This is a genomic window from Lactobacillus sp. B4007 (genome assembly GCF_026535895.1).
Lineage (GTDB): Bacteria > Bacillota > Bacilli > Lactobacillales > Lactobacillaceae > Lactobacillus > Lactobacillus panisapium.
In genome coordinates this window covers 230686-288012 of record NZ_JAFNPA010000003.1, presented here as the reverse complement: position 1 = coordinate 288012, position 57327 = coordinate 230686, and the positions used below count along the sequence as shown (strand labels likewise).

Below are 57327 nucleotides of genomic sequence, written 5' to 3'. Positions count from 1 at the left end.
CAGAAAAGCCGTTCCATATAAAGGACCAGATGCGCCACCAACTGTTGAGATTAAGGTCATTGCAATCTCCTTTAGAGCATCTGACTCTGAAGCTGGAGGAGTAGTAGAAAGTTTTTTAACTACTGCTTGCATACCCCGATCCATATTAAAGCCGTGGTCACTATCTCCGATTGGAGTATCAAGATCACTTAAAAGTTGCTTATTTGCAGCTATTTTGGTAGCAAACTTTGTCATCCACTCAATTGTTTGATTGACAGTTAATTCCATTTAATTATTCTCCTTAATTTACCAAGCAATAGTTTCAACCGGAGTATTTAAATACTCGAGCCATTTGTCATCCTGAATTTCTAGCATAGTAAGTGAAATCCCAGCCATGTCCAAAGAGGTCATATAATTACCAACCTTGGTAAACACAGGCTTAAGGCCTCTCTCATTCAGCTGGTTGAATAAGTCATTAGTAAAAATGTATTGCTCCATCAACGGAGTTGCCCCCATGCCATTCACCAGCACAGCATACTTTTTAGCAGAATCTAATTTTAGTTCGTTATCAAGTTTGGCTAGCAATTCTTTCACTAATTCATTAGCAGGTTTAATCTTTTCAACCCGATAGCCTGGTTCCGAATGAATTCCAACCCCATACTCAATTTCATCATCTTTTAACGTAAAACCTGGTTTACCCGTTTCTGGATTGGTAGCAGCCGAAAGAGCCACAGCAATTGTTTTAATATTTGGCAAAACTTGCTTGGCCAGTTCTTCAATTTCTGCTAGACTAGCCCCATTTTGAGCAGCTGCACCTAAAATTTTGTGCATCAAAATTGTTCCCGCAACACCGCGGCGACCCTGCGTATAGGTGCTATTTTCAACCGCAATATCGTCATCGACAACAATAGATTTAACTTTGATATCTTCCATCTCCGCCATATCCATTGCCATTTCAAAGTTCATAACATCGCCCGAATAATTTTTGATGATTAGAAAAACACCGTTTCCATGGTCAGCCGCTTTAATTGCGGCGTAAATCTGATCTGGTGTAGGCGATGTAAAAACTTGTCCGCATACAGCTGCACTTAGCATTCCTTTTCCAATAAAGCCTGCATGGGTCGGTTCATGACCTGATCCACCTCCACTAACTAAGCCTACTTTGCCAGTCATTGATTCTTCATTCGCACGCACCAATGCATCAGTTTGCGGTATTCGCCGAATATATTGCGGATATGCCTTGCTCATCCCGCTAACCATTTCGTCAACGACATCGTTAGGATTATCAATAATCTTTTTCATTACCAAAAGCCTCCTTTTTAGTTAAATCAGTTATAGATCAATTATAGCAATAAGCGCTTTCATCAACTATTGCTGAAAACAAAAAAACGAAGATTGCTCTTCGTTTTCGCTTTATTTAATTAATACTTGGTATCGTTTAGATCGATCATCATCCGGATGTTCAGCTGCATGACCACATGCGACAATCACACTTGCCTCGTAAGCATCAGAAATACCTATGTCTGCTAGCAATTTGTCATCAGTATTGAGAATTCTTGCCGCATTCATTAAATAAACTGAACCTAAATTTAAATCTGCCGCTTCAACCATAATGTTTTCAGCCGCTACGGAAGCATCACGTTGACCAAACATACTATCTTTCTTTACGTTAATAACAAAAAGAAGTGGTGCCTCATAACAAGCATTCTTGGTTAAAGTTTCAATTCGCTCAAGAAGAGAAGTATCTTTCACGACAGTCATCCGCATGTCTTTTGCTTGATGCATTCCACACGGAGCCGCCTGAAAAGCTGCAATCAACTTAGTAATATCTTCTTGATCAACTTTTTCATCAGTGTATTTCCTAATTGCTACTCTTTTAAAAACAGAATCAGACATTAGCTGCATCTCCTTTTTAAAATGATGATCTAAATTGATTTAATTATTGAGCTATAATTTTACTACTTTTATGATTCAAATTTTCCCATCTGATATAATATTTATCAGTAATTTGAACATACTTTTTACCGTGAATCTTCTTGGCACTAATGACCATTACGGTCTTACCTTTTTTAACATAAACGTTAGCCTTGCGAACGCCTTTACTATTATAAACGTAAGACTTCTTCTTTACCTTATATTGGACTGCCTTAAACAACTTAACGTTTCTTACGCTAATATATTGATTCTTCTTATTGTTAAAACCAATTAAAGACTTGTCATTCGGACTTGCAAGACCGGAAACAAGAATTATAGTGCCCTTCTTTAACTTGGATTTTTTCACACGTTTACCATCTTTATCATAAACATATGAATTTCTCGTTAATTTAGCATACTTACCCATTAATGATAATGCTTTAGAAGAATCTGCCGTATTTTTACTTGGCTTCTTAGAAGTATCATTGCCGGCTGCTGGCTTAGTTTGATCACCGGTTGTTGGTGTCTTAGCAGTATCTTGACCAGTTGTAGGCTTAGTTTGATCACCACTTGTTGGCGTTGTCGGGGTTGTCGTAGACGTACCCTTAGAAGAATCGCTGTTAGTGGTTGGCACAGGTTGATTAGTTTCTGCTGCCAATACTGGAGCTGCTGCACTTAAACTAAGTGATAACGAAGCAGCACCAACTAAACCTAAAATTGTTTTTTTGTTCATATTTACACCTCATTAAAATATCTATTTGTTTCTATTTTACTACTTTATGCCAAATTTTTCCTGTTAAAACTTAAATGGATTATTCACGTGAATATTAATAAGAAATTTTTAGTTTAAACTTATCTTGCAATATCTTATAAGGAATTAAAAACGGTTTTGCTTTATACTATTTAGGGGAACAATATTTTTTAATTAAGGAAGGCTGACATGAAGCAGAAAAAAAGCGACACAATTGAAATTTTAGTTACAATTGACCAAAACTACATTAAGCCACTTGAAGTAATGATGTATTCAATGAAACTTAATAATATGGAGCAAAATTTTTGCATTTGGTTAATTCATGATAATATTGCGGATTCTGCTCTTCGTAACCTAACGAAATACGGTGAACAAATTGGCATGCAGGTCAAGACCGTGGCAATGAATAGTAATATTATTTTTCCTGACTCACTGTTAAATTTACATGATTACCCAAAAGAAATGTATTTTAGGTTATTATCTGGTCAAGTTTTACCAGCTAGTTTGCATCGGGTACTCTACCTTGATCCTGATATTCTGGTAATCAACTCACTGAGAAAGCTGTGGGAATTGGATTTGGCTGGCAACATGTTCGCTGCTGCTGTTCATGAGGGCTTAACCGATATTATGAGTTCTATCAACAATATTCGGTTAGGCACGACCACCGGCTACTTTAATTCAGGCATCATGTTAATGGATCTTGATGAAATGCGTAAAAAAGTCAAAATCGAAGACATCACGGCAGCAATTGAGAAAAATCATGATACGCTTATTCTGCCGGATCAAGATATTCTCAACTACCTTTATGGTGAAGATATTTTAAAAATACCTGAAACGCTTTGGAACTATGATGCTCGCGCATACTCAGTTTATTTAGCTAGAAGTACTGGCGATTGTAATATCGAGTGGGTTATGGAAAATACTTCAATCTTACACTTTTGTGGCAAGCCTAAACCTTGGCAAAAAGAGAAACACTCGAGATTTAAAGCTCTCTATCTCAACTATCAGCAAATGACAAACCGCATCTTAATGCAGCAAAAATAAATACGATATTTAGCCTTTTTCTATTGATGGAGCCAAGAACTGTGCTAAAATATAAAAAGTTGCCGAATATCAAGCGACACAAAGCATTACGTAATTTGTGTATAGTTAATCGCAAATAAGTCCTGCTTAAAAAAATTTATAGAAAAGAGAAGAAAATATGGCTTCAATTAATAAATCTGAACTAACCAAAGAAGTTGCAGCAAAAACTGGTCTTAAGCAAAAAGACGCAGAAAAAGTTATTGATTCTTTAATCGAATCAATCAAGGACAACTTGGCTAAAGGTGAAAAGGTTCAAATTATCGGCTTTGGTTCATTCGAAGTTCGTGACCGTGCTGAAAGAAAAGGTAGAAACCCACAAACTGGTAAGACCTTAACCATTCCTGCAACCAAAGTGCCAGCTTTCAAACCAGGCAAGGCTTTAAAAGACGCTGTTAAATAATTTAATTACAAGCGAAAAAAAAACAACAAGCAAAATTTGCTTGTTGTTTTTTTGTTGTCCTATTCTACTTATTTTGGTGGTTCAATTTTTTAGCTAAAAAGTCACCGGTAATTTGCACAATAAAGATTAAGATAATAACTAGAACTGTGGCTACAAAAGTCACATCGTTATCGAAACGCTGGTAGCCATAAGAAATGGCCGTATTACCTAAGCCACCGGACCCAATAGCACCAGCCATCGCGGTTAAGCCGATTAAACTAATAATTGTTACTGTCGATACTCGAGCCAATTCTGAACGAGCTTCGTTTAAGTAGACATTAAAAATGATATCCCAGGTTGTTGCCCCCAAGCTTTGCGCTGCTTCAATTTTTCCGTGATCAACACTTTCTAAAGCCACCTGAACTTGACGAGCATAGAAGGGAAAAACTCCAAGTGATAACGGAACCAGCGCAGCATTCATACCGATCTGCGTTCCGACTATTAATTGGGTAAACGGAGCAATGAAGGCTAACAAAATGATAAACGGAATTGCCCGAAAAATTGAAACAATTTTATCACAAATATTAAACCAAAACTTATTTTGTCTGATTCCACCCTCTTTGGTTAAAACTAGAATTACCCCGAAGAGGATACCTAAAATGCCACCAAAGATTGCCGACCAAAAAGTCATAAATAAAGTTTGAAAAATACTAGTTCCCCAGCCAGTATCGCCGCCCCAGCCTAAGTTCACGACATTTGGAAAAATTTTACTAAACCAACTAATCATACAAATTCCCCTTTTCATTCAACCTAGTTACTGCTACTCCTTCTTCGGTTAAAAAGGCAACAGTCTGCTTCTGCTTATCGCTATCACCCTTGACCAAAACTAAAAGCGTACCGATTGGTTCATCGTCTAGTAACTCAACATTCCCGTATAGCATACTAGTTTCAACACCAATCTGGCGGTAAAGGTCAATAATAATTGATTTGGTTACGTTAGCTAAACTATAAATAAGTTGGTAAATTGCTTCATGATCATTTAGCTTAGTTAAATTTAGCGACTCTAATGTGTTAATTACTTCTAGTGAGCCGCCTACAAAGCTCTTTGTTAAGCTGTTTTTCGGATGCAAGACTACATCACGCAGCGTACCGTTTTCAATGATTTTTCCTTGCTGCATTAAAGCAACTTTGTCACAAATCTTTTTAACTGCGCTCATCTCATGTGTAATCAAGACAATTGTAAGGTTGAGATCTTCTTTTAATTTTTTTAGGAGAGTTAAAATCTGTTGGGTATTTTGCGGGTCAAGCGCACTAGTAGCTTCATCCGAAATGAGAATATCTGGTTCATTGGCTAAAGCACGTGCAATTGCAACCCTTTGCTGCTGCCCACCGGATAATTGAACCGGGTAAAAATCTGCCTTTTCCTTTAAATCAACTAATTCTAACAGTTTTAGGGACTTTTCCTCTATTTCCTTATCTTTTAAGCCAGAATGCTTTAAAGCAAAAGCAACATTTTCAACTACAGTTATTTCGTTAAGCAAGTTAAAGCTTTGAAAAATCATTCCGATTTTTCTACGCTCCAATTGCAGATTCTTGTTAGAAATAACCTGCTTACCGTCTTTGACAAAATCTGTGCCATTAACTTTAATGTTCCCAGCCGTTGGTTTTTGTAATAAATTAATTGTTCTAACTAAGGTTGACTTACCTGCCCCAGAAAAGCCAACAATACCGTAAATATCACCTTTTTCAACGGTTAGGCTGACATCATGGACTGCATGCACTATTTTTCTTTTTTTATCAGCGAAATCAACGTTGACATGTTGCAACTCAATAATACCCATTAAATTTTCTCCATTCACTTAAAAACTAACTAAAACTTGATGTCCCAAGCAGTTTTTTGCATGTCACCGTAATATTTCTTGTCTAAGCGCTTAGTTTCTTCCGTCTGGTAGGCCTTCACAACGGCGAGGTAATCTTTATTCTTCTCCTCACCCTTACGAGCACAAATGATGTTAACCCATTTTAATGAATCCTTGTTAACCGGCTCAACAAAGATTGTCTGTTTCTTACCTAAACCAGCGGGACGAGCAAAGTCATTATTAACAACTGCGGCATCAACTGAGTCAATTACCCGACCACATTGATCAGCATTTATTTCTTTAATTTTTAGGTTTTTAGGATTTTTCACAACGTCAGCAACAGTAGCTAATTCCTTGCCTTTACGCAGTTCGATTAAACCGGCATTTTTTAAAACAAAAAGTGCACGGGATTCGTTGCTGGCATCATTTGGAACTGCAATTGTAGCACCTTTTGGTAAGTCGCTCAGTTTGTGATATTTCTTGGAATATAATCTGATCGGATTAATTTCTGTGCGGCCAATTGCCTCTACGCCACCCTTATTCGCTTTATTCCACGCTTTCAAAAAGGCATAGTGCTGAAAGGCATTTAAGTCAATATCACCATTTTTAACGGCTTTGTTTGGCTGGTTGTAATCGGTAAAGTTCTTCACTTTAACCGTTACACCATATTTCTTTTTTGCAGTAGCCGCAACATGATTCCAAATATCTTCCTTTGGCTTAGTTTCACTAACTATTCCCACAGTAACCACATGGTTGCCACCTTTTTGACTATTATTAGGTTTGGGGCCAAAGCTAAACCACCCAATCACAATCACAACTAAAGCGACGATTACGCCGATAACAATATTTCTTGTCTTCTTCTTCGACATTACAGAACCTCCAAAGTTCAACAAAAAAGCACTCATCCCTAAAAATAAGGACGAGTGCTTCGCGATACCACCTTTAATTTGTTTATTACTCACGTAATAAACCTCAATAGCTATCTATCAATAGCTTGCACAAATAACGGATGCAACTCCGCCGAAAGCTAAATATCACTAACGGTCATCATTTCAAGCCCATGTTCATCATCCCTTGTCTGCTAACTCTCACCAAAATGTTAGCTCTCTTTATCAACTTGGCAAATAACTACTCTGCTTTTCAAGATGTATTAATTATTTAATTGTTTATTAATTTAGCACCTAGTTTTAGTTCTGTCAACCACGTTTAAAATTATTTTTGCTGATGCTTGTGAAAATTCTGATATTGATCCCAATTATCACGCGCGACCACAAAGGTAATGATTGCCATGCCAATTACTTGCCACCATAAGTTAGGATTGATCATTTCAGCTTGAATAATACTATTAACAAGAATCAGGATACTGATCACTAAAACGATTACGCTTATGATCATCTTCTTCATTTCGTTTCTCCTTTCTAGCATAAGTTAAAAATTCATATGAATATTTATTTTGATCATCAGGTAAATGAGTCTCTTTTTTTATTAACTCAAATTGCGAATAGTCAATGGTCGGCATAATCGTGTCACCAGCAAAAACAGCTTTTATTTCCGTCTTTTCTAAATAATCTACTTGCTTTTTCAATGCCTGGAAAACCGATGTACCCCCGATAACAAAAATCTTTTCATCTTGATGTGACTTAAGCCAATGCTTTAATTTATTTAACGAAGATAATATGACAACTTGGTTATTGTGATCAAATTTGTGTGCCACTTCGCAACTACTTGATAAAACAATATGTTGTCTATTAGGTAGCAGTCTAGGTAAGCTAGCAAAAGTTTTACGGCCCATAACGATTGGGTGACCAACTGTTAACTTTTTAAAATGTTCCAAATCCTTAGGTAAATACCAAGGTAAATGCCCATCTAGACCAATTTGATGTTTCTCATCCTCAGCCCACACAAAAATAATCATTAATGCACCTCTAGTTTTATTATACAGCTTTATTCTCGTTATTTATATCTTTTACCTTTAACTCGACCAATTAACGTAAAACAGCAAAAAATTAGCTAGGCAGCTGCTTGTCAAAACCCTAAATTTATTTTTCCTGATTTAGCAGTATGCTATAGTAAAATAGTAAAAAGTATACAAGCATGAGGAGAAATGAAATGACTAAAAGTGCTGCAGATTTTTCAGATGAAAATTTTAACCGAATGAAAACAATTGAAGCGGATTTAGTCCGCAATTTACAAGAAGTTGTTAAAGATCCTAGTACAGAAAGTAAATTGAGTGATGTCATTTTCACAGATCATCAAAATTGGCTGAAAGTCATTATGCCAAACTATTCAACTGAAATTCATTTAGGAATTGTTAACGGCTATGAAAGTGATGAACGCTACCAATCATATTACGACGACAAGGCTGGTAAAGGTGCTACTAAGATACTAATCAAAATTGTCAAAGATCATTTGCAAAAATAAAAGGTGAAATCTTCTAATTAGAGGATCTCACCTTTTATTTTTTTAATGGAACCAACTAGTGTGCTTGTCAGTAAAAGCTAGCAGGTCATTACTTAAATATAGAATATACGTGAAAAATAACGTTAAATTTGCGTCACCCTGAAAAGCAGTAACACCCCACAGAATGATCGCAAAGATTCCTTGAATTGACCAAAAGTAGTACTGTTCCCGAAAACGAAACGTGCAAAGGACTGAGCCAGTGATGCCAATTGCACCGGCGATTGCATCAATCCATGGCCTTGGACTAATAAAGATTTTTGTGTCCATTAAGTAAAGCAGGCCCGTTACCACGATAAAAAAGCAAATTGTATAAACCCACTTGGATAAATTGAGCCCCCTAATATGTTTTTCTGCATCTTTTGTCCAAGCTGGTAAAAATAGCACGGGCAAGTCTAATAGAAAAATATAGGCTGCCTGCAAAACAACATTGGCATAATTTTTAGCATATATCGAAACAATAATGTAAATAATTGATGACAATAAGCCTAATACACCGTTAATTGGTCTTGCATTAGTAATAGCCAACGTACACGTAAAGCCCATGATAGCTGCAATCATCGTCACAAACGCAATTAAATCAATTGGTGAAGAAATTGTCGTACCGATAATGACGCCGATCCCTAGCATCAATAGCATATAAGTTTTAAAGCTCCAACCACGCATTTGACTTACATACCATTTACTACTAAATAAATTATTATTAGGTTGAAATTTCATTAATACCGCCCTATCTATCTCTTTATTTGTGCGCAAACACGAATTCTATCATAGCATTTAATTCGTAAATCCAAAATTATTCTGACTTGAACAACTTATTGCTTATTTGTAAAAGCTAGCTTTAATAAAAATGGGGCAATCAAAGTTGTTAAGATAATGACTCCCACAACTAATGAATAAGTAGTAGAAGTTAAAAAGTGCTTTTGCCTGCTAATCTGGGCAACAATCAAGGCCATTTCACCACGCGAAACCATTCCTGCCCCAATTTGAATTGAACTCAAAAAGGAAAAACCAGATAGTTTAGCACCAATACCAGCACCACCCCATTTAGATAAAATTGCACCAATTAAAAGTAGTACAAATAACCCAATATTTTGCCAGATTCCAGTTAACGTCATCTCAAGTCCAATACTGATGAAAAAAAGCGGAATAAAAAAGCCATAACCAATGGTCGTAAAATTTTCTTGCAGTTTCGCTTTTTCATTTAACTGGCTAAAAGCAAGTCCGACAAAAAAGGCACCAATCACATCGCTTAAGCCAACAAATTCCGCACCAAAAGATGCTACTAAAATCATAACTAATAGTAAAAGGACGTTAGCTGCCGGCACAGTATTCTTAGTCCACAATTTAACCAACCTTGGTGCTAGCCAAAAACTACCAATGATTAGTACTATTAAATAGCCTATCTGACAAAATATGTGCCATGCTAATTCATATTTTGCTGTAGTTACTGGCCTTTGCGTGTTAAACAAACTGCTTGCGATGCTTAACAAGAAGATTGATAGTATGTCATCAACTACAGCCGCGCCGAGAATGGTCATCCCTTCCTTATTTCTAAGACAACCTAATTCCTGTAAAACCGCCACAGAAATTGAGACTGATGTCGCCGCAAAAATTAATCCCAAATAAAGACAATCAATTGGCGCAAAAGCAAACAATAATCCTGTTAAATAAGCAACAATTATTGGTACAATCATTCCCAGCAGTGCCACGAGCAAACTGGGATACCAAAGCTTTTTTAAAATAGTCAAATCACTTTCAAGGCCAGCTAAAAACATCAGCAAGATAACGCCAATTTCCGCTAAATTTTTAATTAGTGAAGTTGGTCTGACCCAATTTAAAAATGCCGGACCAAGGATGACACCTGCAATTAATTGACCAATCACAGCAGGCAGCTTACTCCTTACGCTAATTTGCCCACCGATTAGGGCGAATAATAAGATTAAAATTACTAGTTTTATTTGTTCCATTTTTCCTTCAACTTTCACACAAAAAAAGACTTCCAAGAAGTTACCTAGGCAACCCAAACCTAGGAACAATTCTTGAAAGTCTTGAACTCCAACCGAAATTTTTTTAATTATTATAACGAAAGAAACTTAATTTTGTAAATCCTTTTTTGCTTTTCCTTCATAAGCCAATTTTTCATTTTCATAAGTAAGCAGCTGATCATCAAAATGTGTGACTTTAAAATCAAGGTAATCAATCGCTTTTTGTAAGTTCATTGCTTGCTTTTTTAGTTCTTTCAGCTGAGACACAAGTAGTTTTTTACGCTCTTTAGGTGGCTGCTTTTGCTGATATTTAGCCACAAATTCTTGCAGTCTTTTAACCGAAACACCAGCTTGACGTAAAGCTTTAATGTAAAAAATCCAATTTTGATCATATTCGCTATATTCACGATAGCCGTTAGTGTCCCGCCTAACTGGTGGTATTAAACCGCATTTCTCCCAATAGCGTAATGTATCCTTTGATAAATTAAACTGAGAACTAACTTCATTAATGTTCAAAAAATCTCCTCACATCAGCGAATCATATTATAAATACGTTCAACCGCAGACGGATCGCGATGATCAAAAAATTGGCTTTGTCGTTTATCTAATCTGTTGATTTTGACCATTTCTTGGTCAGTTAAAGTAAAATCAAAAATATTACTATTTTCCACAATTCGCTCACGATGAACAGATTTTGGAATAACAACTTTTTTTCTCTGAATTAGCCATCTTAAAATCACCTGTCCTACCGATTTATGGTGACTCAATCCAATTTCTTGTAGAAGTGGGTTACTAAAAATCTGGTTTTTCCCTTCAGCAAATGGTGCCCAGGCTTCTGGCTGAATTGCTTTGTCTTGCAAGAATTTAACAGCATCTTGTTGCATCCAAAGATTAATCTCAATTTGATTAACGGCTGGTCGTACGCGATTATACAAAGCCAAATCCCAAATTCGGTCAGGTTCAAAATTCGATACACCAATTGCGCGAATCATCCCAGATTCATATGCTTCTTCCATTGCACGCCAAGAGCTGTAAACATCACCATAAGGTTGATGAATTAAGCATAAATCAAGATAATCTAACTGCAACTTTTTTAATGATTCATTGATTGCTCTTTTAGTGGCTTCATATCCTGTGTCCTGGACCCATAATTTAGTAGTTACAAAAATATCTGATCTTGTTATTCCGCTCTTCTTAATTGCTCGTCCTACTGCTTCTTCGTTTCCATATGAGCTAGCTGTGTCAATTAGCCTGTAACCTGCATCCAATGCTGTCAAGACAGCCTTTTCTGCTTCCTTAATGTCAATAATTTGGAAAACACCAAAGCCTAAAAGCGGCATTTCAATTCCATTGTTTAATTTAACTGTTTCAATGCGTATTCCTCAATCAACTAAGTTTAATAATTTTGCAGTTATTATAAACCTTGGAGTGCAGACCAATGCAAGAGGAGTAAAAAGTATTCCTAATGTAGCTCAGATTAAACGTAATAAGGCCAACGAAATTACGCCCACCAAAACGATTAACAGTAACGATTTACTAATTAAGGCAACAATAAAGGTGGGTAGTGATGCCAAAACATAATCCACATTAACTTTGGGAAGATGTCCTAGACTTGGCGTAAATAAACTACTAAACCAAAGAGATGCCATAATTACAATTGGTACGAATGATAGAAATTCAACTATTATTTTAGGTAAAGTAAATTTCTTTAATAAAACAAATGGCAAAATTCGCGATAGCCAAGTGGCAATTCCACAGCCAATAATTGTTAACATTGTGTAGTTAGAAAAAGACATGTTTCACTACCATCCCCAATATGCACCCTAAAATTGTCACCACAAGAATAACTAACTGTTCAGGTAAAATAATCATGCATAAGTAAGTTAAAGCCATTGTTATCAAGACTACTGTCACCTGTAAAGCCTGTTTCATTTTTTTATCACTAATTATCTGTAGGTACAATAAACCAATAAACATTGCTACAATGGCAAAATCTAAGCCCAATCTTTGCGGATTGGTAATTAAGCCCCCGAGAAATGCACCTAAAGCAGTTGCAATTACCCAAGTCAAATACGAAATAGTATTAGTCGTATTCTGCCAGGTAAAAGTCAGCCGATTGCCTGTATAGTTTAATTTACTCACCCCAAGTGCAAAACTTTCATCAGTCAGCAAGGTGCCAATGGCTATTCCCTTACCTACACTATCTTTTTTAAAATATGGTGCCAATGTAGTGCTCATTAAAATCATTCTGGAATTAATCAGAAAGGTCGCTAGGATGATTGACAAAATCGGGCTCCCTGCCGCAAGCATACTTACTGTAGTAAACTGGGCGGATCCGGCATAAATAATAATTGACATTAAGCAAACTGTTAAGATTGAAAATCCACTCGCGCGGCCAATAATGCCAAAAGCAGCAGCAATTCCTAAATAGCCAAATACTGTTGGGATTGTTTCAACAAATGCGGCATGTCTTGATAAAGAGTTATTCATCTACTCATCTACCTTTCCCTTTTTCTTAAAAACTATTTGCATAAAATAGTGTAAACTAGGTTTAACTAGCAAAAATTATTTGAACCTAAGCAAAAGCAAGTTTAATTTGCTACAATGCTCTTTCGTTCGATATATAATAAATACGTTCAATATATTAGATTTAACAAAGTTTACGACGAACTTTAGATAAAGTCAATTACTTTTTAAGGAGAAACTAATTGGAAATTAATCAGATTATTGCCCACAATGTTAAGTTTTACCGGCTTAAAGCCGGACTAAATATTAGTCAGCTAGCGGAAACTGCGGGTATTAGTAAAAGTATGCTCTCACAAATAGAAGGTGGAACAACTAATCCGACAATCAACACAATCTGGAAGATTTGTGCTGGACTTAATATTCCCTATACCCTTCTTTTAGAAGATTCTGACCTTAATAAACCAACAATTATTCAAAAAAATAAAATTCTGCAGCAACATTCCGCCGATGGTCATTACCGGATTTTTAATTATTTTCCCCAATCAATTCATCGCCGCTTTGAGCTTTTTCAAATGGAGCTAGATCCACACTCACAATATAAATCTGTTGGGCATTCGTCAAATTCCGAGGAATATGTAATGGTAATAGCCGGAACATTATGGATTACGGTCAATAATCAGAAAAATCTGTTGAAAAAAGATGACACCATCTTCTTTAATCCAACCAATCCCCATACCTACTCCAATGAAACCAATGTAATCGCAAAGGCCGTTATTATTAATAATTATTACTAATGTATTTACAAATCTTGTTTTAAGAACTATCTAAAAGAAAAATCACTTCTAATAATGAAGTGATTTTTTTACTTGTATATTTTTTGGTTCTAGTTTTAGTTGATAATTAAAATTTTACTTTCCTTGTTCGTCACGGTCTTTAAATACTTGTTTAGCTACATTAACTGCATTTAAAACTTTAGGAAAGCCAACATAAGGTATGGCTTGGATGAAAGTCTCAATCACTTCTTCTCTAGTTAATCCAACATTTAAAGCACCATTGATGTGAACGTTTAATTGTGGTGCAGTATCGCCTTGTGAAAGCAAACTAGTAATAGTAATCATTTCTCTTTGCTTTAAGTCTAAAACATCACGATTATAAATATCGCCAAATGCGAATTCAATAATGTATTTACCAACATCTTCTGGTAAACCTGCTAATGAATCGATAACTGCTTGACCAGCTTCTTGATCAACTTTAGCTAAATTCTTTAAACCAGTTTCGTAACGATTATTTTCTGCCATGTTATTCTCCTTTTCGCTAATTCAAATTACTGCTATAGAATAAATGCTGGAGTATACTCCACGTCAACCACTTTTTTAAGTTGACACAAAAAAGTTGAATGTAATTATTATCTTAAAAAACAGATGAGAAGAGATAAATATTATGCAATATTCTATTGGTCAATTTTCTAAATTATGTGGTCTGTCGATTGATACACTGCGATATTACGAAAAGCAAGGATTAATATTTTCAAGCCGCGACAGAAACAACCGTCGTGTATATACAGATAAAGATATCAATTGGGTCAAGTTTATTCTTAGACTGAAGAAAACCGGCATGAGTATTAAAAAAATGCAGGAATACGCCAAATTGCGTTACCAGGGTGACGAAACAATTCCCCAAAGGTTGGTCCTTCTTTTTGAACAATTGGATTTATTGCATCAAGAACAGGATCAACTCAATGAAGATATTAAATTTATTGAACATAAAATCAAAATTTATCTTGGACTAGCTAAATGATAAAAGAGTAATAAATCTGCTCTTGTGTAAATTCGATAATAGTGCAAATATATCAATATAGCTTTAGTTTGACTGCAACTAAGATTAAATATCGGCAAACTATTGTTTATAACAAGATAATATTAGTAATTAAATTAGGGGGTCTATATGAAACGGAAATCTTTACTAATGTCATTTTTAGTCATTTTTGGCGTTTTGTTATCCTTGAATGTTTTTGGGCGAAACGTTCAGGCAAAATATTGGAAAGAATATTACTTTAAGCCGCGCGAGGTCAAAGTAATTAAGCCAGTCAAAATTTATAAAATGAAAATTGCTTATCCATTATATAAGACCCATGCGGTTGCTTCCAAAACACTGCGAAAAGGTCAAAAAGTTCATATTCGTGATGTTGCTAGTTACGAATGGCTGGTAACTCATAAGGGTTGGGCTAACGGCTATTTTAAAGCTCATGGTAAATATTTCTGGCAATGTCCGAAAGCTAAGGGCTGGTATAAATTAGTCAGATAGATTACTACTGAAAAATAAAGAGCGTTTGCAGACACTCTTTATTTTTATAGCTAGGTCTTTTAAGAAAAGTGAATGTAATTACTTTAAAAGCACATTCTTTGGACGGCTAGTCCGATTTAGGTATATGTTCCATGTCTTGGGAAAAGTAGTTTTTACAAACAAGAACTAGAAAATATTTGACCTATTTCAAGTGAGTATTCATTGTGGCTATAAGTTTAGTCGAAATATTAGCAATATTTAAAAATCTTTTCGAAGATTTAATCGAGTTGTCTGAACTTTTAGGCATCTTTAAATATAAGTAAGGAACATCTGGCATTATGAAACAACTAGGAAAAATAACCTTATCTTTATTAAAAGCCATTGGTTTCTTAATCTGGTTTCTGTTCTCCTTTATTTTTATGGAGTCTCCGACACTTGCATATATCATCTATGACAATGAAACAAGGAACAATGTCAATATTTGGCACCATGTATTGGTTCTGATAATTGGGTGTCTAGTTGGTTTTGTATCTGTTTATCCGCTTTATAAAAAAGTTAACGGCACGCCGATCTGGTCAATTAAACTAAGCATAAAAAAATCTACTGATTTCTTTCGGTTTTGCAATATTGTCACTTTTTATCCAAGTGTTAATTGGAAATATTGTTAATGTAGGCAATACAGACGATGACTTAATTAGATTACTTCACACTCAACTAGGCGCGATTGTTTTTTTCACCTTGGTTATATCGGGTCCTATATTTGAATCAATGCTATTTCAAGGTAGCTTACAAGGCGGGATTTTTAAAAAGCTTAATCTTTGGCTAGCAATTCTTCTCACTAGTCTGCTTTTTGCTTTTGCCCATGGAAACATGCTTTCATGGGCAACTTTGCAAATATTTTTTACTGTGTTAAGTTACTCACTAGTATATTTAATAACTAAAGACATTAAAATGGCTATTTTTTGTCATGGCTTACTGAATTTAATTATTTGGATATTCAGATTTTTTTGATGTAAAAGCTAAAGAAAAAAATATTTATAAGCAAAAGGGCTGAACCAACTGGTTCACCCTTTTTTGCTTTCCCAATAAAATATTTTCATTCAATAAAAGCAAGTGCTTGCTTGCATTAAAAAATTAAAGATGCTATTCTACACCAAACACAAAATAAAAAGTGAGGTTAAAAATATGAATTTCAAAAAATTTATCAGCAGTCGCGGAACTGTAATTGCACTGTTGATTACCGTTATTTTTGGTGGACTAGTATTCTGGATATATGATTCAGGGTATAAGAATATGCCAAGCAAGATTAAAGAATTGCCCATCGAAATTATTAATCAAGACCCAGACAGCAAGGACCTGGCTGAAAATATTAAAGCTAAAGCTCCGTTCAAACATGTAAAAATTAGTTCTGATCTCAAAAAAGGAAAACAGAATCTAGATCAGCGAAAGAGTTACCTGCTGATAGCAATTCCAGCACACTTCAAGCACAACCTTTCACATGGCAAAAACGCTAAAGTGAAATTTTATCTTAATGATTCAAACCAAATGTCGGTAAGTAGTTCTTTGAATGCGATAGCCAATAAAATGGGCCAAGCAATTGACAAGGAAATACAAGTTCAAAGTCAGACAATTAAAATAGCAAAACCACAGCTAGCTAAAATGCAATTAGAGCTAAATAAGCAAAGGGCAAACGCAGAAATTGAAATAAATACTGCTCGACGCTCTATTGCTCAAGCACCCAAACAAATGCAGCCAGCTTTAATTAAAAAGCTAAAAACGCAAACCGCTTTAAGACAAAAACAAGTAGTAAAGAAGGCTTTGAAGCAAAAGCAGCAAATTATTTCTCAAAGCAGGCAAAAGGCATTAGCACAACAGAGTAAAACTTCTTCTTTTACTATTCAGCACCGTAATTCTGTTCCGAAGGGTTTAAACAATGCCCTAGCCCCTTTCTTTATCAACATCACACTTAATTTAGGAACGCTCATGGGAGCACTACTTCTTTATGGTGTATATGCTAAATTTGCGTCTAAAATCGGCCGGTGGAAGTCATTTGCATATTTAGAATGTACTTATTTACTGATAGCATTTTTAGCGAGCCTAATTGTGAGTGCGATTGATCTTAAAATTTTACCAGGATCCATGGCAAATTATTCGAACATCATGTTTGGCCATATATTGGCAATTTTCCTTTATTACAATTTCAACACAATAGCACTTCTATTATTAGGACAAATCGGAACTCCGATTAATATTATTTTGACAATGATCCAAGTAGTTTCAGGAGCCGGAATTATTCCACTGATTGGAATGAATTCTTTCTTTAATCTTGTTCATTACATATCCCCGGTATACTACGGTATTCTGTCTGACTTTAATTTCCTCTATGGAGGGACATTTTCTTCGGAGCAACAAATCGGCTTTTGGCTACTCCTAGTGGGAATCTTGTTAGTTAATATGATAATTGTTACAATAAGACACAAGCAACCAACGTTAAAATTTGATGAATTAAGTTAAGGCAGGTGATCAACATGGCTGGTGATGTTGAACAAAGGATTTTGGCAGCTTTTTCACATTTATTAATTCAAAATGGATATCAAGGAACAACTACCAAAAAAATTGCTCAAGCCGCACAAGTTAATGAAAGTACCTTATTTAGACACTTTAAAGATAAGTATAGTATTTTGCAGCAACTTGTAGCCGAATATCGTCAAGATATTCAAACAGTCGGGGATAATTACCAGCTTGTTGGTGACATTGAAAAAGATATCATGAATTTTTCTGTAATCTACCAAGGTTTTATTGAACAGCACTTAGCATTATTTTTAACCGGTATACGTGAATCACAGAAATTACCTGAACTAAAAAAAGTAATTAAAAGCTTACTTGATTTAATCAGAAATATTCTAGAAGAAAAATTTGCGCAAATGCAAAATAATGGCGAAATTGCCCAGGACATTGACTTGAAAGTGGAAATTGATAATTTAATTCTTCTTAACTTGGGTCAAGCCATTATGCAACATTCCTTTCCAGATTCGCTTTTTCAAATTCAACCACAGGAATTTGTACAAAACAACATTCGGACTTACGCAGAACATTTAAAACCAAAGAATTGAAGTCGTCATTAAACATATATTTTAAAAATTACACCAAAGAACTTTAAAAAAGTGGTACGACCCCCAAAATTAGGACAATTTTGGAGGTCGTTTTCCATGGCAAAATTATTTAAGTAAGTTTAAGCAAAAGCTTCAACTTGAAACAAAATTATAGGGCTGGCCCTGAAGAAAGTTATTGGCTAGCCAGAAACTTTAAAGAGTGGTCATTCAAGTTAATATTACTTAAATATGAACTTAAAGCCGATGTTTAAGAGCATGTTCGCAAAAAACATATGACAAAGTAGTCCAGCAGGCCAACAATTACAAGTCAAATTAAAATACACGACTTCAAATGACTATCGAAATCGTGTATCAAGATTTGCTTATTATAAAATGTCGAACTGTTTGGTTGCACTTCATATTCAATAAAATATTCCTAATGTGTATTCATTAGGGCCTGCTTCAATAAGGGCTAACCATTTTGGCGTACCCCATTAATATTTAGAATTTTCGCTCAACTTTTAATAGTGTGCGATAATCTACCCTTTCAACTTTTACTTCACTTTATAATTACAGGTTACTAGCTCCATAATTTATCGATATTCTTCACTTCCTCCATTCTACGTAAATAATTTCATCATTAAATCGCGTAATAAGATTGACTTATATTAGCGCAAACGCTAATATGAAGGCATAGTAAATAAATGCTATTGAACAGTATCCCCATACAATTGCAGTGGTCATTTATTTACTTAAAACCGTAAGTGATTTAATTGACAAATATATTATTACTCGTTTTCGCTAAATAGTCAACATAATAATAGTGAATTCGCTAATATTTTTGTCAGGGATAGGGAGATCCTTGATATGTGCACATTTGAAAGAATAAAGAAATTAGCCAAAAAGCATCATTTAACTCTAGCAAAAGTAAATGATTTAGCTGGTATAGGAACTAATTCAATTTATCGCTGGAAAAAGCAAACCCCAACAAGTAATAACTTGCAAAAGGTTGCTAATGTTTTACATACTTCAACCGATTATCTACTTGGTAATACAGATGATCCCTCCCCTATCAATACCAAGAATCGCCATGCAATTGATATTGAAAATGATGAAATATTATCCTATCGTGGCAGACCCATTCCTGATGATTATCTTAATATTATTAAAAATCTTATGGATTCAGATATTGAAAGAGGTAAACGACGTGAGTAATTTGATTGCCTGGCTATATAGTTATGCTTTTAAACACAAAATTGGTGTTTTACAAATATTTACCAAACCAGAATACAGTTCTTTGTCTGACAAAAGCAAACGCTTGATTATTATCAATATTAATTGGAAAAATAAAAAAGAATTACCCTTCATAATTGGTCACGAAATTGGTCATATTTTAGCTGGAGAATCAGGTTTATCCAATTATTGTGGTACACCTTTAACGCCAAATGAACGGCGTGCAGATCTTTTCTCACTAAGTTTGATTTTTGAATATGCTTCAAACCAATATGACAGTTTTGATGAGCCAATTCAGTTTATTGAGCAATATGGCATCCCAGATAGAATGCTAGCTGATACAGTTAATTTATATAAAAGAAATAGTCAACTAGTTTTTTAGTTAGGTGTTTATCTTGACGGCAGACATAAATCAAAAATGTGTGGAAATTAAATAGTGGAAAACAAATAGATGAAGTTAACCACTAGAATTGGATGTTAACATCATTTTATATTCGCTCAGGCCGTATTCCGATATTCAATCGGGGTACGGCCTTTTAGCGTATGCCTGATTCTAGTATTCGATCCACTTTTCCATCATCTTTTGCAACGCCTTCTTGGTAGGATAGGTATAGGTGAGTAGTCTAGCTCAACCTTCATGATGTGAAAGAGACTCTCGCAGGTTGCTCGTCACGACATGCTTTGAAAAACACGGTATTGCTTTATGGTTTGGCAATATGCTTTGGACTGGTATTGGATGCCCCGGTCGCTGTGAATCATCATTAGGTAAGGTAGGTTAGGCGGGCGGCCAAAACCTGCTTGAGTCCGTCCAGAACATACTTGGTCTGCGGCCGCTGAATAATGGTGTAGCTGATGATTTCACCACTGTAAAGATCTTTAAAGGGTGATAAATATATCCGTTCGCTCTTGCTTTTATTGCCATAGCGAAACTCGCTGATATCAGTGACAACCTTTTGATAGGGCCGATTCGTCTTAAACTTTTGGCGGAGCGATTCTTGACCTAATACTCTTGGATGAATCATACTTGCCTGCACGCAAATTGTATTTGTGAGCCAGCGGGTTGTGCACCTTCATCAGTCTATAAATTCGCTTATGGCTCACCTTGAGGCAATACTTGATTTTTTGCATATTGATCATCGGCAGATAGTTAAAGCTGGGATTATGCCTTTTAACCACTTTAATTAACGACAGTAAAGCCAGATTGCTGTATCTTTTCCCCTGCTGCGCGGGTGATGCTAATAGGCGCTCTTGGCTAAAAAACTATAGTGCAATAATTCTTGCAGCTGTTAGTTATGCTCATGCCTTAGCTCTTGGATGATGTCCGTTCTTCCTGCCTTGAGCTTCTTTGCACCGAGCCAAGGCTTCGACTTTTTTAGTAGTAGTTTTCAATGTGGAGCTGTCGGTTTTCTAAACGCAGACGCTCTAATTCGGATAACTCGCTGTTGTTATACTTAACTGGTTTTTTAGGTAATTTGTTCATCGATGGTTGGCCTTGTTTGGTAAAGAGCGCATCAAGTCCGCCCTTGAAGTGAATAGTGGTATTTTAATAGGTCTGGTTATGTTCTTTTCTCCAGTTTAAGACTTGGAACTTGTAATATTTGTTCAACGGTAAATTTAACATAGTAAAACCCTCTAGTTTTTGTTAAATCTAGAGGGTTAACTTCATTGTGAGAGCATTTTTATTTAACTTTATTTATGTTTCTTAAAATAAGGAATTTCAATTTTCTTATTTAATAATCTTTCTATAATCTTGTTGTCTAGCAATGCTGCAAAAGTTGGTATCGAATCTTTGGTAACTTCTAATTCATTATTAACTTCATTTATTTCAGGTATATTCTCCAAAACAAAACCCGCATCAGCATTTTTATCAACATATTCTTTTAATGATTTTATAACATCTTTTAATTCTTCTAAATCAATTTTTTTAATGATTCTCCTTTGACTATCATGAAAGTTAACAAATGTTTTTGTTAAACCTTCACTTTTATAGATAACTTTTTCAATCTCATCATAATCTTTATTTATAAAATTAACAGATATATTTTCTTTTGTTAACTTGATTGAATCATTTTTCTTATTAAACTTTTTTAGAATTCTATCTACATATTCATGTTGTGTTTCTGTTACGTTAAAAGCTTCATCAAAATTATAAGCTTGATATATTTTTATTTTATATTGATTACCTTCACTAGTGTTTTTTCTATTATAAAAACTAGCTATACAACTATTGGTTGGTAAACTAAAGCCATTCTCTACTTGCTCTATATATGCCCCATTATTTTTTGTAGAACCAACCTTTTGCCCAATCGCTTTTTGCCTACCTTTTTTAAAATTAAATAACCAAAAGCCAATATCTTTTATCAGATTATTTTTACCGATATTATATAAAAATAATTCTTCATCTCCATTTTCTTTTTTTGAAATATAAGCTACCATATTACAAAGCAGTTCTCCATCGTCATTAAAAATATTTTTAATGCTCTTTAACTCAGAAGCATCATTAAGATTGGACATTATTTTTTTAAAAATATCTAATTGATAGCACTGTGTTTTATTATTTCCATTAATATAATATTTTTTTGGTGTGGAAAATTCTTCCATACATTCTTCGCCAAAATAATCAATCATCGATCTTTCTGATGGATCTTCAACTGTACTTGAAAAATCTTTTAATTCTTCATCACTAAGACCAAGTTTTAAAGTCGTTGATTTTTTTCCTGCTTTATAATTCATAACAAAAATACTAGTTATTTCCTTATTTTTCATCAGATTTACTCTCCTCAAATTTCACCAGTACCCCAATATTATCAGGAAAGTTACTTTCTCCCATTTTTACTACTTCAATTTTTCTTTTTCCACTTATTAATTTATCTATATCACTTGTTTTCCCTAAAACATATTGTAAATTACTTTTCCCATAATTGTCACTTACATAAAAAAAAGAATACTTTAATAGTACCAACGAAATATTTGGAAAAAGATCAGATGAATTTTCAAAGAAAACATATATGATAAATTGAAAAACAATCACCATTACCAAAGTGGCGACAGGGAAATCATTAATAGAAAACGTTGACATTAAAGGTAATATAACACTAAAAATAAATTCTCTGAAACCGGAATTAAATTTATTAGATATACTTACCTTTTTAGTACCTAAGGTCTTTTTATAAGCTAAAGTACTTTTTATAGCTCTCTTAACGAGCAGCAAGCAAATTAATGATAATATAAAAAAAGCAATAAACGTGCAAAAAACAAAATTATAGTGAGAATGATTATCAATAATGTCAAAAACATATAAAATATTGTCATTGCGTTCAATATTTATAGTAAACATAAAAATAATTAGTAAGAAGTAGACCGGAAGTAAAGATGAAATATAGTAACTTAATCGAAAACCTTTTCTAGATGATCTAAGCATTTTATATCTCCTTTGAGAAATAATTATAAACCAAAAAAATTAACTAGCAATGCTTTTACTTTGAATATAAGAATCTGTCAGGAATTGCACCTGATAGCAAGCTCATGATTATGTTCTGCAATTATTATTCTTTCTTGATCAATCCTATCATTCCAACATATACTGATTTTGGGCACAAAAAAAGGCGGTAATCCGTCCCTATATAATAATATGCTTCTAATATTTAGTTTTCGCTATATTCATCATCAGGTAATTTATCACCCTTTTTAGAATTACATTTTTTGCAAATAAGTTTTACATTACTCCATAAATGTTTTCCGCCTTTAGCAAGTGGCATAACGTGATCAACTTGTGGAGCATTATCACTATTTTTGTCGTACCCTTTTTCAGGTTTTAGTAATGTCTTCTTACAAATATAGCAACGTCCTTTGTCTCTCTTATATAGTCTTCTCAAAGAAATATCTTCATGGTTTTTCCAACGATTTTCCCACTTTTCTTTATAATTTTTTGCTGATAAATCAAAGCTTTTCATCCTTCTTTTTATTGACTCGTTATAAATTCTCATCCTTTTTTTACATATATCACAACAGTATTTGGTTCTATTTTTAGGAATTTTCTCTCCACAATCTATACATCTACCATATGTATCCAAAATGTCCTCCTCATTCTAAAATTTCTACAACTTTGTTTATCTTTTTCATGACTATTGTAGCACTTATCTATTTTTCTAAACGCAAGCTAGGATTTGACCAGTTAAATTAGTTTAGAACCAACTGTGTTTCCGATACACCAACGGCGCATATGATATGCTTGCCACGTAGCGGTGCTGGTCCTCTTAAGCCAGCAATGGGTCTTCACATGTCTATTCCGGCATCAGAACTGGAACCGGATTTCAATTATTGCCAGAACTCAATGAAAGGAGTATAAATTTAAAAATTGTTAACAGCTTTCAAGAATTATTTTTTCTTGATAATACTTATAGATAAGACTAATATAGCATCTGCAATCCCAATCAGTCCTTCGGCTTTTCCTCGACTTTTTAAAAGCCTTGAAACTCACATCATAGTATATCTTGAATGTGTCTATCGTATCGGCAAATTGACATAATGCGTAACGCTTTAAATCATCTTATCTAGAATCGCTATATTGAACCTTATCAGCTACTTTTCAGATCTATATACAAATGATTTCAAAATCGTTCTAAAGGGCTATCGTGAGCTGTCAAAGCAAGCTTTAATTGCTTGATAGCATCAATCACAAAAACTTATCCGTTTTAAGAGCAATATTGGCAAGTGGATAGAGTTGCCATACCCGTTTAATTTCATCTATGGTGAACGGTGGTCAATTAGCAAACTTAATTAATGATCGTTTAGTCGCGCCGATAGGTATTACAGAAAATCCATGTGATGCATAGCTAATTGCGTAATTGACTAGATTTTCTAGTGCCATAATTAATCATCTAGAAACGGTTCTTCTGTCATTTCAGCTAACTCGATTCAAGATAGACCCTAATTGCACCATCTGATACTCCACTTTAGCTATCAAGCGATAGATTACTGCTTGTTGTTTTAACCTGGATAGTGGTTTCACTATTCTTGGTTTTAAAATTATCTATGCTTCCATCAAATTCAGTCTGTTTTCCGTTCATTTAAATTACCTCCTAAAATGACAAATTCACAATTTCTAAAAGGATTTTGTGGATTTCTTTTATTAGGTACCAATGTAATAGTAATTTCTAAAACCTTGTCAAGTTCAGGTTGAAAGGCTTTAGCTAGTGCTTCATATGCATCAGATTTACTATCAAAATCCAAACAATTGTCCGGAATAGGATTGTTTACCGTTTCTCAAATAGCTTGATTCGTATCGCTGTACCTATAATTTCAGCTACATCCTTAGCAACAAAAAATGGCTGGTTATTAATAATTAATGTCCTGACTTTTTCCTTTTCAAAATTAAATGTTTGAATTTCATTCATTAGTATCACCTTCTTTTATAGTTTTAAGTCATGCACAATCGCCAAAATAAAACGATTAGCAGCTGGGTTTGACTTACGGCCACTGATGTAATCGGTAGCATCTTGTTGCTTAATTCCATAAATTTTAGCTAGTTCTGTAATCTTCATATGGTTATTTTCAAGATATTCTTGAACTAGCTTCCTTCCGAGAGTTAGTGTTGGCATATTCTCACTTCCTTTTTTAACTTAATTTTTAAGATAAAAAATAAAAAAGCATTGATTTTTATACCAAAAGAATAAAAAAGTTAATAATTTTCGAGGTACTATGAATAACTATTCTATATATAAAAGAATCTACGAATTAGCTCAAAAAAAGGGCCTAAGTTTACAAAAATTAGCAGAAAAAGCTGGGATGTCAACTAATTTAATCTATAGTTGGAAAAACAAAAAACATCCTAGCAAAACTAGCTTAAAAAAGTTGCTGATATTTTAATTACAACTCCAGAGTTTTTAGAAGGTATCAAACCTGTTTTTTCTGAGAAGGGATTGACTTGGCAAGATTTTGGAATGGCATATGGTGGAAGAATTCCTGATGATTTAAAAGATATGTATAAAGCCCTAGCTGAGCAATATGTCAAAAATCATCTTGAAGCTCTCAACAGTCTGAAGAAGATGAGGATGACGAATTATGATAAGTTACTATGAGGATTTAATGCAGTGGTTAATCGATTACTGTAAGCGCCACCATATACATGCTTTTTGTAAGTCAGAATTAGATCCTAACCAAAAATCTTATTCTTACCGTTATCCAAGGGTTATTTTTTTGAATGATCATTGGCAAGTTGCGAATGAAAAACCATTTATTTTAGCACATGAAATCGGGCATGCAATGTGTACGAAGGAAGATTTGGTTACTAGCAAAGATACTTATTCAAATATGTCCAAAAATGAATGTAAGGCAAATATTTTTGCAGTTAAACTTTTACGAAAATATTATGAGGAATCTGATATTGAATTTGATTCTATTTATGATTTTGCAGATGCTTTTGGTATACCTAAAAAATACCAATATTTATTAAATGAAGTATGTTATTAATATTTCGTCCATCACACCAACGACATTAAACCTATGGCAGATTTTTGAGAGGTAAACTGTTATGAAATTTAAAAAGTTAATGGCAGCAGGAGTTGCTTCACTAACATTATTAGCCACCAGTACAAACGTGGTCAGTGCTCATACTGTAGGCACAGTAATATTATTAAATTCTAATATGCCAGCATATAATGCTAAGGGCAAAAAAAACAAAAAAGCACGACCTTTTGCTAAGGGCAATTTATATAAAATTCTTGGTACCAAAAAAGTAAAAGGTAAAAAATTTTATCGTCTAACAAAGAAGAAATATATAATTGCTAAGGATTCTAAACTGATAGATGATCGTACTATTCCACCTGAGAGGCCTGCCAAAGAACCTTGGCAATCAAAGCATCTAGTTGATAATTTGCCAAGCTTAAGCGATCAAGTTAAGAAAGCCTTATCACTACAAGGCGAAGATAGGCTGGAGGCAGATAAGGAAATTGCTAGTCAACTTGGAATGCTAAATAAAAATGGTGATATTGAAATAGATCAAGCCACTTTTGAAAAAGGAATACAAAAATATACACAATCTAACGACTCGGCAAAAGATTGGATTGAACAAGGAGGGAAATAATGTGAGATAATAATAAACTTAAAACCCTAAGTTTCTATACTTTAGATAGTGATAAAAAGGTGATTTGTGATGATGAAAACATGTCAGATACAATTAGAAAAGAAAAACTTTCAAAAAAAACTAATGAAGAATTAGTTCATGGTAATGATTACTTTTTTGTAGCTAGTTTGGAAGTTAATAAGGATCAAGTATATGAAATTTTTGAGAATTTAAATAAATCAAAAAATACTAATATGAAGCCAAATTTGAAGTTTGATTATAAATGTCATAATAATGATGTTGAGTGCATGAATTTAAAATATGATTTAAAAGTTATAAATGTTCATAATCCACAAACTTTAAATGAACATACTATAATTGATAGCTCAAATTGGACTTCAGGAGCATATCCAGATGTTTTACCAGCTAGTTTTAAAGAAAAATGGTCAAAGATTGTAAATATAGAGCTTAAATATAGAGTAAAGAAAAAAATGAAGACTCTAAAAGGATCCGATTTAGAATTTTTTTATAAAATAGAAAAATCTGAGTAAAGCAAAAAGCCCTTAAGAACTCGTCTGGAAAACTTATTCTTAAGGGCTTCATGAAAGTGACTTCAGGTTAGTGCCTTAGTCTACCCTATTTTAGCACATAATAAGGAGTAAAATAGTGGCTTATATAAAAAAGCATGGTAATAGTTGGCAAGCACAAGTGTCATGGTATGATACGGATAATACCCGTAAATATAAAACAAAAAATATAAAACAAAAAGTGGCTTTACCACAAAAATGCAAGCTAAAAAGTGGGCCAATGAATTTGAAGTTAGAAAAGATCAGAATCAAATCACGAATTATGACCCTATTTTTTTAGAATGGGCAAAAACCTACCGCATCCCTGGTAAAACAACTACATCAGTAGACAGATATTATCAAATTTATAAATAAATATTTTAGAAACAAAAAAATAAGTAAAATCAATCGTTCTCAATATCAAAATTTTATTAATGAATATGGCAGCAACCATGCAAAAATAACCGTGCAAAAAAATCATAGTACAATAAGTGCTTGTGTTAATGATGCAATTTCAGATAAAATTATCACTACAGATTTTACCAAACAAATCAATTTAATTTGGGATAAGAGCAAGACTAGAAACATAGATTATTTAACTAATAAAGAAGTTATTACACTGCTTGAAAACCTAGAAAAAGGAATCAGTCTTCGTTTTACTAGCCGTTATATGATTATAACTGCTCTTTATACTGGAATGCGAATTGGTGAAATTATGGCTCTTGAATGGTCAGACATCAATTTCAAAAAGAAAACAATTTCAATTACCAAAACCTCAGTCTTCTATAAGAACGATTAGAGTTAATGATAGTTTACTTGAACTACTTTCCCAACTCAAGAAAAACAATCAAAACTCAGTTTTTGCAAATAGCTCTGGTCAAATTCCATCACAAGCTGGTATAAATAAAGTTTTACACATTCATTTAAAAGAAAGTAATATTGATCGTATCGGTTTCCATTTTCACAGTTTAAGACATACCCACGTTGCCCTGCTACTATTTAAAGGTGTCGACCTATATGCAATTTCAAAACGTTTAGGGCACTCAAATATGACTATAACGGCTAAAACTTATGCCTATATGCTAGACGAATATAAAGCTCAACAAGATGACATCGTTGAAGAAATTCTTGATGAAATATAAAAGCCTATCTAAATAAAAAGATAGGCTTTTTTATACTTCGGCGAACATTTGGCGAACCTGATGAATATAAACGCTGTAATATCAACGGTTTAAGCCACTATTTAAAGGAGAGTACAGGATTTGAACCTGCGCGCCAAGGAAAACTTGGTTCGCCGGATTTCGAGTCCGGTGCATTACCACTCTGCCAACTCTCCACAACAATCATAATTATACATGATATTGGCAAAACTGCAAAATTAATTTTACAATTTTACTCAATTTGTTTTTATAATTGTTGTTTAATTGTTGTCCATTTTAGCTATGACTTCTTTAGTTTTTGCCAAAATGGCCTATTATCATTTTGTAACATTAAACGTTTATATGATTTACCAATAGAAAATACCAAGAAAACAATGCATCCAATTAAAATAAGCAGTGATATGGCACTCTCCCAATTAGTAGCCGTTTTAGTAATCAAGCGTAGAGGCATGATGAATGATGAGAATCCGGGAATGAATGATAAAACAATCATTCCGGGATTCTTTAGTGCACTGATATCACTAAATGCTATTCCAATAAACAGGACTAAATATAAGAAGTAACTAACAGGCTGTGTAGCTTTTGAGGTGTCTTCAGCCCGCTTAACTACGGCTCCACAATAAGCTGATAAAACCGTAAAAAGGACTATTCCCAATAAAAGATATACCAGCCTAATTCCTAAAAGACTTTGGACAATGGCTTTGGCGTCAGCTAATAAATTAGTTTGTGCCATAAAAGAAGCAAAATACGGTATATGCCTAATTATTTCTAATCCAGTAGCTCCGATAATTAAGTAAATCAATAATTGGAAAACTACGAGTCCTAAAATACCAGTAATCTTTCCAGCGAAATATTTAACAGCAGAAATACTTGAAAAGATAACCTCAATTACCTTAGTTCCTTTATCAGCAGCAATTTCTTGTGCGGCAATATTCGTATAAATTCCAACGATAACAAACATAATTACAAATATAGTCGATAAAGAAAGATAAGGATTTTCACCAAGACTAGCAGACATTTTCTGCAAATGTTCACTTAGTACAGGAGCCAGATTAGACTGAGATAAGTTTAGTTTAGAATCTTTCTTGCTACGCTCATTTTGAAGTTGTTTCAGGTATTTTACTAACCTCTTTTTGAAACTTGAATCAATTTTCTTGGTACCAAAGTAGTCGGCTTGAATCCGACCATTGTTAACTTCGATATCCACATAACCGTCGATATCATCGTTTTGTAAGCTCTTTTTAGCAATTGAAACCGTCTTGATTGTGTCATCAACGTAATCTTTAGAATTAGCTTTTGCAAAAGATTTACTTACGTTTGGGTTATTGCTGACAACAGCATAAGTGTCTTCCGTAGCCCCCAAACTATTACTAAGAAAATAAACAGTTCCAAATGTAACAGCTACAATTAAAAGTGGTCCTAAAATTAACATCACGAAAGACCATGATTTTACTTGTTTACAAAATGTGTGCCATGCAACAATCGCAAATTTACGCATTCTTTTCACTCGCTTTCATCCGAAAAATTTCATCTAAAGGTGGTGCCTGCTGCTGATATTCTTCAATATACTGACCCTTTGTCAAGGCTGTAAAGACTGCAGGACCGTTTTTTTCGTCATCTATTCTTAATAAATAGCGATTATTTTTCCTCGGCTCGACAGTTTGAACATGTGGTAATTTAATTAGTTCCGCTAGTGGTGTAACTGTTTTGAAAAGAATTTCATTTTTAGAAAACGAATTTCGAATTTCTTCAACCGGACCCTTTAAAACAGTCTGACCTTTTCGAAGCATCAAAAGTGAATCGCAAATTTCCTCAACATTTGCCATATCATGACTTGAAAAAATGATGATAGCTCCATTATTCTTGGCATCCAGAATTGCCGTCTTTAGTAATTCCGCATTAATTGGATCAAGCCCACTAAATGGCTCGTCCAAGATAATTAATTTTGGTTGATGAATTAAAGTACAGATCAATTGAACTTTTTGCTGATTGCCCTTTGATAAAGTCTTTATTTTATCAGATTTATTTCCATTGACTTCAAAGCGATCAAGCCAAGCATCGATTTTATTTAACACATCTTGCTTTTTCATCCCTTTAAGTTGAGCATAATAAACAATTTGTTCTTGAAGCGTCAACTTTTGCATTAAACTGCGCTCTTCAGGTAAATAACCGATCTGATCAAAGCAATCTTCATTTATCTCCTTATTTTTCCATGAAATTTTACCGTCATAGCTAATAAAGTTCAAAATACTATGAAAAGTTGTAGTTTTACCAGCACCGTTTTGACCAATTAGACCTAAAATTTTATTAGGTTCAGCTACAAAACTAATATCATCTAGTGCGACCTTGTCACCATACTTTTTACTAAGATGTTCAATTTTTAGCATATAAAACCGCCTTTTTAATTTTTATTTCTTTTCATGATGTTATTATTTTATAGTCAAAATCTTTCTTTACTCAAGCTAAGTTTATGAGACATTGGTAAACAAGCCATCATATCAAGCTTTAATTTAAAAATAAAAAAATGTGGAACTAATAAACGACGTTATAACGGCGTAAACGCTACCTAATAAAATTTCAAATGAAAAAAGCCCTACTCCAAAATTAAATTGTTTTGAAAAAGAATTAATGTTTAAATAATATTATTATATAGAAAAAGGGCTCATTAGAATGGAATTAGGTAAGCAAATCAAATTTTATCGTACTAAACAAGGTTTCACTCAGGAACAACTAGCCAATAAATTACTTGTATCAAGAAAAACAATTTCAAGCTGGGAAAATGATCGTAGTTCACCAGATCTTGAAACCTTATCCAGACTGAGTGTGATTTTTAATATCACTTTAGATGACTTTCTTCATCAAGATATTACTGAGATCAAAAATAGTAAAACAAAATATTACATTAGTTTATTGATATACATAATAGTGTTGATCTTAACTTTACTTTCTTATTTGAGATTTTTTGGTATTAAAACTATTATTCTTTATCCATCAATTATCAATATTGCATTTTCTATTATTTACTTGTTTTTATTCAATGATTGGGCTCGCTTTAAGCAAAAAAAGAAACTAATTTTATTACTAGTTTCTAGTTTTGCTTTCTTAATTTTTAACTCTGTAATTACAATATTTAACAGCTACTTATTTAACTCTTTTTCAAATTCACCTTCATATAACTTGGGAATTCTTTTAGGTGCACTAATAACAATTATTTCTATAACCAACGGATCAATAATTGTGATTAATTTTTACCAAAAGCTTCAAGATTTAAGTTAGATTTTTAAAACTACTAATTTTGTTTAAAGCTTTGCTAACATAAGTTTATAGCTGTCCCTTATTTATCTGACTGTTAAAATTCGCATTAACATATTGTTTATTTAAACTTAAAACAATGTCTAATAAATATTTTTTGGAAAACTACACCTAACGCAATTGCCACGATACTAAGCAAAGCTATTAACCACAAATTCAGCTTAATTTTGACTAAAGACTGGATTAATTCTATTACCGCTATTAAGAAAACCATTCCTCTTAAACCAGAAATAACTAAACTACAATGTTCGATTTGTGTTGTAAATTTACCATTATTAATACATTTTTTTAGTAAATACTGGTAGTCAAAAAGATCAATTAAAACCGTGATTAAAAGGATTATTGCTACCAAGCCACGTTTAAAATCATTTTTTTGAAAAAATAATATATTAGGAAAACACAAAAACACAATTGCAACTGGTAACAGAACTCCTCTCTTTAAAGCAAGATCCGGATCTGCCCATTTTTTTATGTGGTGAAAAATATCTTTTAACGCTTCGAGAACTGTTTCTTGTTTTTTCATCCTCTAATTTCTCCTATTTAAACCTTTAACATCGTAATATCCTATGATCAAAGTTAGTACTTTTTCAAGCTAAGTTTCTAAGACAGGCATTAGACTTTGATTTATGATGCCGTACAGAAATCGCATGATAAACTTTTTAAAAAGCGGATTGTCATTTGATGCAAAAAATTTAAGCAAAGATAAACAATTGCTATTAATATTTATCTTGCGATTTTCGACATATCTTCATTAAAAAGCAAATTTGAAGTCCATCTCCTATTAAACCAATTATTATTGAAATTATTAGTACCGGTCGAAGACTAAATTTCATTTTGGTATAAGTACAAATTAACAACATAATGGTTGTGGAGATTAGGCCCATCCTTATAAAAGTATTAATTAGAATCCAACTTTTCATTGAATTACTGATATTATTAGACTTATTTTTTTGAATGATAGTATGTTGATAGTAAAAACCAGTCCATATTTCTGCAACTACGTCAAAAGCAAAAAGTGGACCCATAACATTTGCAGCTTCAGTACCATCGTAATTAAAATTCAAATCTTGCACTAGCATTAAAATACAGTACCATAAGCAAAAATCAAGTTTTAAATAAGCATTTTTTAGTCCTGATCGATCTAAACTTTCTTTTTTCCATTTAGAAATATGATGATGGATATCAATTAGGCTTTCTATAATCCCGTTTTCTTTCTTCATTTTTGTTCCTTCTATGTATTGGATAGTTCTAAAATCCATCTTAAATCAAGTAGATTAAAAGAAATAACTCCATTTGATTTACAAACTACTATAAGAATCGATCGTATTTTTCTAAGAACTAAACAAAAAAAATTCGAGTAATATGGTAAAACTTTCTTGTTTTTTTATCCTCTAATTTCTCCTATTTAGACTTGTAAGATTGTAATATTTTATGATCAAAGCTAATATTTTTTCAAGCTAAGTTTTTAAGACATGCATTAGAACTTGATTTATTAAGCTATACAGAATTCGTTTGCTAAATTTTTTCAAGTTAAGTTGCTCAGCATTTTAACTGAATCAATGACAAGTTGACGAGCAAAAGCATTGATTATTAGCAATTTCCTTAAGTTTTACTCAAGAGTGACCTTTAAAGTATATTGAAACCTTGGTAACTGGTAAAATACAGTCGAATAAAGTTTGATAGGTAGGGATTTATCTTGTATTTAAATATCTGGATTGCAATTATGTCCGCTCTAATACTGGTGCTACTTATTTTTAACATTAGAAATTCACGTCGATTTAACCTGTTTGACCATTGGCTCCACCACAAATTAGTTAGGCGACATGATGGTTTTAGTTGGCAAATAATCGCTTTTATTAATGACCCGAAACTTTTAGTAGTTTGGGATATTTTTTTGGCTAGTTTCTTAATTAACGAGCAAAAGGATTTAGCCGCACTTTGGGTTTTATTTACCCTTGGCTTTACCGATTTAAGCGGGCTGCTATTAAAAAAGTGGATGCACCGTAAGAGGCCACTCATGCACTCTAGTCTTGAAGACGGCTATAGCTTTCCTAGTGGTCATGTTTTAGGAACTACTATTATGGTCTTAATTATTTGGGAACTTTTTGGAACAAAATTTGGTAATGGCCTAATAATTACACTAGCCGTCATTTGGATAATGGTAGTGATATCAAGGATTAGTTTAAAAGCGCATTATCCATCTGATGTCATCGGTGCTACTTCTTTAGCCATCTTATGCTTTACCTTGTCGCAGCATATTTTTATTTTTCTACTCTAAGAAATTCAACTAATTAAACTAAAACAAAGTAGTCACTGCTTTTATTAAGGCAGTGTTTTTATAAGCAAAAAGGACTAATTTCAAAATGAAATTAGTCCTTCTTTACTTGCAATAACAGATAACTGTTTTACAAAATAAAGTCAATATGTCATTAAACTTCTTTATAACATGTAGAGTATCTTACCAAGTACAAAAACAATCACACACAGTGCCAATGTATACATTACACAATATGGAAGAGCCTTTTTCAAAAGTATGCCTTCTTGACCTTCAAGCTTAGTGGCACCAGTTGCAATAGCAATACTTTGTGGTGAAATCATTTTACCAGCAGTTGCACCAGCCATATTAGCAGCTGCTAGCCAATAAGGGTTAACACTCAACGCGTTAGCTGCCTGTACTTGCAAAGCTCCGAATAATACGTTGGCAGAAGTATCACTACCAGTAATAAAGATGCCTAGAACACCAATGATTGGCGAAATTACCGGGTAAAAAGGTCCAGTTAATTTAACCAAGCTGATTGCGATTGTAGCAATCATTCCACTATAACCCATTACTTTTGACAAACCTACAATAGCACAAACGGTTACAATAGTTTTGGTCAGTTGTTTAATCGTGTCAAAAAGCACTGAAAACATTTGTTTTAATGATAACCCTTGAATTGCGCCACCAATAAAACTTGATAATAGAATCAGAGTACCGGGAGATGATAGCCAGTCTATATCGACTGGTTTAGCACCAAGGCCATTGTAGAAGTGAAAACTTGTTTTGACATTAGCTAAAGCATCCTTGATTGATGGAAACAGTGAAGAGGTAAAAATAATTAAGACAAATACCAAAATAAATGGTAGCCAAGCTTTAATTTTATCTCCAGTTGTTTTAGTAACGGTGTCAGTATCAGTATCGGGTTGTGGTGTTGCTTCCTGCCCTTTATGAGCATATAGTTTAGTGATGAAAACTAAAGATAAAATACAAATAATCGCGCCTACAATTGATGGTAATTCTGGCCCCATATATTTAGTAATGAAAATTTGTGGAACCGCAAAGATAAAGCCGGCCATAAACGTCGAGAAAAGTACGCCATTTCCTTTAAAAGATTTCAGGCCTTTCCCAGATGTAAGCAGTACTAAAATGAACGGAATGATCATAATCAAAAAGAACAATTGGATAGCTACAAAATAAGATAATTCTGTAGATCCAAGCCCCGTAACCTTTGCCAAAGTTGTAATTGGTAAACCTACAGCACCAAAAGCAGTTGGAGCAGTATTGGCAATTAGACACACAACTGCAGCTTTAAGTGGGTTCATTCCCAAAATAATTAAAATACTTGCTGGAATAGCAACCGAAGTACCAAAGCCTGCAACTGCTTCTAAAAAGCCACCTAAGCCCCAAGCAAGAATCAATACCAAAATCCTTATATCTTTTGTGATCGAAGTAAGCATCGACATGATAGTATCAAGTCCGCCTGATTTTTTACTAATATTGTAAATAAAAAGAGCCGATATGATTACATAAATGATAGGCCAAATTGCCATCATAATGCCATCCATACCAGCAGTAATACTATTTATAAACGAAAAGTTAAAACCCAAAACGCTAAGCACAATTGCGCCAACAAATCCAATTGCACATGCAACGTCTCCACGTACATGAAAAACACCCAAAGATATGACTAACCAAACTATGGGAATAAGGGCAATAACTGTTTTAACTAAATCCATTCTAATTCCTCCGTTTACTCACTCAAAAAAATGAATGAGATAATTCCTTCAAAATTCAAAAAACTACACGAAAAAGTATTATTCGTTTCCTAAGAGACAAATAACGAATTAAAATGTAAATTATTACCCATACGATATTTTAGCACGTTAAAAAGTAGATTTAAACATGATTTGACAGTTTATTGTAATCGGTTTCAGCAAACCGTGTAATTTAAGTCTGAAACAGCACAAAAAAGAGATTAACTCTGCAAAAAAGTTAATCTCATAATGAATAATTCGTAATTTATAAGTATCAGTTCAATAAGATTTTTTAACTAAAAAAGTAGTTCACATTATCATGTTGAACTGCTGCTGTTAAAAATTAAAGGTCGTCAAAGCCAATCATCAGACTGCCCTCTTCAGCGTAAAAGGAACATAATCCGCGCATCGATCGAATAATAATATCAGCTTGCGGATAAAGAGAAAGGATCTTTTGCTTTAAGGTTTCTGCGTCCTTCTCATTTCGACACTGATCAATAATTACTCGTCCACCACGGTATTTGCGCTCTTCCATTAATTTTAGAACTTCTTTAAATGCTCGTTTCATTCCCCGCACTTTTGAAATGGGCTCAAGCTTGCCTTCATTACTGGCCGTTCCTACCACGTCAATATTTAACATTTTGGCAACCTTGGCCACCGCAATATTGACCCGACCATTTAACGCTAAATTATGTAATGATTGCAAAATAACCAGCAGATGAGTGTGCGTTTTATATTGCGAAATTTTTTGTTCGATGTCTACAAATCTTGTTTTACTATTAACTAGACGCTCAATTTCTTCCCTTATAATTGAAATTTCTGGGCCAGCTGTTCGGGAATCAACCACGATTACCTTGCTGCCCGGATTATCTTTTTCATAAATTTGTTTTGCCTGGTAAGCTGATGAGAAACTACCACTTAAGCCACTAGTAATTGTCAACATAATAGCTCGTTTACTACCTTCAAGAGCTTTGAGCCATTCATCAATGCTTGGACAAGAGGTTCTTCCTTCTTCTGTGTTTGTTTCCATGCTACTTAAAAAGTCATCCATATCAAGATCTTCATTATCAAGGAAATCTTTACCTGCAATTGTAATTGTTAAAGGAACAACTGTTAACTTTTCACTAGCACGATCATTAGAGCCAGAATCAATTATTAATTTTACTTCTTCCATAAAAAAGCATCCTTATATAGAAAATAAACCATTCAAACTTAAAAATGTATAGCTAAATGATAAAGCAAATTACTTAAAAAAGCGACAAAATCTTTTTAAATTTTTTTAACACTAGAAATCGTTTACAAATGTTTACATAATCACAAAGTTAGGCTAAAATTTGTTCTGTAGAGATGGAGCCCTTGCTCCTCTTAATGTATGTACTAGACGTTAGTACAGCATTTATTATTTAGGAGGTTTTTAGATGTTAAAATCAGTCATTGAAAATGTTCATGCACTGGAAATCTATGATTCACGTGGTAACCCAACTGTAGAAGCTTTTGTTACTCTTTCAAACGGTGTCGTAGGTAAGGCTGAAGTTCCATCAGGTGCTTCAACTGGTGAAAACGAAGCAGTTGAATTACGTGATGGCGGCGACCGTGTTGGTGGTAAAGGTGTTTCTAAAGCAGTTAACAATGTTAATACTAAGATTGCTGAAGCTTTAAAGGGATTAGACCCACACGACCAAGCTAATATCGACCGTGTTATGATCGAATTAGATGGTACACCAAACAAGGCTGAACTTGGTGCTAATGCCATTTTAGGTGTGTCAATGGCTACTGCTGATGCAGCTGCTAAAGACAGTCACCAACCTTTGTACAGATACCTTGGCGGTACTGACCTTGAAATGCCACAAACTTTCCACAACGTTATTAACGGTGGTGAGCACGCAGACAACGGTATTGATGTACAAGAATTCATGATTACCCCAGTTAAGAAGACTTCATTCCGTGATGGTTTTGAAAAGATTGTTAACACTTACCACACTTTGAAGAAAGTTCTTGAAGACATGGGTTACGAAACTGGCCTCGGTGACGAAGGTGGTTTCGCTCCTAACATGAAGAATTCTGAAGAAGCTTTACAAGCTTTACACGATGCTATCGTTAAAGCTGGTTACAAGCCTGGTGAAGACATTGCCATTGCTTGTGACTGTGCTGCTTCATACTTCTACAACAAAGAAGACGGCAAGTACCACTTCGAAGGTAAGGTATTTGACGATGAACAATTAGCAGAATACTACGACAAGTTGCTTGATGAGTTCCCAGAATTGATTTCAATTGAAGACCCATACGATGAAAACGATGTTGATGGTATGATCAAATTCACTCAAAGCCATAAAGACAGAATTCAAATTGTGTTAGATGACTTCATTTGTACTAATCCTAAGCTTTTAACTAAAGCTATCAAGGAAGGTGCAGGTAACGCATCATTAATCAAGTTGAACCAAATCGGTACTGTTACTGAAACTTTGGAAACTATCCGTCTTTCACGTAAGAATGGTTACAACACCATGATTTCTCATCGTTCAGGTGAAACTGGTGACACATTCATCGCTGACTTTGCTGTTGCTGTTAACGGTGGTCAACTTAAGACTGGTGCCCCAGCTCGTTCAGAACGTGTTGAAAAGTACAACCGTTTACTTGAAATCGAAGAAGAACTCGGTGAAGGTGAACGTTTAGCTACATTTCCAGACAGCGTTGACAAGGATTAATTAGTTTTAATTCAATAAAAAGCCTGCATTATTGCAGGCTTTTTGTATACCCAATTTTGTTTTTGCAAGTGTTATAATTTATAAAAATAAAAGTTTTAACGGTTAATATCTATGAAAAAAATAAGTAATTTTTATGATCCCCAGTTACCAACACTACTAATGTCAATTCATCCAGAATACGTCAACCAGATCTTACAAGGAACTAAAATTATCGAGTACCGTAAAAGATTTTTTAAGGAAAAATTTCAGGCCTTTGTTTACACAACTGGTCCTCAGGGAGGCATTCAGTTATTTTTGACCTGCGCCCCGGCGATTCGTGACAATGCGCAAGTCTTAGCTAAGATTGGTCAGAATATCCAACGTGATGATTTTAATGAGATTTATGATTACTTCCTTCCCAAAAATACGGGCTGTATCCTCCCTATTCTTGCAACTACTTCAATGAAGAAAGTTGCATTGTCAAAAATAAGACAGATATTACCGTCAATTGCGATTCCGCAAAGTTACCTCTTTTTGGATGCTTCTGATAAATTAATCCTGCTCAATTTCCTATTAAAGCAAGATGCAATTAAACACAAAACTAATCAGTGGGAACACCATTTTGCTAATATTGCTAATATCAAAAAAGAACCAACCGACATTAGACTATTTTAACCTGGCAAAAAAAGAGTCCGGCTTATTAAGCTAAATTCCATAGCAGATAGCTTTTGATGGCGTTAGTTTAACAGCAGGACTTTTTTTATTGTTATTCAGCTTTTTTCTTGGCTGCCAAAAATTCTTTTTTACTAATATACTCAATTGAGCGCACGTATTGGCCCTTATGATCAATAGCAATGTATTTTTCGTTAGGTGAATATCCGCCCACGTACTTAATTTTATAAGGTAGTAATTTCCCATTTGTTGGATTGAAAGATTGGACAGAATAATATTTTTGCGTATTTTGCGGAACCTCCGCATAGCTGATTGTTTCCGCAATCAATGGATTGAACCTATCGGAAATTGAATTATGAAAAACAAACGGCACACACAGCAAAAGAACAATTGCTGTGACAATGATAATCTTCAATTTTTTACTTGTCATATTTATTCTCCTCATTCGTTAACTATTAAAATTGGTCTAAACTATTGCCTTCTCAATGGTATTTATTCACTTAACCGTTTAAAAACTAATAAATAGGAAAAAAACTTTTTATCAGTTTTAAAAGCCAGTACAAAGATAACTTTAGATATAGATTAATAGTATGCGGTTACTTTTAAAATACAAATTGCCTTATCTTAAAATAACTTTAAAAAGTCGAAGTTTATTTAGAATAATTGGAAACGTTACCTCAGTTTATTAGCTAGAAATAACTGTGTAATTATGCTAATTTAGACTATGAATTAATAAAGGTAAGGAAGGAAAATTATGTCTGAAAAAAATAGTGGCTTGACTCAAGCCCAAGCAGATAAGCTCCTCAAACAAAATGGGTTAAATGAAGTTCCTGAACCACAATTTAACTTTTTCAAAGAATTTTTATCTAAGTTATGGAACTTGTCAGCCTGGATTTTGGAAGCTGCCTTAATTCTAGAATGTATTCTAGGTAAATGGATTCAATCATTATTTGTTTTGTTAATGCTTTTGTTTGCAGCTTGGAATGGTGCTTCTAAGAAAAAGCAATCCCGCCGCGTTTTAAACAATATTTCACATAAACTGACACCTAAAGTTTCAGTTGAGCGTGATGGTAAATGGCAAAATATTGATTCAAAGTATTTAGTCACTGGTGATTTAATCAGCATTCAGGCTGGTGATGTTTTAGCAGCTGACGTTAAAATTATTAGTGGCCAAGTTTCTTTTGACGAGAGTTCAATTACTGGTGAAGCTAAAACTGTTAGAAAAGAGCAAGACGACACTGGCTTTGCCGGTACAACAGTGATTGAGGGTAACGGTTTAGCTATCGTAACTGCCACTGGTGCCAATTCCCGTTCTGGTAAAACAATTAACCTGATCAATAATTCTGCTGCCCCCGGTCACTTACAACAATTACTTACTAAAATTATTTATTATCTTTGTATATTAGATGGTATCTTAACACTAGTTATTGTCATTGCCTCCTTCTTCAAGGGTGGCGATTTGAATAACTTAATTAACATGTTGCCATTCTTGGCTATGATGTTTATTGCATCAATTCCTGTGGCAATGCCATCCACTTTTGCCCTCTCAAACTCGTTTGAAGCAACTCGGCTGAGTAAAGAAGGCGTATTAACTTCTGATTTAACGGGAATTCAAGACGCAGCCAATTTGAACTTATTGTTACTTGATAAAACGGGAACAATAACCGAAAACAAAACGGCTGTCTCTAACTGGACCAATTTTAGCAGTCTAGACGATAAAACCGTTTTAGAGCTTGCTTCTGCAGCTACAGATCAAAGAAATAAAAAAATTATTGACAATGCAATCGATGATTATGTCTCTAAATTAGGTTTAACTATTAGGACAAGCGACAATTTTACTCCCTTTACATCTGGCACAGGTTATTCAATGGCCGAAATTGATAGCCATAACGTTAAACTTGGTTCTTTTAAGCAGCTATCCCTAATCGACAAAGCTGCCAATGACAAGATTAAGGAAATTGACTTTGGCGCCGGTCGTTCGGTAGCCCTTTTAATTGATGACAAATTAGCTGGCGTTTTTATTCTTCAAGATCAAGTACGGTCTGATTCCAAACAAGCATTGGCAGAATTGAAAAAGCGCGGCGTTTTACCAATCATGTTAACTGGTGATAACCAAAAAACAGCCGAAGCTGTAGCTCGCGAGGTCGACCTTAAAGGAGAAGTCATTTCGATTCACGACTTTAATGATCAAACTGATACTAGCAAATTAGCCGGTATTGCGGATGTTTTACCAGAGGATAAGTTAAAAATGGTGAAATTTTTCCAGCAAAAAGGTTATATTGTCGGTATGACTGGTGATGGTGTCAATGACTCCCCTGCTCTGCGTCAAGCAGAAGTTGGTATCGCTGTATCAAACGCAGCCGATGTTGCTAAACGTGCTGGTAAGATGGTTTTACTTAACGATGGTCTCACTTCAATTGTCAAAATTTTAGATGCTGGTCACCGGGTTTATCAACGAATGACTACCTGGTCATTAACTAAATTAGCCAGAACCGCTCAATTAACAATGCTATTAACCTTTGGCTACCTTTTCTTTGACTATATCCCAATGGCACTAAACGCAATGGTCATTTACACCATCATGAATAATATGGTGACGATGATGATTGGAACCGACAGAACACATATTACTTATCAGCCTGAAAATTGGAACATGGCCAAATTAGCTAAAATAGCCTTTTCGCTAGCTTCTGGCTGGACGATAGTTGGTATTATCGCTATTGCTTACCTTAATACTCATGGTTGGAGCCACGGAACAATTTCAACGATGGTCTATGTCTACCTTGTTTTAAGCGCAATGCTTATTATTATGATTACCAGAACAAAACGTTATTTCTGGCAAGACTATCCTTCTAAAGCGGTTGGACTAACTCAATTAGGAGATATTATCTTAACGATCATCTTGGCAATATTCGGAATTGCAATGACTAAGATTAGTTGGATGAATTTACTGTTAGTCTTTATCGTGGCACTACTTGCCGCAATCGTAATTGATTTGTTCTACCAACCGATTATGAAAAATAGATAACTTTTACAATACTGCTAAAGCTGGATCCCTTCATCTAGGGATCCAGTTTTTTGGTTTAATTATTATCAATAGATTACTTCATGGATTTTGAGCAAGTGTTTAATATATCAAAGTTATCATACAAAAGGACCAGTTCAGGTGATAGCTGATGCAATTATTGAGGAATACTTTCATCCACAAAAGTTCTCGAAAATGTTGATTGACAGTTACTTACGGTCTTTCCTCATTCTTTTATCCAGAAATACCAATCTGTATTCTGATGACACCATTCAAAAGCAAATTCCCAACTTAGTTTTATACATGCTTAAGGAAATTACTAAAAATCCGAAAGATTGCAATTTAAATAAACTGGCTGAAGAATCCAGTTATAACCGCGCATATTTAGGGAGCCTATTTAAAAAATCTACTGGCCTATCTTTTTCCGAAGCATTAACAGACCAGCGATTGCTTGATGCTTATAATATGCTAATATCAACTAAAATGCCTATTTCGGAAATAACCGAGCAAGTAGGAATCAGTAATAAAACATTCTTTTATAATAAATTTAAAAAGAAATTTCACGAATTACCAAATGATGTAAGAGCCGAATTCAAATAAAAAAGCCTGATCCAGAATTATTTTCTGGGTCAGGTTTTACTTAAAGAATATCAATGTTATATATCTTTTAAGGTGTTTTTGTGAAAAAGTATAAATAAAAAATAGTGAGCTATTGACAAGAATGTCAATTTTTAAAACAAAAAGTCTTTACTGGGTGACTATAGCACCACCCCCTTTCAGGTTAGTTAGCCTCAAGGTTTGAGTAAAAAATAATTTTTATAACACTAAATAAATGCTGTAAACAATAAAAGATCAAAATAGAGATCTTTTCCTTTTAAAAACAGTTATTTCTTCAGCTCATAAACATAGGAAGTTTCGTCTGGACGGTATGCACCATGCAGCTTACCAACTTGAGTAAAGCCCATTTTATTAATCAAATGTTGCATAGCCTTATTATCTTCGTGCGTATCGATTCGAATCGAATCAACCTTATCGCTTTGCCTAATCTTGTTAATCACGGAATTCAATAGTTGAGTCGCATAACCCTTACCAGCATGCTCAGATTTAATTGCAACACGGTGAATAACAACATAATTATCTGTATCGCAAAGCCACCTACCGTTTAAATTATCATATACATGGTCAGGCCCATCCACAATGGCAATTGCACCGACTGTCTCATGATCATCTGAGACAGCTAAATATGCCCAGCCATTCTTGATATCTTCCTTAATCTGATCATGCGAAGGATAATCACCCTGCCATTGATCTACACCATGTTCTGCTAACTGATTAGCACCGTCTTTCAAAATAGTTATGATTTGGTCGAAGTCGGCCATTGTTGCTTTTCTTAATTGCAAAATTCTTATTCTCCTTTTTTGAAATACCGCATCATTATATATATTGAAGTTGCAGTTGTAAAAAATTTTGACTCCTATTTAGGAGAAATTTTGCAAAGCTAAAAAGTTTTTAATTTATCCACTTTATTTGTGTCACAATGCCTGTTATATAAACATATCAATGATGCCAAAAATTAAAAATATGTTTGAATTTTACACTAAAAACCTATAAGCCTAGTACCAGATTTTATTAGCGGAAGAATTTGCCTTCTCATTCAAAACTAAAAAGCCATTTAATTACTAAATCTAGCAATTAAATGGCTCTATTCTCATATTAGCATATAAAAGATAAGCAATTTAAAATAAAAACCAATGCTAAAAGCATTGGTTTTAATAATGGGGTTAAGCACCGTGATATTGGACAAGTGAGAAAACATCTAAATCTGGCAGTTTCTCTCTTCCCTTTAAATCTGGTAATTCAACGTAAAAGGCAGCCCCCACAAGTTCACCACCTAGATTTTCAATCAACTGCTTGCATGCACGAAGCGTCCCAGCAGTTGCAAGTAGGTCATCACAGATAACTACACGTTGACCTGGTTTAATTGCATCCTTATGCATTTCGAGACTATTTGAGCCATATTCTAAATCATAAGAAGCACGTTCAACTTCTCGAGGAAGCTTATGAGGCTTTCTAGCGGGAATAAAACCAATTCCTAATTCAGTTGCCACCGGACAACCAACAATAAAACCGCGAGCTTCAGGACCAACAATTACGTCGGCCCTTCTTTTCTTAGCATAATTTGCTAATTCATGTGTGGCTTCTTGAAACAACTTTCCATCTTGCAAGATAGGAGTTATATCCCTAAATACTATCCCTTCATTAGGAAAGTCCTTAACACTTGCAATGTGTTTTTCAAAAATGTTTGCCATAAGAAGAAAAACCTCCAAAACTTCATTTGCTTTTCTAAAGCTTCTTTTGACCTTCCTATTCTAGCAGACTTTCTAATTAAAAGCATTAAAAGCCCTAAAAGTTAATGTAGTTTTAATTGCTCATTCACGTACATTAAGAGCTTGGAACTCGCCATTTTTCTAAGCTGTTGTACAAAATTAATTTGTGAACGAGTTGCACTAAAATATTTTGAAGCCGTAAGCGGCTGCTTGAGTGGATTCTTGATGCCGTAAATTTTATCTTGATCCATTTTGATAAAATTTAGTTCAAAGAAAACACGGAGAATAAATAAAATACTGTTATAATCCAAGCCCAGATATGGGGCTACTTGCCGGTAGTTCTCTGCATCCAAGCCCGGGTGTTGGTACACATACTTCAGTACTTGTTCAAATGCACTTTTAGCCGGAATATTTTCAACTGGCAATTGATCTAGTAAGAAACGCAAATATAGCTGGCCAAAATGATTATTCAGTGCCAAATCAAATTCATTTTGATTATGGGGCGCATCTAAAAATACAGCTACTTCACCCTCATCATCATATTCATTGACCAAAATAATCTTAGACGGATCCAGATCATAACGATTGGCTGCTACTGCTTTATTTTTTTCATCAAACAATAAATATTTATCCGCAAATCCCATAACATACTTTTCTTGCCGGAGGTCGACTACATCTTGAGCCACACTTAATTGCGGAGCTGCAAAAACTATTCCTTTCATTATTCCTTGCAGCTTAACTTGTTTGCGATAGCAATTTTCTCCTAATTGAATGAAGAGCTGATCGATATATGGCAAGAGGGTTCTCGTAAGGTACTTCTTATTAAAACCAACTACTTCAAGCTTAGTGTTATCTTTTGCAACTGTTATTTTAATATGATTCTTGTCTTTGCCCATGAAGAAACAACTGCATATTTCTGGGTGACTAATACTAAATATTGGTTCTTCATTATCTGTCCCGAATGGTCCAACCTTTTTAATTTCAGCCATCGTCTTTGTACTTAGCCCGCTAAAAGGTAACTCAAAATCATAATATTCAGTCATTGAGCTTGCAGGTGTTTGATAGCTTTTTTCAAAAGACTGTCGTAAATCATCGACTTTACTTTCTTCCATCGAAAGGCCGCAAGCAAAATCATGTCCACCAAATTTTAGAAATAGCTCTTTTTTCATGGGGTCAAGTGCTTCGAAGAGATTAAAACCCGCAATCGATCTACCCGAGCCTTTAACAATGCCAGCATCATTCTTCGTTAAGACAATTGTTGGCTTGCGAACATGCTCCACAATTTTATTGGCAACTAACCCAAGAACACCCTCATGAAAGTTGGGATCATAAATAACTAGTGTTTTTTTAGTTTGCCAACTGTTAGTTTTAATTTGCTCTAAACAGCTCTTAAAAACTTGTTCAGTTAATTCCTTTCGTTGATCATTTAATTTCTCAACTCGATCGGCAATTTCTTGGGCTTCTTCTTCACTTTCACTCAAAAGTAAATCAACTGCTAACTCGGCATTGTCAAGCCGTCCAACGGCATTTAAACGTGGTGCAATATTAAAGCCAATATCGGTTTCATTAATTTGGCCAAAACTAAGTCCAGCATTTTTGATTAAACAGCGCAAACCGGGTCTTTCGGTCTGATTAATTACCCTTAATCCCTGCTTAACAATGATATGGCCTTCACCCGAAACCTTAACCATATCACCAATTGTTCCAATCATCGCCAGATCTAACAGCTCAGTCATTGGATCCTGCATTAACTCACGGCAAATAGTGTATGCAACACCTGCACCGCAATAATCATCAAAAGGATAAGACTGTCCAGGATAATTACAGTGAACGATGGCATAGCTTTCCGGCACTTCTTCCTGAATTTTATGGTGATCGGTAATAATTGTATCAACCCCGTGTTCTTTGGCATAAGCCACTTCATTTACACCAGTTATACCATTGTCAACCGTAATAATCAGTTTGGTTCCATCAGCAACAATCTTCTGGTAGGCTGCCATATTTGGGCCATAACCATCCCGAAAACGGTCAGGAATATAAAAATGAACATCTGCCCCTAGAATCGTCAAAGTTTCCATCATAATACTAGTTGCAGTTATTCCATCTGCATCGTAGTCACCATAAATAGCTATTTTTTCACCATTATCAATCGCCAGATTAATTCTTTCGACAGCCTTAGTCATGTCATGCATTAAAGTTGGCTCTGCTAAATCCTGTTCAGTCGCATTAAACCAAAAGTCCAACTGCTCATCAGTATTAAGATTACGCTGAGCAAGTAATTTTGCCTCAATCTCACTAAGTTGATATTTTTCAATTAATTCGGGAGCTAACTCTTTACCAGAGCGCTGTTTCCAATCTATCATTTAAATAATTAGCCTTTTTCCAATCAGAAGAAAATCAGGCAGTTTAATTAACCGCCTGACAAAAGTTATTTCAAATCATCATCGTTCATACGGAGAACTGCCATGAAAGCATCTTGTGGTACTTCAACATGACCAACTGCTTTCATCCGTTTTTTACCACGTTTTTGCTTTTCAAGTAATTTAGCCCGGCGGTCTGGATCACCAGTATGGATTTTCCAGGTAACATCCTTCCGGTATGGCTTGACTGTAGCTCGAGAAATGATTTTTGCACCAATCGCTCCTTGAATATCAACTTCAAAGTTTTGCCGCGGAATTAACTTCTTCAATAAAGAAGTCATTTGTCTAGCACGATTTTGTGCTTCATCGCGATGTGCAATAAAGCTCAATGCATCAATCACTTGTTTATTCAGCAAAATATCAATTTTAACTAAATCAGTAGCGCGATACCCAGTTATTTCATAATCAAGTGAAGCATATCCTTTAGTTGACGACTTCAAATCATCAAAAAAGTCATAAATAATTTCTGCAAGTGGCATATTATAAATCACATTAACGCGGTATTTATCTAGATAATCCATGGTTACAAAGTCGCCGCGTTTACGCTGACACAGTTCCATGACCGGACCGACAAAGTCATTTGGAACCATGACCTCGGCTTTGACATAAGGCTCTTGAACTTCTTTATATTCACCGGCTGAAGGAAGATCGGATGGATTATCGATTACCTTAGTCGAACCATCATTCATAATTGCATGATAATCAACCGAAGGAGCAGTCATAATTAAATCAAGGTTAAATTCTTGCTCTAGTCGCTCCTGGACAACGTCCATATGTAAAAGACCTAAGAAACCACAACGGAAACCGAATCCCAATGCCGTAGAAGTTTCAGGTTCAAATTCCAGCGCGGCATCATTTAACTGCAGCTTTTGTAATGCTTCTTTTAAATCATCATATTTAGAATTATCAACTGGGTACATTCCGGAATATACCATTGGCGGAATTTGGCGATAACCAGGTAATGGTTCAGCCGTTGGCTTTTCAGCAGAGGTGATTGTATCACCTACTCGAGTCTCACGGACAGATTTAATATTAGCAGTTAAATAACCGACATCTCCCGCAATTAAAATATCCTTCTTCACGGGGTGAGGACTCGAAACACCGACTTCAGTAACCTCGTATTCTTTACCTGTGTTCATAATTTTGATGTGATCACCAGGCTTGACCGTTCCCTCTTTAATCCGCACAGATAATACTACACCACGATAATCATCATATTTTGAATCGAAAATAAGTGCTTTAAGCGGATTAGTCAGAGAACCATCTGGTGCCGGTATATCCTGAACTATTTGTTCAAGTAAATTGGCAATACCTTGGCCAGTTTTTCCAGATACTTCGGCCGCGTTGCTTGCATCAATTCCAAGCATCTCAGTAATTTCTTCTTTTGCTTGGTCAGGATTGGCTGAAGGTAAATCAATTTTATTAATGACTGGTAGAATTTCAAGGTCATCGTCAATAGCCAAATAGGTGTTAGCCAAAGTTTGAGCCTGAACACCTTGGGACGCATCAACAACCAACAAGGCTCCTTCGCAAGCTGCAAGCGAACGAGAAACTTCATACGAAAAGTCCACGTGTCCTGGTGTATCGATTAAATGAAAAATGTAATCTTCTCCATCCTGAGCATGATATTTTATTTCAACAGAGTTCATTTTAATGGTAATTCCCCGCTGACGCTCAAGTGGCATGTCATCAAGCATTTGGTTTTTTAATTGGCGTTCTGAAACAGTATCCGTCAATTCTAAAATCCGATCGGCAATTGTGGATTTACCATGGTCAATATGCGCTACAATTGAAAAGTTACGAATATGTTTTTGATAATCTTGTAGTTTTTTAATATCCATATGTTATTTGCACCCTTTTTTCTATCTTTATTATTATAGCAAATTCACCGTTAGGGATAAAATTTTTGGTAAAACATTATTTTTACCCACAAAAAAACATTAAGTTCAGAACTTAATGTCTTTTTGTTATTATTGCAATTTCTCTTTTAGTCTTTCAAAAAAGCCTTTTTCTTGGGGAGTGATTGAACCGCCGCCAGCTTTAACAAAGTCCACTAAAGCTTGCTTTTGCTTTTCGTTGATCGTTTTTGGAATCTGGACTTGAATAGTAGTAACCTGATCACCATTGCCATTACCGCGAAGGTAAGGAACACCTTCACCACGGATAGTGAATTTCTTATTCGGTTGTGTTCCTGCTGGTATCTTTAACTTCTTATCACCATGGACCGTCTTAACCGTAATTTCATCACCAAGAGTAGCCTGAGCAAATGAGATTGGTACGGTAGTATAAATTGTGTTCCCACTACGCTCAAATTCTTTAGATGGCTTAATCCGGTAGCTTATGTACAAATCACCATAAGGTCCACCATTTTTACCTGCTTCACCTTGACCTTCATAACGTAGTTGTTGGCCATTATCAATTCCGGCTGGAATATTAACCTCAATGGTATTTTTACCGTCTACAACGCCATTACCATGACAAGTCTTACATGGATGCTCAATGATGACACCCCGACCATGACATTTATCACAGGTAGTTTGCCGCCGAATTACACCAATCATTGACTTTTGGCTAACGGTCATTATTCCCGTACCACCACATTTGTCACAGGTAATAGGTTGAGTACCCTTTTCAGCACCGTTACCCTTGCAAGTTGGACATGTTTCACTGCGAGTATAAGAAACTTGTGTTTTCTTACCATTAATCGCATCCATAAAGTCAATTGTTAACGTATAATCAAGATCTTCTCCGCGAGTTGGTGCCTTCGGATCAACATGACGTGACGAAGCTCCAGCACCACCAAAGAAATCATTAAAAATATCGCCGAAATCGCCAAAGCCACCGAAGTCGCCATATCCTTGACCGGCTCCACCGCCAAAGCCGCCCTGACCATTTACGCCAGCAGAACCAAATTGGTCATATTGTGCCCGCTTTTGTTGGTCATGTAAAACTTCATATGCTTCGTTAATTTTTTTATATTTTTCTTCTGCACCAGGTTCATGATTGATATCTGGATGATACTTTTTAGCTAGTTTACGGTAAGCAGAGTTAATTTCTTTATCACTGGCATTCCGATCAACGCCTAGCACATCATAGTAATCTTCTTGTGCCATCTAAAAGCTCCTTACTTTACAAAAGAAAAGAACTACTTATGCGGCAGTTCTTTTCTAATTTATTCAATTATAAACCCTTTATTTATCTGGGTCTACCTTATGAAATTCACCATCGCCAGCAGAGCCATTATCAGAGCCGCCATCTTGTGAACCTGGGTTTTGTGGGCCTGCCTGCGGACCAGCTTGACCTTGGGCACCTTGAGCTCCACCGTTAGCTTGGTATAATTTTACGGCTAAATCTTGAGCAACTTTTGATAATTCATCCTTCTTGGTCTTCATTTCATCCAAGTTATTATCTTTTTGTGCCTTCTTCAAAGCCTCAAGAGCATCTTTAACCTTCTTAGTATCGTCATCTGATACCTTGTCTTTGACTTCATCTAAGGTCTTTTCAGTTGAGAAGATTAATTGGTCAACCTCATTGCGAAGATCGACTTCTTCCTTCTTCTTTTTATCCTCTTCAGCATGTTCTTCAGCTTCTTTTTGCATCTTTTGAATTTCTTCATCAGATAAGCCGGAAGAACTCTTAATAGTAATCTTTTGTTCTTTTCCAGTACCCATATCCTTAGCAGATACATTAACGATACCATTCTTATCGATATCAAATGTAACTTGGATTTGTGGTACACCACGAGGAGCAGCAGGAATGTCAGTTAACTCAAAGCGACCTAAAGTCTTGTCATCAGCTGCCATTGGACGTTCACCTTGTAAAACATGGACATCTACTGCTGGCTGATTATCAGCTGCAGTTGAGAAAATTTGACTCTTTGAAGTTGGAATTGTGGTGTTCTTCTCAATTAATTTAGTGAAGACGCCACCCATTGTTTCAATCCCTAATGAAAGTGGTGTAACATCAAGTAATACGACATCTTTAACGTCACCAGAGATAACCCCACCTTGAATAGCAGCACCTAAAGCTACAGCTTCATCTGGGTTGATTGAATGGTCAGGTTCCTTACCAGCCCATTTTTTAACTGCTTCTTGAACAGCAGGTATACGAGTTGAACCACCGTTTAAAATAACTTTATCAATATCGCCAACAGTTAAATCGGCATCCTTCAACGCATTATCAAATGGGATCTTGGTACGATCAACTAAATCAGCAGTCAATTCATCAAACTTAGCACGAGTTAAGTCAGCTTCAAGGTGAAGAGGACCAGACTCACCAGCAGAAATGAACGGAAGAGAAATATGAGTTGATGATACACCTGATAAATCTTTCTTAGCTTTTTCAGCAGCATCCTTTAACCGTTGTAAAGCCATCTTGTCTTTAGAAAGGTCAACGCCATTTTCATCTTTAAAGTTCTTGATAAGCCAGTCAATAATCTTATTATCAAAGTCATCCCCACCAAGGTGAGTATCACCGTTAGTCGAAAGAACTTGGAAGACGCCGTCACCTAGTTGCAATACGGAAACATCAAATGTACCACCACCAAGGTCGTAAACTAATACTTTCTCGTCTTCAGCATCTTTATCAAGACCGTAAGCAAGTGATGATGCAGTAGGCTCATTGATGATCCGTTTAACTTCTAAACCGGCAATCTTACCAGCGTCCTTAGTAGCTTGACGTTGTGCATCGTTGAAGTATGCAGGTACGGTGATAACTGCTTCCGTAACTTTTTCACCTAAATAATCTTCAGAAAACTTCTTGATGTATTGTAAAATCATGGCAGAAATTTCTTGTGGAGTATAAGACTTATCGCCAATTTTTACCTTGTAATCAGTCTCACCCATATGACGCTTAATTGATGAAATTGTGTTAGGATTCGTGATTGCTTGTCTCTTAGCAACTTCACCTACTTGAATTTCACCATCTTTAAATGCGACAACGGATGGAGTGGTACGGTTACCTTCTGGGTTAGTAATAATCTTTGGTTCTTTACCCTCTAAAACTGCTACTGCTGAGTTAGTGGTTCCGAGGTCAATACCGATAACTTTTGACATTAATAATCTTCCTTTCAATTATTGTGCAACAACAACCATTGCTGGTCTTAGTGTACGATCTTTATATGAATATCCTTTTTGTAAAACTTGAACAACGTGATCTTTTTGTTCATCATTTTCAGCTTCTACAGTTTGTACTGCTTGATGTAAATTAGGATCAAATTTAGCTCCCTCAGCTTCAATTTCACTGATACCATGATCCTTCATCGCCTTAATCAAAGAATCCAAAGTCATTTGGACACCCTTTTTAAGTTGTTTAGAAGCTTCATCATCTACTTTAGTATTCAAGGCACGTTCAAGGTTATCCATTGCTGGTAGAACATCCTTTGCTAAAGATTGTGATTCATACTTGATTAATTGTGCACGCTCATTATTGTAGCGATTTTGCATATTTTGCATTTCCGCTTGACTACGAAGGAATTTGTCCTCCAAGTCTTTCTTTTCTTCTTGAGCTTTGACTAAATTTTCCGCAAGCTTTTTTTCTGCGGATTTTTGATCTTTGTGTTCGTCAGCCTTAGTACTTACTTTGCTTTTTTCATCTTTTTTAGCTTTTTCTGTTTGACTTTTATCTTTGGCCAAATCTTTTTCGCTAACATATTTTTCCTTACTCACGGCTAACCTCCTTTATTTAAACCTACCATAATATTCAAGTAGTTTCTTAGCCAATTCATTTCTAAAGTATTCCAAAAGGCCAATAACTTGTGAATATGGCATATTATTCGGGCCAAGTAAAGCAATTATGCCCTTGCCATGGGAGCCAACGCTATACTCTGCCGTAAGCAGACTATAATCTCTTAACAAATCATTTGACAATTCAGAACCCAAACTTACACGTACCGGATATTTTCCACCATCTGAATTAGTCTTGTCATCAACAAAATTAGAAATCAAATCATTGTGATCAATCAATTCATATAGTGAACGCAAGCTAGAAACATCATCAAACGAACTATTATTCAATAAGTTGATTTGACCATCAACATACATCTGCTCACTAGCAGCATCGTTAATAACATCTTCAACTAAATCAATTAGTTCGCTTACATGATTACTCGTTAGCTTTTTACCCAAGGTCTGATTAAGCAAGGTAGGAGTTATCTCACTTAAAGCTTTTCCTACGAGTTCATCGTTAATCATCCGCACAGCTTTTTCTACTTCATCACCGTGAACATTATAAGGTAAGCTGTAAACTTGGCTATGGACGTTACCATCACTAGTTACCAAGATAGCCATAATTTGGCGATTAAATAACGGTACGATTCGAAAGCCAGTGATAGTTAAATCACTATTTTCGGGTCCCTCTGCAAAAGCAGTGTAATTAGTCAAGTCAGAAAGAATTTTGGCAGCTTCCTGTACAATCTCGTTGACTTGGTGAAAAGGCTGATCTAATTGACTAACAATTTTCTGGTAAACAGACGACGGGATTTGAAGAGGTTCAAGTAAATTATCTAAGTAATACCGATACCCTTCAGTAGACGGTACGCGTCCACTTGAAAGGTGTGTTTTCTCAAGTAATCCCTTGTCTTCCAAAGCAGCCATTTCATTACGAATAGTTGCACTCGAAACTTTAATTGGCAACTGATTCATGACCGTTTTAGATCCAACCGGTTCATGCGTTTGCGTAAAATCATTAATAATTGTCTTTAAAATTAATTCTTGACGTTCGGTCAACATAAAAATCGCCCTCACTTTTAGCACTCATACTTATCAGGTGCTAACAATTATTATGATACTAGTTTTTAGCAGAATGTCAAGTCGAGTGCTAAACTTTTTTATGACAAAATGCAGTTTTCTAATTAACCGGAAAAATTTATTAGTTTCTCTGGGCAAAATAAGCCTTTATTTCAGCTTCATCTTGTTTCATCTGCATTTTTAGCTCGTTCAAGTTAGCAAACTTAATCTCACCACGTGTATACTTGTACCATTTTATAACCATGTCCTCGTCATAAGCTTCTTCATTAAATCCAAATAAATTAGATTCAATAAAAATCCTCTTATTATCATTAATAGTTACATTATAGCCAACACTGGTCATTGAGTCATACCATTGACCCTTAATTTTAGTTCGGGTTGCATACACGCCAACCTTTGGCACCACTTTGTTAGTATCCCATACTAGATTAGCTGTAGGAAAGCCCAATTTATGTCCATTACGCAGACCATGACCTACTGTCCCAGACATAACATATGGCGCACCCAAAAGTTTTTGTGCTAAGTCCATCTGACCAGCAGTAATTGCCTTTTTAATTTCCGTCGAGCCAATCTTTTGACCATCATAAGATTGTTTCGGAACATCAATTATTTCAAATCTGCCTCTAGCAAATTTAGGAAAATTTTTCATATTAGCAATATCTTTAGGACCATAAGTATAATCAAAGCCAGCCACTACCGTGTCAGCACCCAGTTTGACGACAATGTTATCAACAAATTCTTGTGCAGTTAACTGGCAAAATTGCTCATTAAAATGCATGACCAATAAATAGTCGACACCAAGTTTTTGCATTTTATAGGCTTTTTCACCTAAATTATCTATATAGGTAACTTGTGAATTTTGGTAAACCTCTTTAGGATGACGGTCAAAGGTCATTACAACCAAGGGCAAGTGCTTGTCGTCTGCCTTTTTTTTGGCAATTTTAATTAACTGTTGGTGTCCGAGATGGACGCCATCAAAAAAACCAAGCGCTAAGATAATATTAGTTGAAAATAGCTTTTCGCCGATGGGGTAAGTTAAATGGATAATGTGCACGATAAATAACCTTCATTTCACCTATTCGTTTTGTAACAGCATCAAATCAGGGCGATAAACAGCATCATCCTTTTGATAGATTGCTTTAACGCTATTATTGTACCTTAATGCAACCTTTTTTGCATTCGTTTTCAAAGGGATTGAATTGCCATTTTTTACTTTTAGCCATTGACCACTAGTTAAATCGCAAGTTTCATAGTCCTTAAAAAAGGCACCAATTGGTTGAATAAAGTTGATCACTTCATCAGGATGAGCAATAATTTGATCAAGTTTAACCGCTTGATCAATGGTAAAACCAGAACTTGCAGTCCGGCGTAATGTTTTCATCACGGCTGGAACCCCGAGCCGGGTGCCTAAGTCATTAACAAGGGATCTTACATATGTACCTTTACTACATTCAATTTGAAAATCAAATTCTTGAAAACCGGTTTTTGAATCAAATACCGGTTCAGACATAGTATCATAGGCAAAAATTTGCACTTGCCTTTTTGGCCGTTCTACTTCGATACCCTCACGAGCGTATTCATATAGATGCTTACCGTTAACCCGGACAGCTGAATAAATTGGTGGTACCTGTTCAATTTGACCAACGAATTTCTGCATTTGCTGTTCAATTTCTTCTTTTGCAATCGGATCAGTCAACTTTTGACTTTTGAGAACCTTACCACTTATATCATAGCTATCAGTAGCATAGCCTAAAATAGCTGTTCCCACATATTTCTTATTTTGCGTATGCATTAATTCAATTAACTTGGTAGCCTGACCAATTGCTATTGGCAAAACACCAGTTACATCGGGATCCAAAGTACCAGCATGACCCATTTTCCTAATATGAAGGGCTTTGCGTAAATGGTAGACGACGTCAGCACTGGTCATGCCTTTGTCTTTATCAACCACTAAAATTCCATTTATCATTTTACCTTACCCACTAAAAAAGCGCCCAACAGCGCTTTTTGGTTAATTATTTCGATCTTCATCTTGCTTTTTAACTTCAGCAATTAGTCGATCAATTTTACTACCATATTTTACTGAATTGTCTCGCTTGAAAATTAATTCAGGCACTTTATAAACTGTTAAAATTTGACCAAGCAAATGACGCATCATGCCCTTTGCTTTTTCAAGTCCTGCAGCAGCTTCTTCTTCCTTTTTTGGATTTTCAGAAAGAATGCTGTAGTAAACAGTTGCATACGACAAATCATTAGTACATTCAACTGCAGTAATTGTAACATCGCTTACGCGTGGATCACGAATATTTTTCCGCAGAATTTTGGTTAATTCACGGAGGATCTCTCCTTCAACACGACCTACTCTGTGTTTCATGTTTTCCTCCCCGTCAAACTAGTTAGGCTTAACTTCTTGCTGTTCAACTGCTTCTAATTCATCACCAATTTTAATGTCATTATAGCCTTCAATTGTCAAACCACAGTCAAAACCTTGCTTAACAATTTTAGCATCATCCTTAAATCGCTTAAGTGAAGCAACTTTACCGTTATAAATGACCACACCGTCACGAATTAAGTTGACATCAGAATCGCGTGTGATGTAACCTGAGTCAACAAAAGCACCGGCAATAGTTCCAACTTTAGAAACTTTCCAAGTTTCACGAACTGTTAAGTTGCCGACAACCTTGTCCTCGTATGTTGGTTCAAGCATTCCTTGCATAGCTGCCTTAACATCATCAATCGCCTTGTAAATAATACTATATAAGCGAATATCGACACCATCAGCCTCAGCTTGCGACTTAGCAGTTGCCGTTGGTCGAACATTAAAGCCGATGATGAAGGCATTGGAAGCACCAGCCAATGTGACATCAGATTCATTAACGGCACCTACGCCTGCGTGAATAATGTTAACGCGAACGCCTTCTACCTCAATCTTTTCTAGAGATTGTTGCAAAGCTTCTGTCGAACCTTGAACATCTGCCTTTAAGACAACATCGACTTCCTTCATATTCTCTTTCTTCATTGTGTCAAACAAATTATCAAGAGTAACATGAGTAACATTTTCACGTGATTGTTGTAATGCTTGTTGAGCTCTTTGCTCACCAACACTTCGAGCAGTCTTTTCGTCATCAAAGACAACGATCTTATCGGCTGATTCAGGAACATCATTCAAACCAGTAATTTCAACTGGCATTGAAGGTGTTGCCTTTTCAACCTGCCGACCACGATCATTGGTCATTACCCGAACACGACCAAACCGGTTACCAACAACAATTGGATCACCTGTATGAAGCGTACCTTGTTGAATTAACAAGTCGGCAACTGGACCACGTCCACGAGACAACCGAGCTTCAATAACAGTACCGATAGCTTTTTGTTTTGGATCAGCCTTTAATTCCATCACATCAGCTTGAAGTAAAATCATTTGCAATAATTCATCAACATTTTCACCAGTTTTGGCAGAAATATTAACAAAAATGGTATCGCCACCGTAATCTTCCGGAATAAGATTATACTTCATCAATTGCTCAGTAACATGTTGTGGGTTGGCGCCTGGAGCATCCATTTTATTGATTGCAACAATGATTGGAACTTTAGCGCTTTTAGCATGATCAATCGCTTCAATTGTTTGTGGCATTACACCGTCATCTGCAGCTACAACCAAAACAACAATATCAGTAATCTCTGCACCACGTTCACGCATATTTGAAAAGGCCGCATGTCCAGGGGTATCCAAGAAGGTAATCAAATGATTATCAATTCTAACCTGATATGCACCAATCTTTTGCGTAATACCGCCAGCTTCATGGTCGGTAACATGAGTATGACGTAAACGATCAAGTAAAGTCGTCTTTCCG

General features: G+C 35.0%; 66 protein-coding genes, 1 tRNA gene and 1 other annotated feature (2 of these 68 cut by a window edge). Of the genes, 25 read left to right on the top strand and 42 right to left on the bottom strand.

Annotated features, from left to right (window positions below):
- The 4 genes from dhaL to J3U54_RS06635 all read right to left on the bottom strand — a co-directional run.
- A protein-coding gene (dhaL, locus tag J3U54_RS06650; RefSeq protein WP_267385532.1) for a dihydroxyacetone kinase subunit DhaL crosses the window boundary here: on the bottom strand, positions 1-267 show its 5' end (the start). The gene continues 315 nt to the left of window position 1, outside the view; only the first 267 of its 582 coding nucleotides appear in the window; its start codon is at positions 265-267; its stop codon lies beyond the left edge, outside the window.
- Between the two features lie 18 nt (positions 268-285).
- On the bottom strand, positions 286-1281 hold the full coding sequence (gene dhaK, locus J3U54_RS06645; RefSeq protein ID WP_220234576.1) for a dihydroxyacetone kinase subunit DhaK: 996 nt from the start codon (positions 1279-1281) through the stop codon (positions 286-288).
- Positions 1282-1392: 111 nt separating this feature from the next.
- Positions 1393-1875 carry a nitroreductase family protein gene (locus J3U54_RS06640; RefSeq protein ID WP_103751702.1) on the bottom strand — a complete coding sequence of 161 codons (483 nt, stop codon included), beginning with the start codon at positions 1873-1875 and terminating at the stop codon, positions 1393-1395.
- Positions 1876-1918: 43 nt separating this feature from the next.
- Entirely contained in the window at positions 1919-2626 is a 708-nt protein-coding gene (locus J3U54_RS06635) for an SLAP domain-containing protein (RefSeq protein ID WP_103751703.1), read from the bottom strand.
- 207 nt (positions 2627-2833) lie between these two features.
- Here J3U54_RS06635 and J3U54_RS06630 point away from each other — a divergent pair, with 207 nt between their 5' ends.
- Complete coding sequence (locus J3U54_RS06630; protein WP_103751704.1) at positions 2834-3688, top strand: glycosyltransferase family 8 protein; 855 nt, start codon at positions 2834-2836, stop codon at positions 3686-3688.
- A 157-nt stretch (positions 3689-3845) separates the two neighbouring features.
- Positions 3846-4127, top strand: a complete 282-nt coding sequence (locus J3U54_RS06625; RefSeq protein ID WP_220219726.1) for an HU family DNA-binding protein — start codon at positions 3846-3848, stop codon at positions 4125-4127.
- A gap of 64 nt (positions 4128-4191) precedes the next feature.
- On the opposite strand, the gene J3U54_RS06620 is transcribed toward J3U54_RS06625, so the two are convergent.
- The 5 genes from J3U54_RS06620 to J3U54_RS06600 form a co-directional block, all read right to left on the bottom strand.
- Positions 4192-4893: a methionine ABC transporter permease gene (locus J3U54_RS06620; protein WP_267385531.1), complete on the bottom strand. Its 702-nt coding sequence runs from the start codon at positions 4891-4893 to the stop codon at positions 4192-4194.
- Entirely contained in the window at positions 4886-5947 is a 1062-nt protein-coding gene (locus J3U54_RS06615) for a methionine ABC transporter ATP-binding protein (RefSeq protein ID WP_103751707.1), read from the bottom strand. Before J3U54_RS06615 ends, J3U54_RS06620 begins: the two co-directional genes overlap by 8 nt.
- A gap of 29 nt (positions 5948-5976) precedes the next feature.
- Positions 5977-6834 (bottom strand): MetQ/NlpA family ABC transporter substrate-binding protein, encoded by an 858-nt coding sequence (locus tag J3U54_RS06610; RefSeq protein ID WP_267385530.1) that lies wholly within the window; start codon positions 6832-6834, stop codon positions 5977-5979.
- Between the two features lie 43 nt (positions 6835-6877).
- Positions 6878-7118: a binding site (T-box leader), on the bottom strand.
- A gap of 59 nt (positions 7119-7177) precedes the next feature.
- Positions 7178-7369, bottom strand: coding sequence for a hypothetical protein (locus tag J3U54_RS06605; protein ID WP_127326205.1), 192 nt, complete (start codon positions 7367-7369; stop codon positions 7178-7180).
- On the bottom strand, positions 7311-7880 hold the full coding sequence (locus J3U54_RS06600; protein ID WP_103751709.1) for a dihydrofolate reductase: 570 nt from the start codon (positions 7878-7880) through the stop codon (positions 7311-7313). Before J3U54_RS06600 ends, J3U54_RS06605 begins: the two co-directional genes overlap by 59 nt.
- Positions 7881-8074: 194 nt before the next feature.
- Between J3U54_RS06600 and J3U54_RS06595 the strand changes: the two genes are divergently transcribed.
- Positions 8075-8386, top strand: coding sequence for a TipAS antibiotic-recognition domain-containing protein (locus J3U54_RS06595; RefSeq protein ID WP_164715348.1), 312 nt, complete (start codon positions 8075-8077; stop codon positions 8384-8386).
- A gap of 42 nt (positions 8387-8428) precedes the next feature.
- On the opposite strand, the gene pnuC is transcribed toward J3U54_RS06595, so the two are convergent.
- The 6 genes from pnuC to J3U54_RS06565 all read right to left on the bottom strand — a co-directional run bounded on the left by pnuC (position 8429) and on the right by J3U54_RS06565 (position 12900).
- Positions 8429-9142 (bottom strand): nicotinamide riboside transporter PnuC, encoded by a 714-nt coding sequence (gene pnuC / locus J3U54_RS06590; RefSeq protein WP_103751711.1) that lies wholly within the window; start codon positions 9140-9142, stop codon positions 8429-8431.
- Positions 9143-9237: 95 nt separating this feature from the next.
- Positions 9238-10392, bottom strand: a complete 1155-nt coding sequence (locus J3U54_RS06585; RefSeq protein WP_267385529.1) for a cation:proton antiporter — start codon at positions 10390-10392, stop codon at positions 9238-9240.
- Positions 10393-10518: 126 nt separating this feature from the next.
- Positions 10519-10926 carry a MerR family transcriptional regulator gene (locus tag J3U54_RS06580; protein WP_267385528.1) on the bottom strand — a complete coding sequence of 136 codons (408 nt, stop codon included), beginning with the start codon at positions 10924-10926 and terminating at the stop codon, positions 10519-10521.
- A 14-nt stretch (positions 10927-10940) separates the two neighbouring features.
- The gene (locus tag J3U54_RS06575; RefSeq protein WP_267385563.1) at positions 10941-11783 is read right to left on the bottom strand and encodes an aldo/keto reductase; all 843 of its coding nucleotides are present in this window, start codon (positions 11781-11783) and stop codon (positions 10941-10943) included.
- Between the two features lie 99 nt (positions 11784-11882).
- Positions 11883-12206, bottom strand: a complete 324-nt coding sequence (locus J3U54_RS06570; RefSeq protein WP_267385527.1) for an AzlD domain-containing protein — start codon at positions 12204-12206, stop codon at positions 11883-11885.
- Complete coding sequence (locus J3U54_RS06565) at positions 12193-12900, bottom strand: AzlC family ABC transporter permease (RefSeq protein WP_267385526.1); 708 nt, start codon at positions 12898-12900, stop codon at positions 12193-12195. The genes J3U54_RS06570 and J3U54_RS06565 overlap by 14 nt, the downstream gene beginning before the upstream one ends.
- Before the next feature lie 218 nt (positions 12901-13118).
- Here J3U54_RS06565 and J3U54_RS06560 point away from each other — a divergent pair, with 218 nt between their 5' ends.
- Positions 13119-13670 carry a helix-turn-helix domain-containing protein gene (locus J3U54_RS06560; RefSeq protein WP_267385525.1) on the top strand — a complete coding sequence of 184 codons (552 nt, stop codon included), beginning with the start codon at positions 13119-13121 and terminating at the stop codon, positions 13668-13670.
- Positions 13671-13784: 114 nt separating this feature from the next.
- On the opposite strand, the gene J3U54_RS06555 is transcribed toward J3U54_RS06560, so the two are convergent.
- Positions 13785-14174, bottom strand: coding sequence for a carboxymuconolactone decarboxylase family protein (locus J3U54_RS06555; RefSeq protein WP_220234585.1), 390 nt, complete (start codon positions 14172-14174; stop codon positions 13785-13787).
- 142 nt (positions 14175-14316) lie between these two features.
- Here J3U54_RS06555 and J3U54_RS06550 point away from each other — a divergent pair, with 142 nt between their 5' ends.
- The 7 genes from J3U54_RS06550 to J3U54_RS06525 all read left to right on the top strand — a co-directional run bounded on the left by J3U54_RS06550 (position 14317) and on the right by J3U54_RS06525 (position 19866).
- On the top strand, positions 14317-14673 hold the full coding sequence (locus J3U54_RS06550; RefSeq protein ID WP_220219738.1) for a MerR family transcriptional regulator: 357 nt from the start codon (positions 14317-14319) through the stop codon (positions 14671-14673).
- Positions 14674-14820: 147 nt separating this feature from the next.
- The gene (locus J3U54_RS06545) at positions 14821-15180 is read left to right on the top strand and encodes a hypothetical protein (RefSeq protein WP_103751719.1); all 360 of its coding nucleotides are present in this window, start codon (positions 14821-14823) and stop codon (positions 15178-15180) included.
- A gap of 624 nt (positions 15181-15804) precedes the next feature.
- Positions 15805-16170, top strand: coding sequence for a CPBP family intramembrane glutamic endopeptidase (locus J3U54_RS09150; RefSeq protein WP_416381980.1), 366 nt, complete (start codon positions 15805-15807; stop codon positions 16168-16170).
- Positions 16171-16344: 174 nt separating this feature from the next.
- Complete coding sequence (locus tag J3U54_RS06540) at positions 16345-17673, top strand: ABC transporter permease (RefSeq protein WP_267385524.1); 1329 nt, start codon at positions 16345-16347, stop codon at positions 17671-17673.
- 14 nt (positions 17674-17687) lie between these two features.
- Positions 17688-18272 carry a TetR/AcrR family transcriptional regulator gene (locus J3U54_RS06535; protein WP_267385523.1) on the top strand — a complete coding sequence of 195 codons (585 nt, stop codon included), beginning with the start codon at positions 17688-17690 and terminating at the stop codon, positions 18270-18272.
- Between the two features lie 846 nt (positions 18273-19118).
- Entirely contained in the window at positions 19119-19466 is a 348-nt protein-coding gene (locus J3U54_RS06530) for a helix-turn-helix domain-containing protein (protein WP_103751723.1), read from the top strand.
- Positions 19459-19866 (top strand): ImmA/IrrE family metallo-endopeptidase, encoded by a 408-nt coding sequence (locus J3U54_RS06525; protein WP_267385521.1) that lies wholly within the window; start codon positions 19459-19461, stop codon positions 19864-19866. The genes J3U54_RS06530 and J3U54_RS06525 overlap by 8 nt, the downstream gene beginning before the upstream one ends.
- Positions 19867-20245: 379 nt before the next feature.
- Here J3U54_RS06525 and J3U54_RS06520 read toward each other — a convergent pair whose 3' ends face one another.
- From J3U54_RS06520 to J3U54_RS06495, 6 genes are all read right to left on the bottom strand, one after another.
- Positions 20246-20506 carry a DDE-type integrase/transposase/recombinase gene (locus tag J3U54_RS06520; RefSeq protein WP_267385519.1) on the bottom strand — a complete coding sequence of 87 codons (261 nt, stop codon included), beginning with the start codon at positions 20504-20506 and terminating at the stop codon, positions 20246-20248.
- A 667-nt stretch (positions 20507-21173) separates the two neighbouring features.
- A complete protein-coding gene (locus J3U54_RS06515) occupies positions 21174-22250 on the bottom strand; it encodes a hypothetical protein (protein WP_267385518.1) in 1077 nt (358 codons plus the stop codon).
- Positions 22240-22905 (bottom strand): hypothetical protein, encoded by a 666-nt coding sequence (locus J3U54_RS06510; RefSeq protein ID WP_267385517.1) that lies wholly within the window; start codon positions 22903-22905, stop codon positions 22240-22242. Before J3U54_RS06510 ends, J3U54_RS06515 begins: the two co-directional genes overlap by 11 nt.
- 223 nt (positions 22906-23128) lie before the next feature.
- Entirely contained in the window at positions 23129-23557 is a 429-nt protein-coding gene (locus J3U54_RS06505) for an HNH endonuclease (protein ID WP_267385516.1), read from the bottom strand.
- Between the two features lie 1182 nt (positions 23558-24739).
- Positions 24740-24880: a hypothetical protein gene (locus tag J3U54_RS06500; RefSeq protein ID WP_267385514.1), complete on the bottom strand. Its 141-nt coding sequence runs from the start codon at positions 24878-24880 to the stop codon at positions 24740-24742.
- Between the two features lie 15 nt (positions 24881-24895).
- A complete protein-coding gene (locus J3U54_RS06495; RefSeq protein ID WP_267385513.1) occupies positions 24896-25084 on the bottom strand; it encodes an XRE family transcriptional regulator in 189 nt (62 codons plus the stop codon).
- 100 nt (positions 25085-25184) lie between these two features.
- On the opposite strand from J3U54_RS06495, the gene J3U54_RS09085 reads away from it, so the two are divergent.
- The 8 genes from J3U54_RS09085 (at position 25185) to J3U54_RS06455 (ending at position 28255) form a co-directional block, all read left to right on the top strand.
- Positions 25185-25352 (top strand): helix-turn-helix transcriptional regulator, encoded by a 168-nt coding sequence (locus tag J3U54_RS09085; RefSeq protein WP_323848309.1) that lies wholly within the window; start codon positions 25185-25187, stop codon positions 25350-25352.
- 53 nt (positions 25353-25405) lie between these two features.
- Entirely contained in the window at positions 25406-25564 is a 159-nt protein-coding gene (locus J3U54_RS06485) for a hypothetical protein (protein ID WP_267385512.1), read from the top strand.
- A 7-nt stretch (positions 25565-25571) separates the two neighbouring features.
- Positions 25572-25955 carry an ImmA/IrrE family metallo-endopeptidase gene (locus J3U54_RS06480; protein ID WP_267385511.1) on the top strand — a complete coding sequence of 128 codons (384 nt, stop codon included), beginning with the start codon at positions 25572-25574 and terminating at the stop codon, positions 25953-25955.
- A gap of 61 nt (positions 25956-26016) precedes the next feature.
- The gene (locus J3U54_RS06475) at positions 26017-26568 is read left to right on the top strand and encodes an SLAP domain-containing protein (protein WP_267385510.1); all 552 of its coding nucleotides are present in this window, start codon (positions 26017-26019) and stop codon (positions 26566-26568) included.
- 80 nt (positions 26569-26648) lie between these two features.
- Positions 26649-27098, top strand: a complete 450-nt coding sequence (locus J3U54_RS06470) for a hypothetical protein (protein WP_267385508.1) — start codon at positions 26649-26651, stop codon at positions 27096-27098.
- Positions 27099-27332: 234 nt separating this feature from the next.
- A complete protein-coding gene (locus tag J3U54_RS09145) occupies positions 27333-27488 on the top strand; it encodes a hypothetical protein (protein ID WP_267385507.1) in 156 nt (51 codons plus the stop codon).
- Between the two features lie 91 nt (positions 27489-27579).
- Entirely contained in the window at positions 27580-27912 is a 333-nt protein-coding gene (locus J3U54_RS06460) for a tyrosine-type recombinase/integrase (RefSeq protein WP_267385506.1), read from the top strand.
- A complete protein-coding gene (locus tag J3U54_RS06455; protein ID WP_267385505.1) occupies positions 27821-28255 on the top strand; it encodes a tyrosine-type recombinase/integrase in 435 nt (144 codons plus the stop codon). Before J3U54_RS06460 ends, J3U54_RS06455 begins: the two co-directional genes overlap by 92 nt.
- Before the next feature lie 105 nt (positions 28256-28360).
- On the opposite strand, the gene J3U54_RS06450 is transcribed toward J3U54_RS06455, so the two are convergent.
- From J3U54_RS06450 to J3U54_RS06440, 3 genes are all read right to left on the bottom strand, one after another.
- Positions 28361-28449 (bottom strand) — tRNA-Ser (locus J3U54_RS06450).
- Positions 28450-28553: 104 nt separating this feature from the next.
- Positions 28554-29771, bottom strand: a complete 1218-nt coding sequence (locus J3U54_RS06445) for an ABC transporter permease (RefSeq protein WP_267385504.1) — start codon at positions 29769-29771, stop codon at positions 28554-28556.
- Positions 29764-30660, bottom strand: coding sequence for an ABC transporter ATP-binding protein (locus J3U54_RS06440; RefSeq protein WP_267385503.1), 897 nt, complete (start codon positions 30658-30660; stop codon positions 29764-29766). Before J3U54_RS06440 ends, J3U54_RS06445 begins: the two co-directional genes overlap by 8 nt.
- 283 nt (positions 30661-30943) lie before the next feature.
- Between J3U54_RS06440 and J3U54_RS06435 the strand changes: the two genes are divergently transcribed.
- Positions 30944-31549 carry a helix-turn-helix domain-containing protein gene (locus J3U54_RS06435; RefSeq protein WP_220219746.1) on the top strand — a complete coding sequence of 202 codons (606 nt, stop codon included), beginning with the start codon at positions 30944-30946 and terminating at the stop codon, positions 31547-31549.
- A gap of 97 nt (positions 31550-31646) precedes the next feature.
- On the opposite strand, the gene J3U54_RS06430 is transcribed toward J3U54_RS06435, so the two are convergent.
- Both J3U54_RS06430 and J3U54_RS06425 read right to left on the bottom strand, forming a co-directional pair.
- Entirely contained in the window at positions 31647-32108 is a 462-nt protein-coding gene (locus tag J3U54_RS06430) for a hypothetical protein (RefSeq protein ID WP_220219747.1), read from the bottom strand.
- Between the two features lie 193 nt (positions 32109-32301).
- Positions 32302-32805, bottom strand: coding sequence for a hypothetical protein (locus tag J3U54_RS06425; RefSeq protein ID WP_267385502.1), 504 nt, complete (start codon positions 32803-32805; stop codon positions 32302-32304).
- A gap of 503 nt (positions 32806-33308) precedes the next feature.
- Here J3U54_RS06425 and J3U54_RS06420 point away from each other — a divergent pair.
- Positions 33309-33863: a phosphatase PAP2 family protein gene (locus J3U54_RS06420; RefSeq protein ID WP_220221184.1), complete on the top strand. Its 555-nt coding sequence runs from the start codon at positions 33309-33311 to the stop codon at positions 33861-33863.
- A gap of 161 nt (positions 33864-34024) precedes the next feature.
- Here J3U54_RS06420 and J3U54_RS06415 read toward each other — a convergent pair whose 3' ends face one another.
- Entirely contained in the window at positions 34025-35581 is a 1557-nt protein-coding gene (locus J3U54_RS06415; RefSeq protein ID WP_267385501.1) for an L-lactate permease, read from the bottom strand.
- Between the two features lie 361 nt (positions 35582-35942).
- Positions 35943-36773: a DegV family protein gene (locus J3U54_RS06410; protein WP_220234605.1), complete on the bottom strand. Its 831-nt coding sequence runs from the start codon at positions 36771-36773 to the stop codon at positions 35943-35945.
- Between the two features lie 244 nt (positions 36774-37017).
- Here J3U54_RS06410 and eno point away from each other — a divergent pair, with 244 nt between their 5' ends.
- Positions 37018-38304: a phosphopyruvate hydratase gene (gene eno / locus J3U54_RS06405; RefSeq protein ID WP_103751734.1), complete on the top strand. Its 1287-nt coding sequence runs from the start codon at positions 37018-37020 to the stop codon at positions 38302-38304.
- A 111-nt stretch (positions 38305-38415) separates the two neighbouring features.
- Complete coding sequence (locus J3U54_RS06400) at positions 38416-38958, top strand: hypothetical protein (protein ID WP_267385500.1); 543 nt, start codon at positions 38416-38418, stop codon at positions 38956-38958.
- A 91-nt stretch (positions 38959-39049) separates the two neighbouring features.
- Here the strand turns inward: J3U54_RS06400 and J3U54_RS06395 are convergent, their stop codons facing one another.
- Positions 39050-39385, bottom strand: a complete 336-nt coding sequence (locus J3U54_RS06395) for a YxeA family protein (RefSeq protein WP_267385499.1) — start codon at positions 39383-39385, stop codon at positions 39050-39052.
- 324 nt (positions 39386-39709) lie between these two features.
- Between J3U54_RS06395 and J3U54_RS06390 the strand changes: the two genes are divergently transcribed.
- On the top strand, positions 39710-41983 hold the full coding sequence (locus J3U54_RS06390) for an HAD-IC family P-type ATPase (RefSeq protein ID WP_267385498.1): 2274 nt from the start codon (positions 39710-39712) through the stop codon (positions 41981-41983).
- A gap of 138 nt (positions 41984-42121) precedes the next feature.
- A complete protein-coding gene (locus tag J3U54_RS06385) occupies positions 42122-42580 on the top strand; it encodes a helix-turn-helix domain-containing protein (protein ID WP_103751738.1) in 459 nt (152 codons plus the stop codon).
- Between the two features lie 284 nt (positions 42581-42864).
- Here the strand turns inward: J3U54_RS06385 and J3U54_RS06380 are convergent, their stop codons facing one another.
- The 12 genes from J3U54_RS06380 to infB form a co-directional block, all read right to left on the bottom strand.
- Positions 42865-43380: a GNAT family N-acetyltransferase gene (locus tag J3U54_RS06380; protein ID WP_103751739.1), complete on the bottom strand. Its 516-nt coding sequence runs from the start codon at positions 43378-43380 to the stop codon at positions 42865-42867.
- Between the two features lie 381 nt (positions 43381-43761).
- Positions 43762-44289, bottom strand: a complete 528-nt coding sequence (locus tag J3U54_RS06375; RefSeq protein WP_103751740.1) for an adenine phosphoribosyltransferase — start codon at positions 44287-44289, stop codon at positions 43762-43764.
- A gap of 101 nt (positions 44290-44390) precedes the next feature.
- Positions 44391-46667, bottom strand: coding sequence for a single-stranded-DNA-specific exonuclease RecJ (recJ, locus tag J3U54_RS06370; RefSeq protein ID WP_267385561.1), 2277 nt, complete (start codon positions 46665-46667; stop codon positions 44391-44393).
- Positions 46668-46735: 68 nt separating this feature from the next.
- Positions 46736-48568: a translation elongation factor 4 gene (gene lepA / locus J3U54_RS06365; protein ID WP_103751741.1), complete on the bottom strand. Its 1833-nt coding sequence runs from the start codon at positions 48566-48568 to the stop codon at positions 46736-46738.
- Positions 48569-48697: 129 nt separating this feature from the next.
- Positions 48698-49840, bottom strand: coding sequence for a molecular chaperone DnaJ (gene dnaJ, locus J3U54_RS06360; protein WP_103751742.1), 1143 nt, complete (start codon positions 49838-49840; stop codon positions 48698-48700).
- Between the two features lie 78 nt (positions 49841-49918).
- Positions 49919-51781 (bottom strand): molecular chaperone DnaK, encoded by a 1863-nt coding sequence (gene dnaK / locus J3U54_RS06355; RefSeq protein ID WP_103751743.1) that lies wholly within the window; start codon positions 51779-51781, stop codon positions 49919-49921.
- A gap of 18 nt (positions 51782-51799) precedes the next feature.
- A complete protein-coding gene (gene grpE, locus J3U54_RS06350) occupies positions 51800-52393 on the bottom strand; it encodes a nucleotide exchange factor GrpE (RefSeq protein ID WP_267385497.1) in 594 nt (197 codons plus the stop codon).
- A 12-nt stretch (positions 52394-52405) separates the two neighbouring features.
- Positions 52406-53455, bottom strand: a complete 1050-nt coding sequence (gene hrcA / locus J3U54_RS06345) for a heat-inducible transcriptional repressor HrcA (RefSeq protein ID WP_103751745.1) — start codon at positions 53453-53455, stop codon at positions 52406-52408.
- Positions 53456-53594: 139 nt separating this feature from the next.
- Positions 53595-54527 carry a riboflavin biosynthesis protein RibF gene (ribF, locus tag J3U54_RS06340; RefSeq protein ID WP_267385496.1) on the bottom strand — a complete coding sequence of 311 codons (933 nt, stop codon included), beginning with the start codon at positions 54525-54527 and terminating at the stop codon, positions 53595-53597.
- Positions 54528-54548: 21 nt separating this feature from the next.
- Positions 54549-55442 (bottom strand): tRNA pseudouridine(55) synthase TruB, encoded by an 894-nt coding sequence (gene truB / locus J3U54_RS06335; RefSeq protein ID WP_267385494.1) that lies wholly within the window; start codon positions 55440-55442, stop codon positions 54549-54551.
- Positions 55443-55484: 42 nt separating this feature from the next.
- The gene (locus J3U54_RS06330) at positions 55485-55847 is read right to left on the bottom strand and encodes a ribosome-binding factor A (RefSeq protein WP_103751748.1); all 363 of its coding nucleotides are present in this window, start codon (positions 55845-55847) and stop codon (positions 55485-55487) included.
- 18 nt (positions 55848-55865) lie between these two features.
- Positions 55866-57327: the 3' portion of a translation initiation factor IF-2 gene (gene infB / locus J3U54_RS06325; RefSeq protein WP_267385492.1), read on the bottom strand. 1184 nt of this gene lie beyond the right edge of the window; 1462 of the gene's 2646 nt are visible here — the last part of the coding sequence; its start codon lies beyond the right edge, outside the window; it ends in the stop codon at positions 55866-55868.

Bases quoted from the DNA above. Each gene is read 5' to 3' on its own strand.
- hrcA (WP_103751745.1), bottom strand. From the start codon at position 53,455: ATGTTGACCGAACGTCAAGAATTAATTTTAAAGACAATTATTAATGAT.
- J3U54_RS06620 (WP_267385531.1), bottom strand. From the start codon at position 4,893: ATGATTAGTTGGTTTAGTAAAATTTTTCCAAATGTCGTGAACTTAGGC.
- dhaK (WP_220234576.1), bottom strand. From the start codon at position 1,281: ATGAAAAAGATTATTGATAATCCTAACGATGTCGTTGACGAAATGGTT.
- truB (WP_267385494.1), bottom strand. From the start codon at position 55,442: ATGATAAATGGAATTTTAGTGGTTGATAAAGACAAAGGCATGACCAGT.
- J3U54_RS06605 (WP_127326205.1), bottom strand. From the start codon at position 7,369: ATGAAGAAGATGATCATAAGCGTAATCGTTTTAGTGATCAGTATCCTG.
- J3U54_RS06410 (WP_220234605.1), bottom strand. From the start codon at position 36,773: ATGGAAGAAGTAAAATTAATAATTGATTCTGGCTCTAATGATCGTGCT.
- J3U54_RS06530 (WP_103751723.1), top strand. From the start codon at position 19,119: ATGTGCACATTTGAAAGAATAAAGAAATTAGCCAAAAAGCATCATTTA.
- J3U54_RS06390 (WP_267385498.1), top strand. From the start codon at position 39,710: ATGTCTGAAAAAAATAGTGGCTTGACTCAAGCCCAAGCAGATAAGCTC.
- dnaK (WP_103751743.1), bottom strand. From the start codon at position 51,781: ATGTCAAAAGTTATCGGTATTGACCTCGGAACCACTAACTCAGCAGTA.
- J3U54_RS06550 (WP_220219738.1), top strand. From the start codon at position 14,317: ATGCAATATTCTATTGGTCAATTTTCTAAATTATGTGGTCTGTCGATT.
- J3U54_RS06615 (WP_103751707.1), bottom strand. From the start codon at position 5,947: ATGGGTATTATTGAGTTGCAACATGTCAACGTTGATTTCGCTGATAAA.
- J3U54_RS06640 (WP_103751702.1), bottom strand. From the start codon at position 1,875: ATGTCTGATTCTGTTTTTAAAAGAGTAGCAATTAGGAAATACACTGAT.
- J3U54_RS06400 (WP_267385500.1), top strand. From the start codon at position 38,416: ATGAAAAAAATAAGTAATTTTTATGATCCCCAGTTACCAACACTACTA.
- J3U54_RS06545 (WP_103751719.1), top strand. From the start codon at position 14,821: ATGAAACGGAAATCTTTACTAATGTCATTTTTAGTCATTTTTGGCGTT.
- J3U54_RS06425 (WP_267385502.1), bottom strand. From the start codon at position 32,805: ATGAAGAAAGAAAACGGGATTATAGAAAGCCTAATTGATATCCATCAT.
- J3U54_RS06415 (WP_267385501.1), bottom strand. From the start codon at position 35,581: ATGGATTTAGTTAAAACAGTTATTGCCCTTATTCCCATAGTTTGGTTA.
- J3U54_RS06515 (WP_267385518.1), bottom strand. From the start codon at position 22,250: ATGAAAAATAAGGAAATAACTAGTATTTTTGTTATGAATTATAAAGCA.
- J3U54_RS06475 (WP_267385510.1), top strand. From the start codon at position 26,017: ATGAAATTTAAAAAGTTAATGGCAGCAGGAGTTGCTTCACTAACATTA.
- J3U54_RS06520 (WP_267385519.1), bottom strand. From the start codon at position 20,506: ATGATTCATCCAAGAGTATTAGGTCAAGAATCGCTCCGCCAAAAGTTT.
- J3U54_RS06510 (WP_267385517.1), bottom strand. From the start codon at position 22,905: ATGCTTAGATCATCTAGAAAAGGTTTTCGATTAAGTTACTATATTTCA.
- J3U54_RS06630 (WP_103751704.1), top strand. From the start codon at position 2,834: ATGAAGCAGAAAAAAAGCGACACAATTGAAATTTTAGTTACAATTGAC.
- J3U54_RS06540 (WP_267385524.1), top strand. From the start codon at position 16,345: ATGAATTTCAAAAAATTTATCAGCAGTCGCGGAACTGTAATTGCACTG.
- J3U54_RS06500 (WP_267385514.1), bottom strand. From the start codon at position 24,880: ATGAATGAAATTCAAACATTTAATTTTGAAAAGGAAAAAGTCAGGACA.
- J3U54_RS06610 (WP_267385530.1), bottom strand. From the start codon at position 6,834: ATGTCGAAGAAGAAGACAAGAAATATTGTTATCGGCGTAATCGTCGCT.
- J3U54_RS06395 (WP_267385499.1), bottom strand. From the start codon at position 39,385: ATGACAAGTAAAAAATTGAAGATTATCATTGTCACAGCAATTGTTCTT.
- J3U54_RS06565 (WP_267385526.1), bottom strand. From the start codon at position 12,900: ATGAATAACTCTTTATCAAGACATGCCGCATTTGTTGAAACAATCCCA.
- J3U54_RS06585 (WP_267385529.1), bottom strand. From the start codon at position 10,392: ATGGAACAAATAAAACTAGTAATTTTAATCTTATTATTCGCCCTAATC.
- J3U54_RS09085 (WP_323848309.1), top strand. From the start codon at position 25,185: ATGAATAACTATTCTATATATAAAAGAATCTACGAATTAGCTCAAAAA.
- J3U54_RS06595 (WP_164715348.1), top strand. From the start codon at position 8,075: ATGACTAAAAGTGCTGCAGATTTTTCAGATGAAAATTTTAACCGAATG.
- J3U54_RS06375 (WP_103751740.1), bottom strand. From the start codon at position 44,289: ATGGCAAACATTTTTGAAAAACACATTGCAAGTGTTAAGGACTTTCCT.
- J3U54_RS06555 (WP_220234585.1), bottom strand. From the start codon at position 14,174: ATGGCAGAAAATAATCGTTACGAAACTGGTTTAAAGAATTTAGCTAAA.
- eno (WP_103751734.1), top strand. From the start codon at position 37,018: ATGTTAAAATCAGTCATTGAAAATGTTCATGCACTGGAAATCTATGAT.
- J3U54_RS06600 (WP_103751709.1), bottom strand. From the start codon at position 7,880: ATGATTATTTTTGTGTGGGCTGAGGATGAGAAACATCAAATTGGTCTA.
- J3U54_RS06535 (WP_267385523.1), top strand. From the start codon at position 17,688: ATGGCTGGTGATGTTGAACAAAGGATTTTGGCAGCTTTTTCACATTTA.
- J3U54_RS06480 (WP_267385511.1), top strand. From the start codon at position 25,572: ATGCAGTGGTTAATCGATTACTGTAAGCGCCACCATATACATGCTTTT.
- J3U54_RS06440 (WP_267385503.1), bottom strand. From the start codon at position 30,660: ATGCTAAAAATTGAACATCTTAGTAAAAAGTATGGTGACAAGGTCGCA.
- pnuC (WP_103751711.1), bottom strand. From the start codon at position 9,142: ATGAAATTTCAACCTAATAATAATTTATTTAGTAGTAAATGGTATGTA.
- J3U54_RS06625 (WP_220219726.1), top strand. From the start codon at position 3,846: ATGGCTTCAATTAATAAATCTGAACTAACCAAAGAAGTTGCAGCAAAA.
- lepA (WP_103751741.1), bottom strand. From the start codon at position 48,568: ATGGATATTAAAAAACTACAAGATTATCAAAAACATATTCGTAACTTT.
- J3U54_RS06330 (WP_103751748.1), bottom strand. From the start codon at position 55,847: ATGAAACACAGAGTAGGTCGTGTTGAAGGAGAGATCCTCCGTGAATTA.
- J3U54_RS06445 (WP_267385504.1), bottom strand. From the start codon at position 29,771: ATGCGTAAATTTGCGATTGTTGCATGGCACACATTTTGTAAACAAGTA.
- J3U54_RS06420 (WP_220221184.1), top strand. From the start codon at position 33,309: ATGTCCGCTCTAATACTGGTGCTACTTATTTTTAACATTAGAAATTCA.
- J3U54_RS06435 (WP_220219746.1), top strand. From the start codon at position 30,944: ATGGAATTAGGTAAGCAAATCAAATTTTATCGTACTAAACAAGGTTTC.
- J3U54_RS06495 (WP_267385513.1), bottom strand. From the start codon at position 25,084: ATGCCAACACTAACTCTCGGAAGGAAGCTAGTTCAAGAATATCTTGAA.
- J3U54_RS06635 (WP_103751703.1), bottom strand. From the start codon at position 2,626: ATGAACAAAAAAACAATTTTAGGTTTAGTTGGTGCTGCTTCGTTATCA.
- J3U54_RS06430 (WP_220219747.1), bottom strand. From the start codon at position 32,108: ATGAAAAAACAAGAAACAGTTCTCGAAGCGTTAAAAGATATTTTTCAC.
- J3U54_RS09145 (WP_267385507.1), top strand. From the start codon at position 27,333: ATGCAAGCTAAAAAGTGGGCCAATGAATTTGAAGTTAGAAAAGATCAG.
- J3U54_RS06470 (WP_267385508.1), top strand. From the start codon at position 26,649: ATGTCAGATACAATTAGAAAAGAAAAACTTTCAAAAAAAACTAATGAA.
- J3U54_RS06570 (WP_267385527.1), bottom strand. From the start codon at position 12,206: ATGTCTTTTTCTAACTACACAATGTTAACAATTATTGGCTGTGGAATT.
- dnaJ (WP_103751742.1), bottom strand. From the start codon at position 49,840: ATGGCACAAGAAGATTACTATGATGTGCTAGGCGTTGATCGGAATGCC.